The sequence below is a fragment of the Guptibacillus hwajinpoensis genome, assembly GCF_005144865.1.
GTDB classification, from domain to species: Bacteria; Bacillota; Bacilli; order Bacillales; family Guptibacillaceae; genus Guptibacillus; species Guptibacillus hwajinpoensis_A.
In genome coordinates this window covers 230,686-287,108 of record NZ_SWFM01000004.1, presented here as the reverse complement: position 1 = coordinate 287,108, position 56,423 = coordinate 230,686, and the positions used below count along the sequence as shown (strand labels likewise).

Below are 56,423 nucleotides of genomic sequence, written 5' to 3'. Positions count from 1 at the left end.
ATAGAGCTAATAATGGGGGATTAGTTGATTTAGTAGGTAGTTTAGGATGGAAGGGAACATTAATTTTAATAGGTGCGATCATTATTGGTTTTATAATTGCTTCATTGATCTTCTAATTGTTCAATTATATTCTATCTTCAATTAAGAAACATCTCGATGTCGAGTCTTCTGTTATCTCGGAGCGTTTGCTTAATACAAAGTAAACGCTTTACCTGACTTTAGTCCAAAAAATTGAATAATCTCTCTAATTTATTTCTGTGCTGTTATAATAGGAATATACGTTCGTGAATGGGGGATTTATGTTGAGGACCAAAGAAGATGTAATTATGCTAATTCAAAACGATGATCGAATGATGGAAGTTATTAAGGCTGCAAGTAAACTGAATTTGCCAGATTGGTGGATTTGCGCAGGATTTGTACGCTCGAAAATTTGGGACACATTACACGGATTCGAAAATAGAACAGAGACACCAGACGTTGATGTTATTTATTTCGACAATAAGGACACGAAAGAAAAAATGGAAAAGGAATTAGAAGCTGAATTAAGGAGGATCCTTCCAGATATACCTTGGTCGGTTAAGAATGAAGCAAGAATGCACGTTATCAATGATATTCCACCTTACACTTCTGCTGAAGACGCTATTTCAAAGTTTCCGGAGACAGCAACTGCTCTTGGTGTGAAAGTAGATAAGAATAACGAACTAATTCTTACTGCTCCGTGTGGTTTAGATGATGTATTAAATTTAAAGTTGAAGCCGACACCATATTTTAAAGATACGAAAGAACGAGCTGCAATTTATGAGGAACGAATAATTAAGAAAAATTGGGAATCAATCTGGCATAAAATTAAGGTCCATCACATTTAACCTTATTCAGTTAACTCGGAGCTAATGTGGAAGATTATAGAATAACGGAGGAAGCTACTTTGCACCAACTAAATGCATTAATACCTGAGCTTTCGGTTTCAAATATTGAACGAAGTTTAGAATTCTATTTAGAAATTCTTACTTTCAAAATTGAATATGAGCGACTAGAGGACAAGTTCGCTTTATTATCATTAAGTGATTGTCAGATAATGATAGAAGAAGTAAATGGTCACTGGGATACTGGGAAGTTATCTTACCCTTTTGGAAGAGGGGTTAATTTCCAAATCACAATAAATGACATTGATCCAATCTACAGAAATTTAATCAAGCATGATTATCCGATTAAGTTTGATATTCAAGAAAATTGGTATAGAGCAAATACAAAAATAAAGGGACAAAAAGAGTTCTTAATTATGGATCCAGATGGATATCTATTAAGGTTTGTTCAAGATTTGGGGGAGAAAAATATAAAGGAAAATGATTAAAAGTACAATAGCCCTCCTCCATAATCTCGGAGCATTTGCTTAATAAAAAGTAAGGGCTGGCAATCCCTTTTTATCAGGATATCCCTGTTAAAACCATTAGTTGTTATGAGTGTAAGAGTGGCTGGAAGGTGGGAGCATATGAAAGGATTTTTAAAAGGGTTAGATATTGCTATTAATGTAATAGTGTTATTAGGATTAATGCTATTAATATCTGGTACTTGGATGGGATACATAGCAGAGTATGTTCGTCCCACCTATGATTATAAGTGGTTGTGTATCTTAGGTATAGTGATTGGTTTTATACTGAAATTTTTCAATAAAATAATAGGGTTGGTTATAATTGTAGCGGGATTTATAGCTTGGAAGCTTATTTAATATATTACTAAAGATAATCGGAGCGTATCTGGAGCAGTAGGTTGAAGTAATTTATCCCCTCAACCTACTAAGTTTTTAAAAAGCCGGATTGCTATAAGATTGAGCACTGTTCTAAGCAAATAAACTTAAAAAGAGTTAATCCTTTCTTCGCGGGAAATTTATATACATGTTTTCAAGGCTCTGTTTCATGTTCTCAAGAGACCAATTATAATTAAAAAACATATCGTATTGCACTTTTTGTGACTTCCACCAACTTTCGTCAGATACCCAATTGGTATTACTAATAATATTTTTTAGTTGGGATGTTGCTTCTTGGAAGAATTTCAATGCAATAATTTTATCCGATTTATGAAAGAACGACCCCCAGTCGTGAAGAATAGGATCTAAAGGCTCCCCGTCTTCTTTAGTAAGAACGTAACCAGGATGATAATCTTCCTTGGTAAATTTTTTCAATAATACTGGGACCAAATAGTGGGCAGATTTATTTCTCATCTGTTTTCCTATTGATTCCCACCATTCAAAATCATCTTTGGAGGGAATTATGCTTCTAACATTAGGGGCATCTAGTAATGAAGTTATTGATTGATATTTATTCAATTGGTTGTTACTCATTTCACGTTTCAATCCATTCAAATCTGGCTCCAAAATAGCTAGTCTTAATACATGTTCTAATGTTATTCCGGTAGTAGAAATTGCAGCGAAATAATTCTCAAAGAGGATAGAAGATGCAGCATTCAAATAAAGCATATTAATGGATGGTTCAATCCAAGGCAAAGGGTCGGGTAACTCAGTGAAGGTCCTAGCTGCATTTTCAGAAACATTGTTAAAGTAGTCTTGATTAGTACGAATTTTCATATGAAATACCTCCTATGAATTAATTTTCAAACCCAATTCATCTTTTAATTTATTGGCAAAATTATGAAAGTCAGAAACAACGCGGTCACTAAATTTTTTATGTGTATTGTGGAAGTGTTTTACCTCAGTATTAGGGAAGGAATTAATCTTGTTTTTTAATGATTGGCTTCTCTTGTCATCTCCGATAAAGCCATCATTATGAGCCAGTTGATTTCTAAATAAAATAATTTGTATTTAAGGTATTCGGAGAGATAACCTCAGTAGAATCTCGACCAATATTTGTTTTATCCTAATTAAAAGAAAAACCTTGTTACAGACAGGATGTGTTAAATTGAGGGAAATTTTACAAAAGTATTTAAAAGAAAAGTATGGTGAATTTACTCCCACCCGTTTGGTCGGGGGATATACAAATGATACATATTTAATAAATGCGACGTGTCCGCAGTTAGTAGCTAAAGTTGGTAGACTTTCTAACTCAGACCTAAAAAATGAGGTTAATAGTTTAGAGATTACTAAAGAAATAAGTGTCGTCCCAAAGATTTATGATTACATAAAAAAAGATGGTGTGCAAATCATCGTGATGGAGTACTGTGAGGGGATAAATGGACAATCGATTTTAGATCATAATGATTTAGAGACAACAAAAATATTATATAGAGTATTAGGAAAAACCCTTTCAAATTCGGTTCATTCTTTAAAGTTCAAACCAAACTTAAAACCGTTAAATCAATGTAATATCAAGGAAATTAATCTTGATTTAGACTTTGTACCTGAAATTCTTATCCAACGCACCCAAAAAATATTAAATAATGTTGACGATAAAGAGAATGATTGGGTTTTAACTCACGGTGATTATGGGATACATAACGTTTTATTTACTAAGGAAAATTCAATTACTGTTCTAGACTGGGAATGGGCTGAATGGGCTAACCCACTCATAGACGTGGGCTGGGTATGTTGGTTTACTAAACTTCATTATCCACATCACTCTGATATATTAAATTCAATTTTTATTAATGAGTATAAAATTCACTCTTCAGTTGAGTTATCTTCAGATAAATTAAAAGCCTATTGTTTGTATAAAGTATGGAAAGTTTTAAACAAAGTAACTCAAGCACCTGAGGATGTTAGACAGGAGTGGGTTAGACGTTTACGTTGGACTCTAGATACTGATCTAATATAAATTCCTTATTAAGCAATCTCGGAGCGATTGTAAAGTAATAAAAGCCTGATTTCTCAGCATTTTGGAGGTGAAATCAGGCTTTTATTTACTAAACATTGTAAATCTACATTTTCTGATTTCGCCATAGTGGCCCTCATACCTCGAATCGTTTCCTTATCCCTAGAAGAAGAAAAAGAAAAACAAAGATAATCACCAGAAAATCAGCCTCTTTATTGTAACAAATAATTCAAAACTGAAAGGGGTAGTAAGTAGCTAATGAATATATTTCCATTAGTAGTAACGTTTATCTTGTGGATTAGTATTAATCAGATTGTTAGCAAAAAGTTCAATTTACCTAAAAGGGTTTGGAACAAAAAGTTTGATAATGTTTTTATCAATTGGACTATAAATTGCATTATTATTATATATTTTTTGTTTGGGATAGCTAGGATTATTCCTGACAATCTAATGTATATTTTATTTCCTTATGTGGGTGCTTTAACAGCATTATTGTTTGGAATAGGGTACTATCAAAAAAAAGATAAATTATATATTCGATCAATACTAGATGTGAGTTTTTTATTATTGCTAGGAATTGAAGCAACATTCATATTTAGATAAAGGGGGACTGCCACATGCCCATCAAGCTAAGGCATATCATTACCCCCAAAATGAAAAAAACGCTATTCTTTCTGTAATATGATGACAAGGATGGTGTTTTTTATGCGCCGCGAGGCTTTAGATGAACTGACCCTCTTTTCATATGAAATGAGTGGTATTAAGAAATTAGGCATGATAAGTGATGAGTAAAAAGATTTTATATTAGATTATTGAAGAGGGTTTATTCTCAGTTAGACAAGTCGTCAAAATAATCCTTTTAAATATACCAGTTTATAAGCATAAAAGGTTGGTGTCTTTTAAGATGAATTATCTTGAAATCGAGTCTTCAAGAAACTCGGAGCTTATCTGTAATAAGATTAGTAATTTTTGGCGTTTTAGAAGTATGTTTATAAAAAAAATATGGGGGCTTTTAATTTGAGCAAATACATTACAGCAGCAATCACAGCATTTTTCTTTGGTATTTTAGGCACATCACTTTTAGGTCCCTTGGGTTTTTTTATTACAGTCATTATTGTGACTTTATACTTGATTTATGAGGAACTACGTGAGATTAAAAGAGAGCTGCAGAGGACTAGCAGATCTTAATGAGTATATTCCTTGTTCTGTAATCTCGGAGCTTATCTGTAATAAGATAAGCTCTTTTATATGTGAAATAAATATTGAGTTATGCGTGCAGATTTGAAATAATTGGCATTGATGCCTTGGGAGTTAAATTGAGCAAAGATTTAGGAGGTAATATATGAGTCTAAAAACAAAGGTTTCTTTGATTCTTTTACCACTTTTATTCATAACATTGAGTATCCTGAAGTTTTCAGGAAACCTGAATGCAACAATAGGATTCTTAGTGGTTTTACTATCTGGTCTTTCAGGGTTACTGGTAAATAGATTTAGTAGAGAAAATAAAAACACTAAATAAACTCAAATGATAATTTTTCCTATTCTACAAACTCGGAGCGATTACCGCATACTTAGGTAATCGCTCTTTCCAGTAAATTATTTATTAGACAATTAGAGGAGTTTTAGAAATGAAGCGAGTAGATGTAGTTTATGCTTTTATTTTTGACCCATTAAAACAAAAAGTATTAATGGTGAACAATGCACATTCAACTTGGTCTTTGCCAGGTGGAGCAGTTGAATTAGGAGAAACCTTAGAACAAGGAGTTATTCGTGAAACAAAAGAGGAGACTGGTTTAGAAATTGAAGCAGGACCGATTCTAGCAGTTAATGAAGCATTTTTCACTAAGCAGCAACATCACGGTTTAATGTTTACATTTCAAGCTACTGTTATTGATGGAGAGGTTCAAATTGAAGATAAGAATGAGATCACTGAGATAGAGTGGGTAGACATTGATACTTCTAATGAGTTAATGCCCTACCATAAAAATGGAGTAGAGGAATTAATGAAATCTTCTTCAGCTTACACTTTTCAGGGGGATGTTAACTAGCAAACTAGACAATATATGACTCATACCTTATTCGATAAAATCGGAGCGTTAATCTAAAAGGATTACGCTCTATTTTGTTTAAGCTAGTAACAGGTCAGTTTAATAGGGGAAATGGATTCTGAAGTTCTAAAACAAATTGGGCAGTAGAGTTCAGTAAAGTCAAAATGATATGTTGGTATGTAGAAGATGAGAGAAGGGGTATTTATTATAATATCAAATAAATTACTTTTAACTGTTTTAACATTTATGTTATTTCTTTTGAGTGCTTGTCAAACGAATAATGTAAAAGAAGAGCCATATGATGGCGTGCCTTTAAAGATTGCAGTTGTTGGTGAACAACCTAATGTTAGAGAGGAACAGATAAACTTTAATGAATTATCTTTAAGTGAGTTACATAATTCAAACTTAAGAAAGTATGATGCAGTATTCATTATGGAAGACCATTTATCTGATGCTTCAAATTCAAAATATGTAGAAATGTATAAGAATAAGAACGTTCCATTCTTCTTTGTAGGCTCACAAGCAAATACTATACCTTTTCAAGATCTAGAAAATCCCATGTCTTATGAAGAAGAAGCTGAAAAGGTTAATGGTACCCAAAATTTTATATCAGGAATTTTGTATGAGGGAGAAGAAAAAGGCTATCGTGGTTGGAAATTTTCATACCCAATTAAAAACAGTGAAGTACAACGAGATAATGTACAAGGAATATACTCTGAGGTATTCAAGGTCGTTGAGAATGAAGTAAATAAAAATTCTTAAACTACAGGGGGCTTAGCTCAAAATCTGAGGATATCTCGAATTCAAGTTTTCCGTAAACTTGGAGCGTTTGCGGATTAAAGAGGATACGCTAAGCACCTATGTACAATTTGGGGGAGAAAAGATGAGATTTTTAGTTTATTATACTTTAGGTTATATAGGGTATTTTGCATTAGGTTTTATAGCATTAAGATCTTTAGTTGTTCAACGAGATATAACTGGATATGTTATAACATTCATTGGTTTAATCTTATTAATTAACTATGTATCATTTATTGAAAAGAAAATTGAAACTCCCAAGTATAACGGTTATGTAAAGGTTACTTTGATGGTTATCTTCTTTATATCTTCATTTTTTTTAATGAAGGATTCAATTTTTCAATAAACTACATGTCCTTATTTAGCTATTAAACAATCTCGGAGCAATTCTGTAATATCATAACAGCGTAAACAGTGAAGTTTGATCTTGAATAATAGGGCGTGATTCCGTACTAAGGAATTACGTCTTTTCTTTGAAGAAAAGGTTGAGTAAGTGGTTGAGTTTTGAAATAATTGGAATTATTCAATAAAGGAAGTATTTTGAACAAATGCATTGTGTTTTTCTATACTCATTAATGCTAGAGAGTTCACGACAGCAAATGAAAAATTGGAGTAATTCCAATGCATTAGTCTCATTTATCACGGAAGAGAGGAGCTATTACATTTGAATAAAAAGAAGAAAAGTGTCGCTGTGGGAATTGTTATTTTAATAGGAATTCTGATGTCGGTATATGGATATCGTCAACCTGATCTATTAGGTCAGGCTACTCAAGTTGCTTATGAAGAATTCGAAAATGACTTTAAAGATAGGTATGGTAAGGACCCAGAAGGGATCACCGTTACTTCCGCCGTTGAGTCAAGTAACAGTTGGATTATAGCCTTCGCAACGGAAGATAGGTCACCAGAAACAGAAAGGGTTGCAGAATACGAGGTAACAGAAGACTTAACTATTCAAAATAGTTCCTGGTATGTTGCTGATCAAATTAAAGCATATAAAGATCTTGTCTCAGCACATAACAAAGGAAATAAAGAAGCATACCTCCAATCCTATAGTCATAGGCTATCCAGTCATTCTCTTCAAAAATTAGAAAAAAAATTTAATTTGGATCGTAAAGAAGAACATTTTTTAGCTTCTCGTGAAGTTAACCTCATTAATTCTTATGACAAAACGGCTATTCTATTAAGTGAAGAATCACATGTTTTCAACCAGGAAGTTAAGTACAATTTGGATTCATTTATCATTCTAAATAAAGAGAATGGAGAATGGAAAGTACTAGAGAAGTTACCCTTTAAAAAAACAGGAAAAGGAAATTATGACTCTTCAAGTAACTTTGATAACACTGAAGAAGTAATTGAAAAAATTGAACAAACTTATGATATTGCAGTTGAGAGATATGAGTGGGCTTTTGAACAATCTTGAAATTATGGTCATTCTGACCATCATATAGTGGGCTCTTAAAAAATGGTTCGAGGTTACTAAGAAGACCTTTTTAAGAATCGGAGATATCTCGAAGTCAAGTCTTCCATTAAATCGGAGCAATTCTCGAATAAACAAGGGAACCAAATTTTCTCTGTCGAAAAGAGCAACACATAGATTTAACCACTAGCAATTGTTAACTAAAGCTGAGAGAGGCGATTTAGTATAATTCGATATAAAGGAGAATGTTAATGAGGGGAATTCCCACATTTGTATTATTAGGTTTACTTCTCATTATAACGGGATGTAACAACCAATCAGCTGACACTGGCAGCTTTCAAGCTAAAGGTCAAAATGAGCAATGGGAAGTCACATCTGAATATAAGGTGGAGGAAAAGAGATTTTCGGAAAATGCAGTATTAACTTATATTGGAGAAGGTACTCCTAAAAATGTTAGCTATGAGTGGAAATTTCCAGAGGAAATGGGAAAAGGTAGTATAGGTAAATTCTCTTCACTTGACCCAGGGCAAGTGACTTTTGAAAAAGCAACAAGTGGAGGATCACCTAAAACTAAAAAAAACAAACTTGAATTTTATAAGAAACATATAGAAAATACTTCTATCGTCATTAGTTGGCGAAAAAATGGAGAACACAAGACTGAAATTCCTGTAAAAATAAAATAGGAATAAACATCTAACCTCTAAATAGAATCTAGTTATGTTTACAACTGGTTTCGGTAGCTGCGGTCAATTACAAATATATTATTTTGTTTTGAATACTTCCACAATCTCGGAGCGAATGTTAAATAAAGAAAAAGTTTATCAGGGAATATTCAGATGCTGAAATAGGGTGATTGGGGAGAGAACTTTGTGAGGATAGACTTAACATCACCAGAAGAAATTATTGAATTTGTTATTGTTTTTTTAATCATGCTGGTAGCACTAAGGATTTTTGAAAATAAAGAATACACTTTTATGAAAATGTCCGCAACTATTCTTGTCTCTATAGGTTTCTTTACCTACGTTATTATAGGTTTTACCCAGGGACATTGGATTGATACAGATAAAAATATTGGGCTCTATTTATTATCTATGAATTTAATATTTTTAGGAATTAGTTTCAGTATATACTGGGTATCAACTAGATTTATACTGCCGAGTTTAAGTGTTTATCAATCTAAAGTTGCATCGGTTGTTTTTCCTTTACTTCTATGGTGGTTATACTTTTACGAATTCTATAACTATATTTCCTAGATTAAAAGGTCAATCAAAGCTTAGAAGATAATCAAGGAATAGGACGAGATGAGAAATGTTAATTTACTTTTTAAAGAGGTAATACTTTATCTCCAAGAATATATGAACTTTACAAGTTGCCACCCCATCCTGTCCCGTTAAGCCAATAACAGAGGTCAAGGGCTAGATAAAGGGAGAAACGATTAAAGAAGCTCACTGGAGTATGATCTGGAATTATTGATGAAAAGTATCCTGTAATACCTTTAGCTAAAACAACTGAAACTTTGATTTAATATTCTATAATATCGGAGCGATTACTTAATACAGTGATTGCTTTTAGTTGATTCGATGAAGGGTAGAAAAATTAAATGAACTATTCCTACTCCTAGTTTAGATTTGTTAAGAAGAATATTTGGAATAGCAAGGTTATCAAATTAGTTTACGTTGGAGATGTATAAACATTGGATTATTTAGCTCAAAATACACCCTTTTATATTTGGGGGATTTTAGTATTCTTAACGGGGGTGTATTTTACTTATACTGCATTTAAAGTTGAATATTACAATAAAGCAATTATTCTTTCAATTGCAATTCCTAGTTTGGCTTTTTCCCTTACTATTATAGGATATGATTCTGGGCTATTAAGTCCAGAAGCTTCCAAAAAAAGTTGTATTGCACTTTTTTATGTATGTCTTATTTCCCTTCTTATTTCTCATATACTAAAGTTCTTCGTATCAAATACACCAGAAGAGTAGATTAACTTAAATTATTAGAAGAATTTATTGCTCTGTAAAATGACCTATAGATGTGTTCGATTAAATCGGAGCGTTTGGGGAGTAAGCGCGGCATAAAGGGCAGGATTCTGGAGCAAGTAGTTTTGAAATTTCATAAACGGCTTATAGAAAGGGGCTGACATAATGAAGAGTTTCATTCCTTTACTTCTCATCATTACTATCATACTAGCCTCTTGTAGCAAGGAGCCGTTAATTACAAAGAAGTATACTGAAGCAAAAGTGCTTAACATTGACTCGGGTGAGACGTTATATGAAACGAACAATCAGAATCGAGTTGGAGAAATAATTGACCAAATTAACACTTCTAAGAGAACTGATAACTGGGACGGCATTGGTTCAAGTTATATGCTTGTTTTGAAAAATGACGAAGATACTTTAGAAACCACTTACTATAATGGGGGAAAACAGAATGGTGAGGTCATAGTAAATGGCTACCATGTAAATACGAGGTTTAGGTTAATTGATGAATTCTAACTATTAAACAATCTCGGAGCGATAGCTGCACAATATAGCTAGTGCTCATTAAGCTAACAGGGTAGTTATGTCCAAGAGCGAACATTGATTGTATATTCAAGTTTAACTAAGCAAGTAAATAAATATTGTTGGGGAATCTATGGAATTTAAACTAATAATCTTACGAGGTAATTCAGGGAGTGGAAAAACGACGATTGCAAAAAGCCTTCAAGATCATCTAGGTCAAGGTACGCTCTTAGTATCTCAGGATGTTGTTCGTCGTGATATGTTAAAAGTACACGATAGAGATGGAAATCCTTCAATTGATCTAATACGTCAAATCGCAGAATATGGTAAAGATAATTGTGAATTTGTTATAGTTGAAGGGATTTTAATGAAGCAACGTTATGGTGATATGCTGAATAACTTAATTCAGTTCTATGAACAAAAGGCATATACATATTATTTTGATTTATCCTTTGAAGAAACAGTTACACGTCATTACACACGCTCTCAAAAGATGGAGTTCGGTGAAGACTCCTTATTGGCCTGGTGGCATCCAAACGATTTTCTTGGAGTGGAGGGAGAAGTGCTAATTACTAATGATATGTCCCAAGATGATATACTGAAACAAATTTTAAAGGAACTACAAAAGTGATTATTGCTTTGAATACTTCACTGTATGATTGCGTTAGTTAGAGATTTACTTGTAAGTATCTCAATATCGAGTTTTCAACTAAATCGGAGCGATTCACTTATAACGTAATTGCTTTTTTTAACTTCTTACAGGACAAGGAGTTTTCTCGAATGACCTACAATTGGATTGATGCTTCTCCAGTAACTAAAAAATTTGTTTTGGATTTGGTATGTGAGACTAAACAAATCATGTGTGATAATTACATAGGTTTTTACCTTCACGGCTCGCTAGCAATGGGAGGATTCAATCCCCAGAGCAGTGATCTTGATGTTTTGGTAGTCACTCATGAATCAATAACAATAGAAACAAAGAGGAAACTAGCGAAACTCTATTTGATTTATTCTACTAATCCGTATCCCATTGAAATTAGCTTTTTGACTAAAGGACAATTAGACAACTGGGAACACCCTTCTCCATATGAATTTCATTACAGTGAATTTTGGAGAGACAGGTATGAAGTTGATTTATTGGAAAATAGATTTACATACTTAAACGATGATATTAAAACTGACCCTGATCTAGCTGCACATATAACCATAATGTATTATCGAGGTATATGTATCGAAGGAAGTTCTATTCTTGAAGTCTTCCCCACGATCCCTTCATCAGATTATTTCTCTTCAATAATAGGAGATTACGAAGAGTGTTTAGCAAATATTGTAAATGATCCAATCTATTGTTCATTAAATATGTTGCGAGTATTTTGGTATGTGAAAGAGGGGATTATTTCATTGAAACAGGAAGCTGGTAATTGGGGATTAACATCACTTCCAGATGAGATGAAAGGTACCATGTATAAAGTTGTGAACAGTTATCAGAGTGAGAAAAGTTCATATCAATTTGACGAAACCGAACTAATTCTTCTAAGAAATTACATCCATAATAACTTACAAGATTTATTTAGCTTAACCAGCTAAATAAGTGTGCCGATCTTCCGTTAAATCGGAGCAATCCTGTAATACCATAGCAGCGTAAATTGTAAAGATTGTCTTCATTAAAGGGACGTAATTCCGCATTAGGAATTACGTCTTTTCTCTTAAGAAAAAGGTTGAGTAAGTGATAGGGTTTTGAAATAATTGGAATTAAGAGATGGGTAATTTAACGGAATAAAGAGTTTTGGTTGTAAAAGGAGGGAGAACAAATGACCCGAAGAGATAGTCTAGTTAGAAATAAAGATAGACTTGCCGATATGGAGAAATTTATTTCAGTAGTGAAATCGAACCCTAATGAAAATAGGAAAGAGATTTTCTTGGATATTTTCAAATTTGATGAAGAATAGTTTGAAATGATGATGTTCTTCGGAATGTTTAATTTAAACAATGACATTGCCTCACTTGAAGAACAATTGACCAATATGAGATTGCTTGATTTTGAAAACTTCATAAAAGAAGAATTGGAGCTTTTGCATAAAGAGTACCCGTCAAATAGGACTGTAGATTTTGAGTTGTTCATTTTAGATGAGAATGATGATTTTGTTATATCCAAACTTAATGGAGTATCGGCTTTTACGGATTGGAATGAAAAGATGTGTTTTGCAATTCTTCCAGAAGAAAACGTACGTTCAACAATTAAATCTGTCGTAACCCACGAATATCATCATCATTGGCGTATCAGTGCACTAGGTCTGAAAGAAGATGGAGAAACTTTGCTTGACCGAATGGTTTTAGAGGGATTAGCTGAGCATTTTGTTAAGACAAGACTAGGGCACCAGTATCTTGGGCCATATAAGGATGCTTTATCTGAAACGCAAGCTAAAACCATATGGGAAAGCACTTATAGGAACATATAAATGATAAGGGTACTACAACTGATATATATATGTTCGGTAATGATGATAAGGGAGTACCTTTTTGGGGCGGCTACTCCATAGGGTTCTACTTAATAAAGTGGTTCTTAAATAAAAACAATTATCTATCTATAAAGGATTTAACATTACTACCTAGCAGCAAGTTTATAGAATAATGTTATTCCATTAAATCGGAGCTTTAGTTGAATAATCAATTGAAATAAATAGAAGAAAAAATCTCAGTTCACTGAACTGAGATTTTTTTAATTTTAATTACAATACCACTACATGATTCTGAAGTAATTTCAAACAATTTCAAATAATTTGATTTTTTTCGCTGCTCGTTGTATTCTATCTTATGAATCCGCTTACAGATAGAGTGAAGGAGGTACATAATATGCAAGCAATGAAAAACAGATGGTTAATTGCTTTATCAGCTATTTCCATCCACCTTTCCATCGGAGGTGCCTACGCATATAGCGTATATACCACCCCCGTAAGTGAACAAATGGGTTGGACCCCAACTCAAGTAACGATTGCATTTACCATTATGATGGCACTGGCCGGGTCATCCGCGGCATTATTTGGGAAGTTTGTTGAAAAAAATGGTCCAAGAAAATCAGCAATTCTGGCTGGTGTTTTGTTTGGATTAGGACAAGCCGGTTCAGGGATTGCGATCGCAATTGATTCACTTCCATTTTTCCTAATGTCCTACGGGGTAGCAAGTGGACTTGGACTTGGCATTGGCTATATTTCACCGGTATCAACTCTTGTGAAATGGTTCCCTGACCGAAGAGGTTTAGCAACCGGATTAGCGGTACTTGGTTTTGGAACAGGAGCTCTCATTACAGCTCCCGTTGCAGCCAACTTAATGACTTCGATTGGAATATCTAATACATTTTACATATTAGGGGCAGCTTACTTTGTTTTTATTATATTAGGTGCTTCTTACATTGCCCCACCCCCAGAAGGCTGGATGCCAGCTTCTATGAAACAAAATATGGCCTCTGGGAATAAAGTTTATAAAAAGGATTTACAACAATTGACTTCAAAAGAAGCGGTTAAAACAAAGCGTTTTTGGCTGCTTTGGACGATGATGCTTATTAATACTACCGCAGGGATTATGATGATTTCAGTTGCTTCACCGATGGCCCAAGAAGTTGTAGGGTTATCAGCCGCTGCAGCTGCCACGATGGTCGGAATTATGGGTGTGTTTAATGGTGGAGGTCGTATTGGGTGGGCAACAGCTTCAGATTATATTGGCCGCCCCAATGTTTTCCTGATCTTTTTCTTAATACAAACTGTTGCTTTTTTCATGCTTCCGATTACAACAAACATCATCTTATTCCAGCTTCTAATTTTCCTCGTTGTTACTTGTTACGGCGGAGGATTCTCTAATCTACCTGCATTTATTGGTGATTTGTTTGGAACGAAACAACTCGGTGCCATTCATGGGTACTTGTTGACAACATGGTCTCTAGGTGGCGTATTTGGACCTATGATTGTTTCACAAATTCGTGCTAGAACCGATAGTTACACTGCTGTATTTTACGTTTTTCTTGCTTTAATATTCTTAGCCCTTGTCGTCTCCATTCTTATGAAGTTAGACATTAAAAAGACTGAGAAGGATCCAAAACAACAACAAGAAGAAGAAGCCGTTAATTATTAATTAGCAAACCAAAGCATTTGCATTGTAAAGTTGGATCGCGTCTTACCGACGAGATTCAACTTTTTTCATAGGGATGGGATTGTCGATTGGATCGGCATCTAGTCGCTTTCTTAGGAGTCTTCCAGATTGCCATGCAATCAACGTCATAAGAGAAAGGTGAACGAATGTCAGAACTTAAGATCTAACTTGTATAAAGCCTCAATTACCCTCTACTGAAATTTAAAAAATTTGCATTTATTAGCTGTTCATAGTTATTCAGCAGTTAACCAAAGATAGGTGAACAGAATTGAGATTACGTATTGCAACTAAATTGGAGCTTATCTGTAATAAGATAGGCTTCTTTTATATGAAATAAAAGATTGAGTTATATGAGGTTTTTAGTAATAATTGGTATTAAGTGATGTTTTTTTAGGGGGATCGTTTTATGTTTGTAGTAAATGTAGAAGGTGCCATAGAGCGCAACGGTAAATGGCTTTTAATCTTGAGAAGTGAAAAGGAAGAACACGCTGGAGGTACTCTTTCACTAGTTGGTGGAAAATGTGAACTTGAAGGCTTTTCATCTGATATTCTAGAAAGAACTTTGAAAAGAGAAATTTTTGAAGAAGTAGGTTGCGAAGTAGCAGGACTTAAATACGTAAATAGTTCTTCTTTTGTTACTGATTCTGGAATCAATGTCATTGATATTGTTTTTCTATGTCAGCATAAGTCAATTGAGCCTTATCCTAAAAGCAGTGATGAAGTAGATGATGTTGTATGGATGACTACTTCAGAGATTCTTGCTAATACAGAGTTGCCAGAATATTTAAAGGTTAACATCAAACTGTCAGAGAAAATACTACGGGATAATTCCTACACTAAATTTTAGTAGTAGATATTCATTTATTGGGGTTTGAAATAATTTCAATTACGAAATAAGGAAGTTTTCTGGAATAAAGGAGTGAATATACTTCTTTTTCCATTATTCAAGATTTCTAGTGAAGTGATCAGATGAAGGGTTTAAAATACATTATTCTCACTGTATTAAGGATGGTTGGTAAGTTTGTTAGTTGATGGAGAAGTGGTTATTGTCATTGGAATTATATGTTACATAGCTGTCAGGGTAATTTTCGCATTAAAACTTAAATACAAAAACTCTTTTAAATGGTTGAAAGAATTAATAAGAATGCTGGCTGTAATATACATATTTATGGTTATTTCAGTAACGCTGTTCCCATTGGTATTAGGTGATAACACGTACGGAATAAATTCTTTTAGGTCTTTAAATTACACTCCTCTTACCTCTATATGGAGAGATATTGAACAAATAGGAACAGCTTATGATGGAGATACACTATTTATGCTTAAGCTGATAGTGAAGAATGTTGGTGGTAACATACTATTGCTGATGCCGTTGGGATTCTTTGCTCCGATGTTATTAGATATGTACAAGAGGCTTAAGAATACACTTTTACTTGGACTTCTTGTCTCTTTATCTATTGAATGCCTACAATTTGTAGAGCTGCTTTTAGGAATTGGAATGGGACGCGTAGTCGATATTGACGATGTTATTTGTAATGTACTAGGGACTGTTTTGGGTTTCCTTATTTATAAATTGATATTTTCTATATTGAGTAAGGCTATGACACCATCCCAACAATCAAGTGGACTAATGAATAATTGAATTTCTCTTTATAAAATTATCGGAGCGTTTGCTGAATAAAAGGTATGCGCTCTATAAAGGCTTAGAACAGTTATTTTGAATAATTATTAATTGAATAACGAATGACTTGTGTATTATTAAAGGGGGAATTAGTATTTATTACCCGCGGAAGAATTTGTTCCTCTTATTTTCTGCAATCTTCTTTTTCGTAGGTATTATTCTTTTTTCATTTAGATTGTTTGTGTGGGGATTCTTACCGCTGATATCCTTACTCATTATCTACATTACAACTAATAAATACCGTGTTTCCATTTCTTTGTTTATGTTCTTCTTATTAGGTCTATTGATGTTTCAAATTGGAAGCACCTTCATCTATGAATGGAACATATCCGAAGAAAGTAAAATCATTTTAAATAGAAGTTTACTTATGCTGATACTTGTTGGAACAGTGATTTCACTGATGTTATCTAAGCAGAAGATTTTTTTCTTCGCACAATTACCAGATCGGCAAAGACTTATCACAATGCCTTTCCATACAATAAAATTACCGTATTTTTTACTTATTGGGCTAATGGGTTCGAGCATAATACTTATACCGTTATTTATACATCAAGAAATTAACTATTTAAAATCAATATTACTTTTTGGGATATTGTTTGCCATTATAAACGCTACACTTGAAGAGGTAATTTGGAGAGGTATTATGTTATCAAGTTTAAAAAGAAATGTTTCCACCTTCTATGCTGTCTTAATAACTAGTATAGGATTTGGACTGCTACATATATCTATTGGAATACCTCTAATCATTAGCTTGCTCTTTTCTTTCGGGGGGCTTTTCTATGCAATCGTAGTTTTAAAGACTAAGAGTATCTATCCATCCATAGTTTTTCACATTGTTATTAATCTGGGGATGGTTTTCAATGGATGGATAATTTGAACTTATTCCATATAAGATGAGCTTACCTGTAATATTGTAGGTTCCTTTGAATCGACACTTATAGAAAGGTAGTTGAAAACATGTCGATTACAAATACACCTCTTGTGACACTAACTATATTTATCATGTACATAATTATTTTCGTAATAGATAAAATCTTAAATAGTAAGTTGTCTAACTGGGGCACTGGAAAGAGTTTTGACTATATGGGAAAAGGAGAATGGTATCGACTTATCACTGCTCCATTTTTTCATATGAACTTAGTTCATATGATGGGAAACGCTTTTGGCATTTACTTCGTCGGTTTAGTACTAGAAAATAAAATAGGTAGTTCTATGTTTTTGCTTATTTACTTGGTAGGAAACTTGTTTGTTTCCGTGTTGTTTTCTAACTTCTTTTCATTTAGTAAGGGTACAGGAGCTTCCCCCGGCATATTTGCATTAATAGGTTGTCTCGTATATCTATTTACACAAACTCCTGAGCTATTTGATTTCCAACTTGGAACTTGGAAAACAAATTATATTCTCTTATATTCAATCTTAGGGAATTTTATCGGTAGGGGTGGTGCTTTTTCACACTTGCTTGGGTTTATATTTGGAGTCATGATTAGTCTTTTTCTGCAATAATAATTAAGTTTTGGAGGGGGTTGTTATATGAATATCCAAAGATTAGATTTACTGGTTATTCTTACAATGACAGTTGGCGTTCCACTATGTATACTATTACCTCAGCTCGGAGTGTCTGATCTTATTTTATTTATTTTTGTTCCTATAGGAATCATAATGTGTCTAATAGGAATAGCTGCTTCTGTTATTAGGTTACAAGTAAGTGGCGATAAAATGAAAGATACATATTAAGTGTTCATTAATCCGGGGTTTAGAGACTAAATGAAGACCAGCAAATCGTAGATGATTTGCTGGTCTTTTTCTATTACATTATTTTATTTAACTTCTTATGAAAGTCCCCAGCCTTGCTATTGCTCAGGTATAAATTTCTTAGACGGAGCAGATTCATTTCCGAAAATATCAACAGCGGTCACATAGTAAGAGGATGTTGAGGCATTTTCGTCAGTATAGCTTTTTCGTTCTATGCTTGAAATGCTTTCGACTTGCTTATATGATCCGTTCTGATCAGCTTTATAAATACGGTATCCTACTACGTTTTCATCGCGAACAGCGTGCCATGATAAGAAGTTCCCACTAGCAGTGACGTTTGTTGGAGCATCCGGCACTTCGTTTGGATCCACTGTCACTTCTTTCTCTTTCGGATCTTCTTTAAGAACAGTAGTTACGACAAGCCGCTCTTCATGTGTACCTTTCGAACGGTTGAACGTTCCTGTACATGTAATCAGATTTAAGTTTCGTGAATCAGTTGGTCCAAAGATTTTCTCAATAGGTGAGTTTTGATAAGGATAGCTTTCTTTCCCGGTTACGACAAAAGTAAGTTTTTCTCCATCTTTCCCAGTTAAAATGATCTCATCGCCTTTTGAGAGTTTATCTAGATAGAAGAAGATAGCAGGTCCTTCCTTACTATCGACGTGTCCAGCAAGAACGGAGTTTCCTTTCGTTCCTGGTTTAAATCCAGGTTCAAACCAACCTACTTCATTAATGTTCTCAGGAACGCCCATTTGTCCATTCTCTAGGATTCCAACGTTTGCAATATTAGCAGTCACATCAATGGCTGGGATTTCTACTTTTACAGGACTGATGCCTTTTTGGGTATTTTGTACTTTTTTGGCTTGTTCGATTTTCTCTTTTTGAGAATCTAAAAGAAGAAATTCATCTGACAACACTGCAGGTTTTTCTACCTCTTCAACATTGATCTGAGAAGTTTGTGCTTCTTGCACTTCTTCATTCGTAATTTCTTGGACAGGTTCTGGATTCGCGTAATTATTGTTGTAACCTGCGAGCACAAGCCAGATAATCGCCCCAATAATCAGTAACATAAACTTCTTCAATATCTTCACCTCTTTTTGAGCTAATCATCTAACTATTCATTCGTTACTTTCATCTTAGTCATAATAAGCTAACGAAATCAAAAAGAAAATGGATCACTTTTTAATGAGGTTTTCTTTATGTAAATTGGCTTTTGGAAAATGGAAGATATTGAAACTTATTGCAAACAAGATCGTATTAGAATAATAGAGTAGATGAAGAGAGTCTACCAAACTATAGAAGGAGTGTGACGATGTCAGTAGAACCAATTGTTCAAATACGTGACTTAACAAAAGTGATTGGAAAGAAAACGATTATCGATCATCTGTCATTCGATGTTTATCCAGGGGAAGTCTTCGGCTTTCTTGGACCGAATGGTGCGGGTAAAACGACAACGATTCGTATGATGGTCGGTTTAATGGACATGACCGAAGGAGAAGTGCTGATCGACGGAACTAGCATCAAAACGAATTTCGAGGATGCGATCGTGAAAGTTGGAGCGATTGTTGAAAATCCTGAAATGTACAAATTTCTTACAGGTTATCAAAATCTAATTCATTATTCTCGAATGATGAAGGGGATAACAAAAGATCGAATTCAAGAAGTTATTAAACTTGTTGGACTGGAGGGTCGTATTAATGACAAGGTGAAAGGGTACTCCCTTGGGATGAGGCAGCGCCTTGGACTTGCGCAGGCACTTCTCCATCGTCCAAAGCTTCTTATTCTAGATGAACCAACAAATGGTCTAGATCCTGCAGGAATACGTGAGATCAGGCAGTATTTACGTACTCTTGCTAGAGAAGAAAATGTTGCAGTCATCGTCTCCAGTCATTTGCTTTCTGAAATCGAGTTAATGTGTGATCGCATCGGTATTATTCAGGCAGGAAAGATTGTTGATGTGCAGCGCGTGAATGATTTCATTCAGAATGATACGGCTGTGATGGTTGCATTCGATGTTGATCCCCTTGAAAGTGCTGTAAAAGCAGTAAAGGATACATACCCTGATCGTGAAATTGAACCATCTGACCGAAAATTAATGATGAAAATGGAGCATGAAATGATCCCAGAAGTGACAGCATTTCTAGTTGAAAAAGGGATTCGGATCTATGGCATTCAAACGTCAGTGAAGACGTTAGAAGATGTCTTCCTTGAAGTAACAGGGGGTGAGCAGGTTGTCTAGTATTGTCCGCCTTATTCAAAACGAAAATATGAAAATCTATCGTAGACCGGGCACATGGGTAATGATTGGTCTAATTATTGCAGCTGTACTGACTGCAGGAATTATCACGAATTTAAGCGGAAGTGATGAGTCAACAGATTGGCGAACGAATGCTCAAAACACCATTCAGGAGTCCGAAAAAATCTTGAAAGATTCTGCTGAAGGAATGCCTAAAGCATACAAAGATAGCTTAAAGCGTGATATTGCACTCAATGAGTACCGATTAGATAACAATATCCCACCTCTCGAGAGAGGATCTATTTGGAGCTTCATGAATAATTCAACTGGGATTGTTGTGCTGATATCAATCTTTACGATTATCATTGGCGCTGGCATTGTAGCCGGTGAATACTCATGGGGTACGATTAAATTACTCCTCATTCGACCAGCATCGCGCACGAAAATACTAGCTTCAAAGTTTATTGCAACGCTACTATTTGCGCTGTTTTCTCTTGTTATTCTTTACATATCTTCGTTTCTGATTGGTGGATTGCTTCTAGGATTTGAATCAATTGATCAACCTTATTTGACATATTCTAACGGAGAAGTAACAGAAACAAGTATGGCTCTGCACTTTGTTATAGAATATGCACTTGCAAGTGTGGATCTCTTGATGATGGTCACATTCGCCTTTATGTTATCGAGCATATTCAGAAGCTCTTCTCTTGCGATTGGGCTTGCGATTTTCTTAATGTTTACAGGCAGTCAATTAACGTACATCCTAAGCCAATACGACTGGGTGAAATATATCCTGTTTGCTAATACTGATTTGAGTGTCTACTTCGATGGATCTCCAATCGTTGATAGCATGACGTTAGGCTTTTCGCTAGTGACTCTGCTTGTTTACTTAATCGTATTTCTCTTACTATCATGGTTATTGTTTACGAAGAGAGACGTGGCCGCATAACGAAAAGCCGATCAGAAAGTCTGATCGGCTTTTTTTGTTTTCTTACGATAGCGGATAAAGAAGTAAATGCCTATTGCCATAAGTGGTAGTAATATTGGGGAAAGACCAATCAAGAATACAATTGTTTTTGACCCAAAAGATAGTAATCCGTTTGCTGTTGTCATAAAGAGTTTCTTCGCTTCAGCAAGCGTACTAAATTCATTCTCAGCAAAAGTAGGAACGGTGATTTTCTGTTGTTCGAGTGAGAGAGTGACAGTAGAGAATTCACTCTGATTGTCTAAATAATTAATTTGTCCCTTCAATTGCTCAATTTCTTCCTGTACACGTGAGAGATCATTTGAGATGGATAGAAGATCTTCTGTTTTCGTTGCTTCTTCAAGGAACCCTTCAAGTCTCTTCATAACGGCTTCTTTTGCTTTAAGTCTAGAATTAAGATCGATGTATTGCTCTGTCACATCAGAGCCGGTAATCGACTTTTGTGGTACACCTTTTCCAATTGCTTCTGCTTTATCTAGAAACGAATAGAATTCCCCTTGTGGAATTCGAACAGTCATAGAGCCGAAAACCGATTCCCCTTCGGTATACGTGCTTTCTTCAACGACGTAGCCTTTGTATGAAGTAGTGAGCTGGTTCAGTTTATCTGTTGCTTGAGGTAAATCTTCTACGGTTAAGGAGAGATTTGCGTTAAAAATCACTTTCCGCTCGGCTTGCAATGGCATAATCTCAGAAACTTCATTGCTTTGCGATTGACTCCCATCGCTAGGAGCTTCTTTACTTTTACCAGCGTTGTTATCCATTTCGTCAGTATCAGGTCCAGCCATATCTGCACTTTCTGAAGAATGCTCTTCTGTTGAGCTACACCCTGTTAGTAGTAGCAAAATGATACTGAAACAGAGAATCCATCTTCCCATAATTTCGCCCCCAGGCTTCTTTTTATATTAGACGACATTCGTGCTGAAAACGTTACACAATAAATGGTATGATGAAAGATAACTGAATTCATCAAAAAGGAGTTGCAGGTCTTGGTCACTTTAATCGATAACCGGATGATCAGAGATATTCTAATTACGTTAGCCGTGATGGGTGTTCTCTTTTTCATTCGGTTTCTTATCAAACTATGGCTTACAAGAAGAGACAAGGAAGATCAATATCCGAATGGAATTCGACCAGCTGTATTATCTTTTATTAATTGGACAACCGTTTATGCGATCCTTCTCTTTGTGTTATTTTATTTCTCTGATACAAAGTGGATGTTTAATAAACTGTTTTCAATCGGCAGTGTTGAGATCTCGTTATTCCTTATCCTAATTGCGCTGTTTATTATCACACTAGCGAATAGACTCTCAAAAATATTTACTTCTTTTCTAATGCCTCCCCTCTATGATCGATATAGCCTTGATACTGGCTTGCGATTTACGTTCAATCGTATTTTTCATTACACATTAATGGTCGTTGCTATTGTTATTAGTTTAACTACGGTAGGTCTTGATCTTAGTGCATTAACTGTTTTTGCCGGGGTTCTTGGAGTGGGTATCGGTTTTGGTATGCAAAATATCGCGAATAACTTTATTTCAGGTTTGATTATCTTATTTGAAAGACCAATTAAAGTAGGCGATCGAGTCATCATTAATGATGTTATCGGAGATGTTGAGAAAATTAATATGCGCGCAACGATTATCCGTACGCTCGATAATGAGCGTATTATTATGCCGAATTCCTATTTTATTGAAGAGCAAGTTGTCAATCATTCTTATGGTGATTCAAGACTAAGGCTAGTCGTTCCAATTGGTGTTGCCTATGGTTCAGATGTTGAACTCGTTCGAAATCTCCTCTTACAAGTTGCGGAAGATGAGAAGGAGCAATCAATGTATGTTCTTAACACACCTAAACCGTTTGTTAATTTCCTTGGTTTTGGGGACTCTTCACTAGATTTCCAACTTTTCATTTGGATTTCAAGTCCGAAAGCGGCTGTCGAAACGAAGAGTAACCTGAACTTTCGTCTGAACCGTATTCTTGAAGATCACGGCGTTGAAATTCCTTTCCCTCAGCGAGATTTACATGTTCGGAGTCTTGATGACCGTATTATCCAAAAGTTAAAAGACAAGTGATTCAAACTCACATCCTTTTCACATACTTCTTACAAATTTCTTCGTAGTTTGTTGTCCATAATAAAAATTGTAAGAGATACCTACGAAGGGAGATTGAAGAATATGAAAAATTGGATGATTGGTACGTTTGCATCGGTAATGCTAGCTGGAGGGATTGCAGGAGCGAATGTTTATGCAGCAGATGACAGTTCAGCTGAGAATGAAGAGCCAGCTGTAGAACAAAGTCAGGGTCAAGAAATGAAAGGTCATCATGGTAAGCGAGGGCACTTCAAAGAGAATTCTGAACACCGTGAAGCGATAATGGAAACATATAACAAACAGAATCAACTAATCGATCTACTACTAGATCAAGATGCATCAAGCGTAGAGGGAGTTGATGAGCTTCAGAAGGAGCTAGCGGATATTAACACTCAGCTAACGACCCTTCATGAGGAAGCACAGGCAGCTCGAGATGAGAGAAAAGCGCAAATGCAAGAATTGAAAGACAGCGGAGAGCGCCCGCAGTTAACAGATGAAGAGAAAGCAGCACATGAGGCTGAACGTGCCCAAATGGAAGAAAAGAGAACAGAGGCATACGAGCTTGTACAAAAGAAAAATGAAGTAATGGATGCGTTAATAAAGAAACTTAGCTAACGAAAGGAAGAGGTAGGGGTGCGCCTATCTCTTTTTTATATTGTTTTCGTTCCAATTAGCAAAGAGTAGTTTTACTATTATGTCCACCAATCTTATTGAAAGAGTTATTTCGTAGACTTTTGTTGTAAAGAAACCACATATCAAAGTTGATTGGAGCGGAAGGATGCTCGACTCCTGCGGGACTAGCGGGACAGGTGAGACCCCCACAGGAGCGTTAGCGACGAGGAGGCTCAGCGCCCGCACCAAGGAAAGCGGGCAGGAGCGGAAATCAACCACTACTTTCAAAAACAACAATCTTTTAGTAAAGATCCTTTTTAATTGAGTGGCCATAGTAAAAGCAAGACGTACTTAAGATGGATTTACTGCCTCTTCACATTAGGATAAACTATGAAAAAGGTTCTCGCATCTGGATCCCAGAAACGGAGTTGAATAACATTCCTCATATTTTTGTAATAGATGATGAACAGAATATACGTGATATTTTAGAGAAGTACCTTAGAAAGGAAGGCCATGAAGTATCATCGTTTACTGATGGTGCTGAAGTTTTTGATGCATTAGAAACGATTGAACCGGATTTATTAGTGCTAGATATTATGATGCCGAAAGTAGATGGACTAGAGTTAATGAGACAGCTTAGAAAGCATTCGACTGTACCAGTAATCGTTGTGTCGGCTCGAGACGAAGAGCTTGATCGAATTCTTGGGCTCGAACTCGGTGCTGATGATTATTTAACGAAACCTTTTAGCCCAAGAGAGCTTGTTGTACGAATTAAGAACCTGTTTAAACGCGTAAATGGAACAGGTCAGCAGGCATTATCTGACGGTTGGAAAGTTGGGAACGTTCAGTTGCTTAAACAAAAGCGACAGGTCTTAGTTGAAGATCAAGAATTAGTTCTAACACCAAAAGAGTACGACGTGCTGTCTTATCTTATTCAATATCCAGGTCAACCTTTTACGAGAGAGAAGTTAATTGAGAAGATATGGGGCTATCAGTATGCAGGCGACGGAAGAATAATAGATGACCTCGTTAAACGGCTTCGGAAGAAGATGTCAGAGGCTAACTCAGTTGTAAAGATTGTAACGGTTTGGGGGTATGGTTATAAACTTGATGAAGAAATTTAATATCGGTACGAAATTATTTCTAAGTTATCTTGTTCTCATAGCCGTTATTATTCTAATTACGACCTTTTCATTTCGGTACCTTTTTCAAGAATACCTTGTCCGTGAAGCAGGAGATCAACTACATAAGGAAGGTCTTCAAATCAGTGAGATGTTAGAAGATAAACGGTGGAATGGAGAAAGATCTCCAGGAGGGTGGCTAGATCGAAGAAGAATTGATTTAGCAGGTAACTTAATCTCGTCCCAATTTATTATTTATAACCGTGATAATGACGTTATTTATTCTAATGTAGATGAAGATGTTCAAACAGAATATGAAGAAAACAAAGGTAAGTCCTTTGTCACAGAGCAAGTCGCCATTAAGCGATTAGGTGAACAAATTGGTAGCGTTGTGCTTTTCACAAAAGTGGAGAGTCTTGCAGGGTTTAATCAGATCATTCAACAATCGCAGACCATAAGCTTAATTGCATCCGCAGCTGTTGCTGTCATTCTAGCAGCCTTTATGCAAAAAGGACTTACAGGACCGATCTCGTTACTCGCTGAGCACATGCGACAGTTCTCAATGAGGAAAAAGAAAAAGCCATTAAATCTAAAAACAAATGATGAAATAAATGAACTAGCTGAAACATTTCAAGTTTTGAGCGAGCAACTCTATAAGTTTGATCTTGATCAAAAAGAATTTCTTCAGAATGCCTCACATGAATTGAAGACGCCACTGATGGCTATTCAAGGAAATGCAGAAGGAATTTTGGATGAAGTCATTGTTGGAGACGATATCGATGCTAGTCTTGAAATCATCGTAAAAGAAACCCAACGATTAAAGAAAATTGTTCAGGATATTTCCTATTTAACAAGACTTGAGACGATAGAAGAAGCTTTCAAGTATGAACTAATCGAAGTTGATGATGTTATAAGTACTGCTTTAACAACGATGAGACCTCTTGCCAATAAGCATCATATTAAGCTTAATTATAATAATAAAACGTCATTTGATGTAAAGATGGATCCTGACAAAATGACGCAAGCATTGATCAATCTTATTGGAAATGCTCTACGGTTTGCATCAGCTTTTATAGAAGTTCGTGTCTATCGTAATGAAGAATTTGTCTGTATCGAAATTCAAGATGATGGACCGGGTTTTGGCGATGCTGCTGACCGAGTTTTCGACCGTTTCTTTACAGGCGATCAAAAAGGCTCGGGAATCGGACTTGCCATTACAAAAACAATAGTAGAAAAGCATGGAGGCAGCATTCTTGCGAGTGACAATGACGTAGGCGCAAGAGTTGTCATTTCACTTCCAAACTCGAACTAGTGCTTATGTTGTGTTAATTTCTCAAGAATATCTTTGCTTTCTTCTTCGCTCAGTAATCCGATCTTCTGACAGAGCTGTGTGTAACCAGCTAGTTTTTTAAAGCAAGAATCAAGTGGTTTCTTCACAATGCTCATCCTCCTTTTTCCTTAGGGAAACTTTTTTTAGTACCAACAATATATGCATTAACAAAGTGAAAGTGATAGGTTCTAGTCATGATAGTAGGATTTATTTTGCATCAATGCAAAAATAGGACTTGTATGAGATGAGCGATTGATGTAAGATGAGGATATCAACATTTAGTGTGTTTTTTAATTTCGTAATACTATATATGGGTTAAATCCATCATATTAAACTAATTGAGTATGCGGTGTCGTATAACGACTTAATAGGGAATCCGGTCTGAATCCGGAGCTGTCCCCGCAACTGTCGTGTGGACGAGGTAAGAAGCCACTGGAGATTTCTCCGGGAAGGCTTACCGAGGAGGAAGCACAAGCCAGTAGACCTGCCGTGTATTCAAGAACGTTTCTATTCTTCGGGGATTGAGGATGAGAAATGGCAGACTGAATGCGGCTTTTCTGCATTCTTAACTTGTCGTTTTCTCTTAGCTCACTCTTTCCGGGGTGAGCTTTTTAATTTGGTTAAAAAGGAGAGAATTAAATGAGTTCAATCGTAGAATTCACAAAGAACGATCTGTTGAATGAAGCTAAAACACTTATTGAAGGATACCCTAAGCTTTCGAGCGATAGCTTTATCGAAAAAACAATGAGCGTGGCAGAACGAATTGAAGAAGAGGATATCAGGAACATATTTATTCTACATTCCCTCGAACGAATTACAGTTGAGGAACCTGACTGGACATACATTGCGGCTGCTTTTCACCTTCGCTCGCTTTATTGTTCGTCACTAAACAACCGAAGTGAGTCAAGTGTCTATGGAAAAGGGAGCTTCTACCGACTGCTTCAAAAACTAACAGAAGAAGGCATTTACACACCGAAGCTTCTTCAATCTTATTCCCAAAAAGAAATTGAGCAGGCAGCAGCGTTAATAGTCCCTTCAAGAGACAGTCTTTTTACATATATCGGATTGCGGACGCTTGCTGATCGCTATCTTGCAACAGATCATAACAAGAATCCTTACGAACTTCCTCAAGAACGGTTTCTTGTGATTGCACTAACACTGATGATGAATGAACCAAAGGACCAGCGAGCAGATCTAATAGCGGAAGCCTATTGGGCATTATCTAACTTGTATATGACGGTAGCGACTCCAACTCTATCTAATGCTGGGAAAAGTTATGGTCAGCTCAGTTCATGTTTCATTGATACTGTTGATGACAGTCTGAGAGGAATCTATGACAGCAATACAGATGTCGCTACGGTATCGAAGAATGGTGGAGGAATTGGAGCATATCTTGGTAAAATTCGTTCACGTGGAAGTGACATTAAAGGATTCAAAGGAAATTCCTCAGGTGTCTTGCCGTGGATGAAGCAATTAAACAATACAGCTGTTAGTGTGGATCAACTAGGACAGCGTCAAGGAGCAGTCGCCGTTTACCTTGATGTTTGGCATAAAGATGTTTTTGAGTTTCTTGATGCGAAGTTAAACAACGGAGACGAGCGAATGAGGACACATGATCTTTTTACTGGTCTTTGTATACCAGATATCTTTATGGAAGCGGTAGAAGAACGGGCCGACTGGCATTTGTTTGATCCTCATGAAGTACGTCAGGTGATGGGGTTCTCTCTGGAAGATGTATATGACAAAGAAAAAGGAGCAGGAGAGTTTCGCGTGAAATATGCGCAGTGCGTGAATCATCCTGAACTTTCAAGAAAAACAGTGCCGGCAATTGAGATTATGAAGCGTGTTATGAAGTCTCAATTGGAAACTGGGACGCCATACATGTTCTATCGAGATACGGTCAATCGCGCGAATCCGAATAAGCATGCAGGTATGATCTATGCCTCAAATCTTTGTACAGAAATTATGCAAAATATGAGTGCGACGACCGTTGAAGAGGAGATCACCAAAGACGGTAAAATTATCATTACGAAAACGCCTGGTGACTATGTGGTTTGTAACCTATCAAGTATTAATCTTGGGCGAGCCGTTACAGCTGATGTACTTGAGAGATTAATCCCCATCCAAGTGAGAATGCTGGATAACGTGATTGATATTAATACGATTGAAGTGCCTCAAGCGCAATTTACAAATGAGAAATATAGAAGCATCGGTCTCGGCACTTTTGGCTGGCATCACCTTCTTGCGAAAAAGGGGATAGTTTGGGAGAGCCATGAGGCGGCAAACTATGCGGACGAATTATATGAAACGATAAATTACCTTACCATTCAGGCGAGCAATGAGCTTGCTGTTGAAAAAGGAAGCTATTCTCTCTTTGAAGGATCTGATTGGCAAAATGGGGAGTACTTTCATCAACGCGGTTATTCTAGTGAAAAATGGAAGTCTCTTAAGGAAAAGGTTCAAGTGGATGGTGTCAGAAATGCCTATCTTCTTGCCGTTGCCCCTAACAGTTCAACGAGTTTAATAGCTGGATCAACAGCATCTATTGATCCAATTTTCCAGAAAGAATACTCCGAGGAAAAGAAAAACTATAAAATTCCTGTTACGGCGCCTGATCTTTCACCTGAAACGACCTGGTATTACAAATCGGCTTATCACATTGATCAGCTTTGGAGCATTGAGCAGAATGCTGCTAGACAGCGTCACATCGATCAATCGATATCGTTCAATATCTATGTGCAGAGCACTGTTAAAGCGAAGGATTTGTTGCACATTCATATGACAGCGTGGAGAAAAGGATTGAAAACAACGTATTACACAAGAAGTACATCAGTGGATATTGAAGACTGTGAAAGCTGCGCAAGCTAAAGGAGGAGATCGGATTGGCGACGATACAGAAAAGAAAACTCTATGACGTGTCTGCACCGAATAGCTCAACAGGAATTATTAATGGGGAGAACTCAAACGTACTAAACTGGGATGACGTCCGCTACAGCTGGGCGTACCCTATGTATAAAAATATGCTAGGCAACTTTTGGACTCCGTTTGAAATCAATATGTCGAATGACGTGAAGCAATGGGATGCATTAAGTGAGGGTGAACAAGACACTTTTAAGAAAATCATCGGACTTCTCGCTTTTCTTGACTCTATCCAAACGGACTATTCGAGTAAGGTTGCAGATTATTTAACAGATTCAAGCCTTACTGCGCTCATGCAGGTGCTTTCGTTTCAGGAAGTTGTGCACAACCAGTCGTATAGCTATGTTCTTTCTTCCATTGTTAATAAAAATGAGCAGGATCGGATTTTTGAATACTGGAAGCATGATGAAGTGCTGTTAGAACGAAATCAATTTATAGCTTCAGGGTATGAAGCCTTTGTTCAGAATCCAACACCACAAACGTTTTTTGAATCGATTGTCTATGACATTATCCTTGAGGGGCTATTTTTCTACGCGGGGTTCGCTTTCTTTTACAACCTTGCCCGAAATCAAAAGATGGTGTCTACTTCAACGATGATTAACTACATCAATCGTGATGAGCAGCTTCACGTTACATTGTTCGTTAACATTGTGAAGGAATTATTCAATGAACATCCTGAGCTAAATACAAAAGAAAACCATGATTTCATCACCAATACATTTCGTGAAGCAGCCGAGCTTGAAATGAAATGGGGAGAGTACATCATTGGGAATCGTTTCCCCGGTATTACGATGAACGAGTTACGAGACTATATTAAATTCATGGCGAATACACGTGTGAATCAGCTTGGAATCGAGCGTCCTTTTGAAGGCCATCGCGAAAATCCGATGCGCTGGATTAAAGCTTATTCAGATGTTAACGCAGGGAAAAGTGATTTCTTTGAACAGAAGTCCAGGCAGTATACGAAAGTTTCAGATGATAATGGATTTGATGATTTGTAGATATATTGAAAAAAGGAAGGAATCCACGGATCCCTTCCTTTTTGTTTACTAAAAGTCAGGCACAAATCAGTGGGCCACCTACTAACTTAATAAAGAACTTAATTATTATTGAAAGAAGGGAGCTTTTTCGTTGCCAAACGGTTACGATCATCAACCTCATTAACGTATTATTTTTAATGGTGGCTCATCTATTCCAGGTGGGTGGAATTTTCCACAGCAACAACAGTGGGTTGGTCCAGGTGGTCTACCTCCAGGTTATAATGGAGGAACCTGGCCACAGCCCTATCCACAACCTTACCCACATCAACAGCCATGGCTTGGACCTGGTGGGTTGCCGCCTTCTCAGACACATAATCTTTATAGACAATGTCTGAACTACTGCTATCAAAATTATGCGCAAAATGATCAGATGTACCAGGCGTGTGTTTATCAATGTATGAGACAGTATGGGTATCGTGATGGAGGATGTTGCCCCTAACAATCGTTTACAGGAATGGGTTGAATTAGAAGATCAAAAGCGTCTGGAAGAAATGAAAGTACAAGATGCTAATCCTGATGTTCCTATCCATTCGACGCTAACCTGGGCTCTTTTAGGAACGCCTACAATCGAACTCTCTCAGTTTTGAGTACCTTAAAGATTGCATATGAAAAAAGGACGCTTTGTATATTAACAAAGGGTCCTTTTCTATATGATAACCTTCCTTTTATCTTTATTGCTACATAACGAAAAATATTTATTTTTGAGTGATAGAAAGCAATACAATTCTCAGCTTTTGTGGTAAGATTTTAGAAATTTCAACATTGTTGTTAAACGTTATAGAACGGTTTCATATAAGGAGATGTATCATGAGAAAGCAACGAATCGTAGTTAAGATTGGGAGTAGCTCATTAACGAATGGAAAAGGTGAAATTGACCTTGTAAAACTCGTAGATCATGTTGAAGCACTGGCAAATCTACGACAGGAAGGTCATGAAGTGCTTCTCGTCTCTTCGGGTGCCGTTGCAGCAGGTTTTAAAGAATTAGGTTATCCAGCGAGACCTGTTACGTTAAAAGGAAAGCAGGCTGCAGCTGCGCTCGGGCAGAGTCTACTAATTAAAGCGTATATAGAAGAATTTAAAGCGAGAGATGTCTCTGTTGCTCAAATTCTATTAACTAGACCAGATTTCTCTAATCAAGCTCAATATAAAAATGCTTTTGATACGATATCGGAGCTACTTGCACGAGGAGTCATGCCAATTATTAACGAGAATGATACGGTATCAACGGAGGAATTGAAGTTCGGTGACAATGATATGCTATCTGCCCTTGTGAGCGGGCTTGTTCATGCGGATGAACTTATTATATTAACGGATGTGAATGGCATCTATGATTCGAATCCATCTACTAATCCAGATGCGACCAAGTTCAACCATTTATCTGAAATTGAAGATCACATGATTGAGAACGCAGGAGGGGCTGGTTCAAGTGCTGGAACAGGTGGCATGAGGTCTAAGTTGCTTGCTGCAAGAACGGCGTTAAACCTTGGTGTTACTGTTTTTATAGGGAAGGAAATAGGGAGCTACAAACTTCTAAGAATTCTTTCAGGTCACGGTGATGGCACATATGTTAAACGTGAAAAGGCATCTTCGGTAACAATTAATAGACAATGGATTGGCATGCATTCACATATATCTGGGCAAATCTATGTTGATGAAGGAGCAGAAAGAGCCATCGTTTCAAATGGGAAAAGTTTGTTGCATGGAGGTATTGAACGAGTAGAGGGTACATTTAAAGAAGGGGATGTAGTCGAAGTTCATGGCGCTGAAGGAGATTTATTAGGAAGAGGGAAAATCGCATATTCTTCAGCTTCTTTAGAGCATATGATCGGCACGCGAAGAAACGAATGGAGAATGGAGTCACCTACATTTGAGGAAGTCATTCATAGAAACCATTTGGTTATGGAAGTTGCTTATAGAACCAAGAGTGATAGGAACTCTAGTCAACTTTGAAGTCCATTTAGTTAGAATCTAGTAAATAATATCCTCCAATTAGGGTAAACAATAGAAGTGGCATAACTTATACAGTTGGAGGCGTTAGAATGAAGTACACTGTTATTACAGGAGCAAGTTCAGGAATTGGATATGAAGCAGCTCTAGCATTTGCGGCAAGAGGGAAAAACCTTGTCATTGCTGCCCGTCGAACGGCAAAATTAGAAGAATTGAAAAGTGAAGTACACAAGATCAATTCTGAGCTTGATGTGATTATTCGTGAGGCGGATTTGTCCTTAAATGAAAATGTTTATGCATTCTACGCAAGCTTAGAAAATATTGAAATAGAAACGTTCATAAACAATGCAGGCTTTGGTAATTTCGATCCTGTTAACGAGCAAAAACTTCCTAAGATTGAAACGATGCTTCGATTAAATAACGAGGCATTAACCATTCTTTCATCTCTTTACGTTCGTGATTATGCAGATGTTGAAGGAACACAGCTCATTAACGTATCGTCTGGCGGAGGATATACGATTGTAGCGGATGCTGTAACGTATTGTGCAACGAAGTTCTTTGTTAGTGCATTCACAGAAGGGTTGGCTCAGGAACTTAAGGGACAGGGTGCGAAGATGCAAGCGAAAGTATTAGCACCTGCTGCAACAGAAACAGAATTTGCAAATCGTGCAAGGGATATTGATACCTTTGAATATGATGGTACTGTGCCACAGTTCCATACAGCTAAAGAAATGGCAGGCTTTATGCTAGACCTCTATGATAGCAATAAAGTAGTAGGTATTGTTGATGGACAAACATATGATTTCGAATTAAAAGACCCGATCTATCCTTATGCGGAAAGAAATCGGAAATAAGTAGAGTAAGAAGCCCTGTCAGGTGAATGACAGGGCTTCTGTTTATGAGAGCGTAATATCAAATTGATTAAGTAGATCAGATAATGCAGGCCTCTCGTTACCATCACGGCCGACAACATGAGTAGCTGTAACTAAAGAATTTAAAACGGCTTCTTCGGTAGCTTCTCCTACTGCACGAAATGCCGTGTCAATCTCTTCCTCATGAATTGTATCCATGGAAAGAGTGTTCGAAGTGTACTGATGTGGAACTTTGTTAGCTGTTGAGAAACCGAGTATGATTTCACCACTACCGGTTGTCATAATAGATCCTGTTCGTGCTAACCCAGTGGAAGCTCTTTTGATAATTCTTTGTAGCTGCCGTTCTGAGACGGGAAGATCTGTCGCGACAATGATCATCACAGATCCTTTATCTTTTTCTTCCCATGACTGAAGGAGAGAGTCCTTTAGTTCCTTGCCAACTGCCTTTCCGTTCACGCGTAAATCACGTAGAATTCCAAAGTTTGTAACAACCAATACCCCGATTGTGTATGTATCATATTTTAGTTTCATTTTTCTCGAAGAAGTCCCAATTCCTCCCTTTAACGAATAACACAGCATACCTGTCCCAGCACCGACTGAACCTTCTTCGAATGTTGGCGTGGCGTTTGCGATCGCATCACGAATATGTTTCTCACGAACGTTTCGCCCCCTTATATCATTTAGAAACATATCATTACATTCGCCAATAACTGGATTCACAGTACCTGTAGTTCTCCCGATTTCAGGATTGTGCTCAAGCATATAGTCAATGACCGCATCTGCAGCTGTTCCAATGCTTAACGTGTTTGTCAAAACAATAGGCGTTTCAATTGTGCCGAGTTCATTCAGTTGAATGGTTCCCATCGTTTTTCCAAAGCCATTTAGAACATAGCTAGATGCGATAAGCTTTTCCTGAAATAAATTTCCTTGATGCGGAAGGATTGCTGTTACACCTGTTTGGATATCTCCTTTGCTTAATGTTGTATGACCTACCGTTACACCCTCTACATCCGAAATTGAATTCTTCATTCCAGGTTCCAACTCACCGATCTCAATTCCAAATTCTCTTAACCTTTTTTGTTTCATACCAATCGCCCCTCTCTACTCTCATCTTACTATTCTTTCCACTTTTCCAAAACACGACTATATGAACGATTCTTCTAAACAATGAGAACTGAAAAATATGGTATAATTGAGTGGACATAGAGTGCTAGTAAAGTAAGGTTTCTATAAAAGATTCCAGTAGAAAAGAGTGAAATAATATGGGTCGTAAATGGAATAACATTAAAGAAAAGAAAGCATCTAAGGATGCGAATACTAGTCGGATTTATGCGAAATTTGGACGAGAGATTTACGTAGCTGCAAAGCAGGGGGAACCGGACCCGGTTGCTAATCAGGCACTGCGATTAGTACTAGAACGAGCGAAAACATACAACGTACCAAAAGCAATCATTGACCGTGCGATTGAAAAAGCAAAAGGTGGAGCAGATGAGAACTATGACACGCTTCGCTACGAAGGCTTCGGTCCAAGCGGATCAATGGTCATCGTCGACACGTTAACGAACAACGTGAACCGTACGGCATCTGATGTACGTTCAACTTTTGGCAAAAACGGGGGCAACATGGGTGTGAACGGTTCCGTTGCCTACATGTTTGATGCAACAGCTGTTTTTGGTATTGAAGGAAAATCTGCTGATGAAGTACTTGAGCTATTAATGGAAGCGGATCTTGATGTACGCGACATCATGGAAGAAGACGATGTTGTAATTGTCTATGCTGAACCGGATCAGTTCCACGCAGTTCAAGAGGCTTTCAAGAACGCAGGCATTACAGAATTCACGATCGCAGAACTGTCGATGCTTGCACAAAATGATGTGGAGCTTTCAGAGGAAGATCAAGAGCAGTTCTTGAAAATGATTGATGCACTTGAAGAGCTAGAAGATGTTCAACAGGTATATCACAATGTTGACCTAGGTGATGAGTAAGAGAGTGAGCGAAGAGAGGGAACCCGAATTTCGGGTTCCCTCTCTTTTGAATTTAAGTGAATTTCTCTTTCTGAGCAAATTTTTTCTTTAGAGCAATAAGCGAAGTTTTTAAAGCAGCATAGTTTCCAATAGCTGCATAACCATAAAAATAACCCATGAAAATACCTGCCAAAAGATGATGGTGATGACTATAAAATATCGAAATAGAGAGACCTAATACAATGGCTACGGTTGGAATATAGGTTCGAGGGATAGGTAAGAAGATTTTAATTAACTGAGTCAGCACCATAACAACAGGCACAGCAAGAACAGCGTCCCAGAAGTTCGTATGGATAACAGGAAATGTCATAACCAAATTCCTTTCAATTTCTTTGAGTAATACCTATTATTTCCTTATATAAAAGCTTTATCCTATAGAATGATTGTCAGGAATTGCTTAGCAAAAATAGTTTAAAGAGGAGGAATAATGTGGGATTGAGGAGTATTAATATAACGATGGCTAAAGGGAATAAAAACAGACTAGTGATTATCTAACAGTGAAGAAAGTGGTGATTCGATATTGGTTAACAAGGAGAAGGTAATGAATAGGATAAGTTATCCGATTTTAACTCAAGGAGCGACAATTGGAGTTACTGCACCATCATCTGGTGCTCCTGTTGAATTACATAAAGTACTGACCACTGCACGTGATCGCTTAGAATCTAATTCATATGAAGTATTATTTGGAGAGACAAGTTGGACGCAGGACAAAGCAAAGTCTGCACCCGCAAAAACACGTGCTCATGAATTCAATAAGATGATGTCAGACGAACAAATACAGATCATTATTCCGCCTTGGGGTGGCGAATTGTTAATCGAAACGCTTGAATATATTGACTTCGATAGTATGAAACCGAAGTGGGTATTAGGGTATTCAGATGTTAGTCTTTTATTGTTGGCTATAACGTTAAAAACAGGTATTGCGACTGCACATGGTACGAATTTAGTAGATCTAAGAGGCGAGTATTCAGATGATACGACTGCAATGTGGGAATCAGTTTTATCAACTGAAGCTGGTGCATCAATTGTCCAACATTCTTCAGAGAAGTTCCAAAAAGAATGGCAGTTCGATAAACCGACTCCATGTGTCTTTGATCTAACAGAGCAAACAGAGTGGAAATCTGTATCAGACGAAAATATTAAAGTCCAAGGCCGTTTACTAGGAGGATGCATTGACGTAGTCCGACATTTGATAGGTACACCTTTTGGAAATGTATCTAATTTTAGTAAGCACTATATCAATAATGAATCAATTGTATGGTATTTTGAAAACTGCGATATGTCGACAACAGAATTACGAAGAACGTTAGTGCATATGAAATTAGCGGGCTGGTTTAAAAACTGCTCAGGAATATTGTTCGGCAGAAGTCCAGCAAATACGCCAGTTGGAAATTATGTGATTGAGGACGTTTATAACGATTTATTTGAAGAAATTCAAGTTCCAATCCTATATGACATTGATTGCGGACACGTTCCACCGCAAAACACGTTTATTAATGGATGTTATGCTGAAGTTGAACTTACAAATGGCAAAGGAACAGTTGTGCAGTATTTTATTTAATCGATATCAGTTTAACAAGAGATGCTGTCGATCTTTTTTAGGTTGTTTTGTAGATATTGTTGCTTATTGCTCCGATTAGCTAGGTGTTGCTTCTAAAAGATTTTTCTATAGAGAACCCCACTTCGCTGATTGGAGCGGAAGGTGCTCGACTCCTGCGGGACTAGCGGGACAGGTGAGACCCCACAGGAGCGTTAGCGACGAGGAGGCTCACCGCCCGCCCCGCGGAAAGCGAGCACCTGTAGCGGAAATCAACCGCTTTATAGCAACAAAGTATCCGAAAAGAGCCTTTTATTATCATTTTTTTGAGATACGGGGAGTTTACCCTGATGAAGGGAAAACTCCCATTTTTTATTTAAGAGCTTGTAGCGAACTAAAAGTGAGACCATGAAATTTCACCTTTATAATGAAACTTTTGTGCGGTTCTTTCGTATAACATACTAGAAGGAATACAATGTGGAATAGAATCGAAGTAAGGAGGAAGATAACCATGACGAATATTGCATTTGGAATATTTCTATTGTTAGCGAATGGACTTGTCCAGTACAGTTGGTTCGTTGATCCAAACAATGGTGTTGCGATCGATTTCAAGTCTAAGCGCTCATATGTCATAACAACCATCTTACTTACACTTTTTACAATATATTTACTAGTTACAGGGATAGCCTCTACGTTTTATTGATGCAGGCACAGCTTATTTGAAGTGAAAATGAAAACTCATAAAAAGACTTAATAGTATAAAGGGGGCTTATCCTTAATGGATAAGCCCTATTTATTTGCAATTAAAGATTGCTGTAAATTAAATCCTTTGAAATAATTGGAATTAAGTGTAGAAGGGAGAAGGCCGATGGACTATAAGGTAGAGGCTTTACTTAAGGAAGATGAAAAATTCAAGAGGTTTATGAAGGATCAGATAAAAGAATTTAACGATGAACATTCCTTTCAACACAAGTTATCAAGAACAAAAGGCTATGTAGAACCAATCAACCTTATTGTCTCTGATGAAAACAGCCAATGGATTGGAGGCATAACGGCTGAGGTTTATTGGAGTTGGATTGAAATAGATGTTTTCTGGATAAGTGAGCAACTTAGAGGACATGGAATCGGTACAGAGTTACTTAAGAAAGTTGAAACCATTGGAATAGAAAAGGGTGCAAAGAACGCTCTGTTAACAACATTTGAGTTTCAAGCCAGAACTTTCTATGAGATGAATGGCTATCAGGTAGTAGGTGAAATAAAGGATTATCCTCCTGGAACTTGCTATTATACGATGGTGAAATCGCTTGTAAGCTAATTAACAAAATACTTGAGACAGTCCATTACTTTTGAGGGGGCAAGCCGGTGCGGTTATATCATGTAAGTGAAGAAGACCATATTGAACTATTTAAACCTCGAAGTCCTACTCGAATGGATTTGGATCAAACAAAGAAATTTGTGTGGGCAATTAATGACAAATGCCTGCCGAATTTCTTAACGCCTAGGAATTGTCCGCGTGTTTGTTATCATGTTGGACCGAATACTTCGGAAAGTGATAAGCAAACCTATTTATCAGCCAAATCCTCTTCACATATGATTGTCATTGAGAACAAATGGTTTGAAACGATGAAGAATACGAACTTGACCCTGTATGAATTTGATACAAGGCAGTTTACACTTCAGGATGACAATGCTGGTTACTACATAAGTGAAACGACACAAATTCCGATTGCGAAATTTGAAGTGATTGATTTATTTCAAGCATTATCTTCAAGGAATGTTGAATTACGTGTTGTAAATAACTTGTGGGATATTAGTGATGAGATCCAACAAACAAGCTTCAAGTGGTCAATGTGTAGAATGGGATTTGCTCAAGGAAGAGAAGACGTATGAGACGTACCATAATAACGCTTATCCATTAAAAAGCTCAGTTTCCTCGCCAAGAGGAAGACTGAGCTTTTGATTTTATTGATAATTAATTATCGCAGGATTAGGATCGAGCTTCAACACCTCTTCAGGTGACAGCACTGGCTTGTCCTTATTATAGAAGATCTTAAATCCACCATACTGTACCGGGTCATTGCGAACGAACTTGCGATAGAGCGACATTTTAGTTGCGTAGTCACCATACCCATCGAAATTAAGAGCAACTTCAACGTTGTCAGTTGGTTTAATTTTCTGTTTGTTTGTGACGGCATGATCTGTAAATTGGTGAACAAGCACAATCTTATCAGGTAAATTCTGTTCTTCCACGAGATTGGATACGTATTCTACAACTTCTTGAACTTCAGCGCCGTCCACACTACCGAGATCGACGCCTGGTGTTTGGCCTTCATCGACGTGGAATTCTGTATCAATTGCAACGTGGACGTAAGGAAGCTTCAGCCATTTCTCAAGTAACTTCACCTGATGAAGAGCGGTGTCACGTCCAAGCTGAACGTCAAGCATAAGTAGTGCATTGTTATCCTTCGCAAGCTTTGCGTATTCATCGATGTCTGACTCAGAGGTCATATGATAATATAATCCATTAGGTCCTGGATCACGCTGAGCAATTGTCGTAATCAGTTCGATTGTAGGAATCGCAGGGTGAGATGGATCAGCATCTGAGTACGCCTGCGTTTGTTTTTTTAATTTAGACATTAGTGCATCTGGTTCCATTTCACCGAGGATGCCCATTTTCGTCGAATTTGGTTGTCCATAATAGGCAACAAGCCGATAGTTCTTTAAAAGACCGTCCGTTTGATCGGTCGTTCCTTCTATTAACGTTTGTCCAACAGGGGTGCTTCTTGTACGATCGGCCCCATGAGCTTCAACAACAGGCATCTTGGCTAATTCTTCTTTGGACATCGTTTCCTCTAAAGGTTTTGCATTCTCTGATGGTTTCATCGGTTCAAATGGTTGTTGTGATTCTTCTTCTGGCTGAGTGGTTGCTTCTCTCGTGTCTTCTTCGTTCAATGCTTGTTGTTCTGACTTCTTATCATCCTTATTGGATGAAGTGGCGGTAGAGTCAGAACAAGCAGAGATGATCGCAACGAGTGCAATAAGAAGTAGCAGGTAGAAATTCCTCATGTTGTTCACTTCCTTATATCATTTATAGTGATGTATTTCGATTGAAATAATTCCACAATTCTAACACATAAAAACTGGTTTTTAGTGTATTAAAGTAAAAATAGGTCGAAATAAGTGGTTGAAGGAGACAAGGTATTGAACTTGTCAAAAACTACATAATTAATGCCCATCCTCATGAGTATTTTGATTTTTAAATTCTGTCGAAAAATGTCTTGCTTTAATTCGGGTTATTTGTATAATAAAAGTATAGAAATTTCAGAAAATTAAAAGAACGAATAAGGGGCGAATGGGGTATGGCGGAATTTATGAATGGTATGGTTGATGCATGGAATGGCATTCTTTGGGGTTATGTTCTAATCGCAGGACTACTCGGAATCGGGATTTACTTTACGGTCGCTTCACGGTTTGTGCAGTTTCGTTTTATTGGGGAAATGGTAAGAGTACTTGGAGAAAAGCCGGAGTTTAAAGATGGTTCGAAGAATATATCGCCGTTTAAATCATTCTGTGTTGGCGCAGCTACTCGTATAGGAACTGGTAACTTAGCGGGTGTTGCGGTAGCAATTACGCTTGGTGGTCCCGGTGCTATCTTCTGGATGTGGATTGTAGCACTTCTAGGTGGAGCGACGGCATTCATTGAAAGTACGTTGGCCCAGGTATACAAAATCAAAGATTCGAAAGCGTTTCGTGGTGGACCTGCCTATTACATAGAAAAAGGTCTCAAGAAAAGATGGTTAGGTATTATCTTCGCAGTATTAATTGCGATTACATTCGGACTCATATTTAATTCAGTTCAAAGTAACACGATCGCGCTAGCATTTGAAAACGCGTTTGGTATGAATCGCCTAGTTGTTGGTTTAATCATTACAGCTGTTACAGGGTTAGTTATCTTCGGTGGTGTCCACCGTATTGCAAACTTATCAAGTGTAATCGTTCCTGTAATGGCCGTTCTTTATCTAACCATCGCAACAGTTGTCATGTTCATGAATATCACAGAATTACCTTCTGTTATTGCATTAATCGTTAAAAGCGCGTTTGGTTTTGAACAAGCGGTTGGTGGTGCAATTGGTGCTGCAATCATGAATGGTGTAAAACGTGGGTTGTTCTCTAACGAAGCTGGTATGGGTAGTGCGCCAAACGCAGCAGCTACTGCAACGACTTCACACCCAGCGAAGCAAGGTCTTATTCAATCATTAGGCGTATTTGTGGATACAATTCTTGTGTGTTCTGCTACGGCATTTATCATCTTACTTGCTCCTCAATTCAGAACTGGTGAAGTATCTGGTATCGAATTGCTTCAGAATTCTCTTGATTCACACATTGGTGGATGGGCAGCAATCTTTATCTCAGTGGCAATCTTCCTATTCGCATTCAGCTCAATTATAGGTTCTTACTACTATGGAGAAACGAACATTGAGTTTATCAAGGAAAGCAAGAAAGCGATTCTCGGTTACCGTGTTGCTACGATGGCATTCGTATTGATTGGTTCTGTTTCTAGTCTAAGTCTTGTATGGAAAATGGCAGATCTATTCATGGCTCTAATGACAGTAATTAACCTGATTGCGATCGGAATGTTAGCGAAAGTCGCAATGAAGGTATTGAAGGATTACGAAACGCAACGTAAGGCAGGAAAGAACCCTGTTTTCAACCCTACTGCACTTGGAATTGAGGGAACAGAGGCATGGGACGAAAAGCGTGAAGAGAAGAAAGTGGCAGGATAATCCCAACGAGTTTTGAAAGAGCCTGTAGATCAGGCTCTTTTTCTTGGCCATAATCAAAATCTCGGTTTAGTACTAAATAAAAAAGCAATGGAAGGCGTAGCCCTCTATTGCTTTCGACTAATTCTTATTAAAATAATCACTAACCATGCGTCTGTGACTGCCTACCATATTTTCAGGTAGCTCATCAAAGGAGAAATATTTGCATGACAAGCTTTCATCTGGATTTGCTTTGATCGATCCTGAACACTCATCAGTGTAGTAGGCAGTTGTAACAGAATAGAACTCATCGCCATTATCAGCTTTAGTGAAAAATGCTTCTCCAGAGTAAAGTTTGAAGAGAGTAAGATTTTCAACAGTTAAACCAGTCTCTTCAAAAGTCTCTCTTGTAGCCGTTTCTTCTGTTGATTCACCAGGTTCCATTAATCCCCCAGGCAAGCCCCATCTCTTACTCCGTTCATTCCGTAACTGCAGGAGGATCTCGTCATTCTTGTTAAGGATCAATGTCACTGCACCAACAAGAATGAGCGGGCGGTGGCCAACCAAATCACGTAGCTCTTTTACGTAGTTCAAATGAATTCCCCCTCCAACCTATTATAAAGGAAGATCTCTTTTTGAGAAGAGAATGATACCAAGTGCGTATAGAGCTGTCCCAAGAATGAATAGAAACGTGACAGAAGGCCAAATCTCGACAGAACCTCTTGCAATTTCAACCGGCCTAAATGTTGCGAATAGAGAGAGATTTACCAACCAATCGAGCTTGTCACTCATTTTTCCTATCAGATCCATACCATAGAATACTATTGTTATTAATCCTGATATTCCAAGTGCTTGGCGTTCATCATTTAGTAATGAAGAGAAGAGAAAAGAGTAGGCGGAAATGGCATAGAACAATAACAATCCAACAAGATTCACTTTAATAAAAGTCATAGCCTCAAACGGTTTATTGTCGATCAATAGTTCCGTCCCAATTACACCTGCAAGCATTGTTGTTAAAGCAATAATGAGCAGACCTGTTATTAGCACTAGACTTTGAGTAAAGGCAACCTTCTTTCTGGAATTAGGTGTGGCTAGAATATAGGCCATCGAGCCCCGATCAATAAGTCGCGCCATGAGTTGGGAGGATGTCATTAAAGAGAAAATCGAAAGGATAACAATATACAATAAGCCGTAATATTCCCCAGCAATAAAGTCACTAACGTGCTGAAAACCACCTTCCATTCCGAAAGCAGCTAAGAAACTATCAGGCATAGAGTCCATTAATTCATTGAGGCCTGGCGCGTCTGCAACAGAAGGGTAGATGCCTATTATAAGAAGTAAATAAAGGGCAGATCCAATCGCATAGCTTGAGATTGATTTAGCGTGGACCTTAAGCATTTTGAAGTATAGCGTCATGTTCATATTTGCGCCTCCCTGTCATAGTAATTCAGAAAGACGTCTTCAAGGTGCTGTTCATGAAGATCGATGTTAAGGATCTCATAAGCTCCAAGTACTTGTATAAATTGATTGTAATCTCCCTGCACTGCAATTTCAGCTCGGTTATCGCTAACAGAAATCACGTTAAGGTGATTTCTCACTTGTTGCGCTTCTTCGGCAGAACTGAAAGTGACTTCAAACAACCTTCTCTGTTTCTGCTGAAGAGCATGGATGTTTTCAACAACGACAATTTTGCCATCTTTAATAATAGCAGCTCGATCGCAAGTTCGTTCAATTTCTGAGAAACTATGAGACGACATAAGAAAAGTGGTGCCTTTATCTTTCAGTTCGCTGACAATATCAATAAAGATTCGTTGCATGAGAGGATCAAGACCTGAGGTGGGTTCATCGAGAATAACTACTTCAGGTTGATGCATAAAAGCGGCAACAATCCCTACTTTTTGTTTCATTCCTTTGGACATTTTTCGTATAGGTGTTTTAACATCAAGTTGAAGTCGTTGAATCAATTCATCACGGTAGTTCGTTTGTTTCAGACCTCGCATGCCACCAATTAGTTTAAGAAATTCTATTCCATCCATCCCATCAAGAAAAGCAATCTCACCTGGAAGATACCCAACCCGTTCCTGGATCTTTGCAGCATCTTTCCACGTATCCATTCCAAAGATAGAAGCAGATCCACTGGTTGGTTTCATAAAGCCCATTAAATGACGAATCGTCGTAGACTTACCAGCTCCATTTGGTCCAAGGAATCCAAACACTTCACCTTTTGGAATGGAGAAACGAACATCAAATATACCTTTTCCATTAGAGAACTCTTTCGTTAAACCATTTAATTCAATCATAAGGTTCCCCCTCAATTGTTTTTGGACGTTAATCATACTTATCTTTCACTTTAAGAATAAATGACAAAATGTCGATATACCAGGAGCATGTCGAAATGAATTATTGAAAGGTATCTTCAAGTTTTTCTTATTTCTAGTCTCTTTTCTATAGACGATTTTCGTAAAGGTTGTTGCTTTTGAAAGAATTTTTGTATTAAGAATCAAACTCAGCTGATTGGAGCGGAAGGATGCTCGACTCCTGCGGGACTAGCGGGGCAGGTGAGACCCCACAGGCGCGAAGTTCTTGCGCGCCGAGGAGGCTTACCGCCCGCCCCGCGGAAAGCGAGTATCCTTGAGCGGAAATCAACCACTACTTTTATAGAATCAATGTTTTATGGGTTAATGGGTAAATTGAAAGGCAACGACCAGTCATAATTCTGAATTACCGTTCATAAACTAAATGTGTGTAAATTTTCACAAAATTTTAACAGTTTGTAACGTATTCTTACCCATTCCTATTGTATAATGAAGTCATCCAGAGGGAAAGTTGGTGAATTCTGTTGAAGAAACTAAAGAAATTGACTTTTAAGCAGCTAGTCGATCAAAATAGAGCAGAACTTCTAAAGAATGAAAAAGAACTTGCTGAGATTGAAAAACGAATTGATAATAAACACGTATAGTAGTTGAAAAAGCAGCCTGCAGGCTGCTTTTTTGTATGTAGAGGCCAATAAATCCTGTGCTAAAATAACGATAAGGAGGCGACCTAGTTGTGAAATTACTTAGCATAAATGTAGGCAAACCAATTGAAACGGATTATAAAGGAAAGAACATTGAAACAGGAATTTACAAAAAGCCAGTAAGCGAAAAGGTATATGTATCTCGTGAACAAGTAGAAGGAGATGGGCAGGCGGATCTTGTTCATCATGGTGGTTCCGAAAAAGCGATATGTGTTTATCCTAAAGAGCATTATTCGTACTGGGAAAAGAAGTTACAATGTCAATTGAAGCCTGGCGCGTTTGGTGAGAATTTCACCGTTTCTGGTGTAGATGAGAATGAAGCACATATTGGAGATATTTACAGAATTGGTGAAACGAGAGTTCAGGTGAGCCTTCCAAGGCAGCCTTGTTTCAAGCTTGCGAAGAAGTTTGAGGTCGACAATATGCATCTTTTTGTGATGGAAAATGGTTATAGTGGCTATTATCTCCGTGTGTTGGAGGAAGGCTATGTTAAGGAAGAGGATGACATAGTGGTTGAACATCGACCATCTCATGGGGTAACGGTCGCGCTTATTAATCGATTAACGTATCATGATAAAAATGACCGAGTAGGTCTTGAACAGGCAATGCTTGCGAAAGAACTATCGGAGAGCTGGTATAACAAGTTAAGTAAACAGTTAAGCGCGCTATGACAGCGCGCTTTTACTTTTTGGCCATCCGATAATAGAAGATGATCAACATGATAATCGTAATGATCGTAACACTATATTTAACGAGTTGCATAAGCTCCATGGATTTCTCCTCACAAGAAAAGCTGGAACCAAATGGATCCAGCTTCTTTAAATGTTAGACTACTTTTTCTTTCAGTGCTTTTCCTGGCTTAAAGGCAGGTGTTTTAGAAGCCTGAATCAGAATTTCTTCACCTGTTTGTGGATTGCGGCCTTTACGCGCTGAACGTTCTCTTACCTCGAAGTTACCAAAGCCTACTAGTTGAACCTTTTCACCTTTGGCAAGTGCCTCAGCAATCGTATCCATCAATGTGTCTACCACTCTCGCAGTATCTTTTTTTGACAGTTCAGCTCTTTCTGCAACAGTTGATAGTAGTTCTGCTTTATTCATCACATTCATCCTTTCTGATTTTGCTAGTTTCATTTCTATAGCTCCATTTTCACCAGCCTATCGCGTTTTTATACATTGAATTCCTGATTTAATTGCATAAAAAAAGAGATTCTAAAGCGAATCTCTGGCTCGTTTGTTAACTTAGTAGTTGGAAAGTTGTTTGTACTCTTTTTCGAGGTCAGTCAGCGTGCAGTGATATAGATGTTGATCTGCGGTAGAATAAGCTCCTGCTTCAATTAGTTTAGAGATGTAATAGTGACGTCGTTGTTCAAGAGCTTTTCTAAGCTGATTTACTTCCATGAGCACAACCTCCTTATCAATTTTTTATTCCCAGTATGTCCTGAGTTCATGCTCTTTAATCGGAATCTGATGTGACAGAAACGACAATTTTTCAGTTCGTTGTATATAAGAGCGATCGTTGCTTACTACATAGATAAAGGATGTTAATAAATGAATAAGAAACAAATCGTACAAGCCATAGAGGCGATTCAATGGGATTATGAAGAAGCTCTTGTACCTGAATCTATTCACTATATTCAAAAAGATGACGTTGTGATGATAAAAAATGAAAATTCAACGAGTATTTATGCAAATAAAGTGATTAGATTCGATAAAAGTTATGACGAAATTGACGAAGTGTTTGCTTTTTTTGAAGGATGTCCATTTTCATGGTGGGTTCGTGTAGATTCACAATCTAGTGAACTTGAAGCTGAGTTAGCTAAACGAGGAATGTGTCATCTCGATACCTATATTGGGTTAGCGAAGGAACTTCATAAGAAAGAGAAAGAGGTCGATTCAAAGTACATTTATCAAGAAGTAACAACAGAAAAGGGTGCTCTTCTGCACGCTCAAGTAGCGAGTGAAATATGGGGTTATGATAAAAAAGCGGAACAGGCTGCCTTCTCTGAAAGAATGAATTATGTAAAGCTTCCTAATCGACGAGGAGGATATATGGTTGTGCTTGATGAGCTGCCTATCGCATACTCAAATTATCGTTACAGTCACGATTACTCTGTTCTTTATTTGAATGGATCAGGCGTTATCGAATCGTATAGAGGAAAAGGGGTCTATCGTGAAATGGTTGCAAGAAGATTAAACGAAGCAATCCGAAAAGGATGTCATCTCGTAGTGACCCAGGCAAAGCAGGGAACGTCTGAGCCAATTCTGAAAAAAGTTGGTTTCATCGAGTATGCAACGTATAAACAATTTGTAACAAATCATAAAGGATAGAGCCACTTCTCTAACTAGTAAAATAGAACGAAAGCTGCTAAGAAATTAGATGGGAAAATAGACCATAAAGGACTGGACAGACAAGCCTCTTTTATCAGATAATTCTGGTAAAGGAAAGGGAGGCGCTGATTATTAGTGAAATAAAGTTAATACCATTTGTAGTTAATGCTGTCGTAAAACAAGCTGATGCTCTTCCAGATGGCGTTGAGATGATTCAAGCTCCTGCTATCTGGGATGCAGCTCAAAAAGGGAAAGATAGAGTTATTGCAATTGTTGATACAGGCTGTCAGATCGACCACCCTGATCTTCAATCTCGTATCATTGACGGTAGAAATTTCACAAAAGATTTTGGGGGAGCCAAAGACCGTTTCGATGATAATAACGGTCATGGAACGCACGTTGCTGGAACGATTGCGGCAGTAGGAGGAGCCAAGGGTGTAAAAGGTGTAGCACCTGATTCCAAGCTTTTAATCGTGAAGGTGCTTAATGGAGCAGGTAGCGGATCTTATCAATCAATTATTGAAGGTATTCGTTATGCAACGGATTGGAAGGGTCCAAATGGTGAGCGCGTTAACGTGATCTCAATGTCCCTTGGTGGACCGTCGAATTTGCCTGAGCTACATGAAGCCATTAAGGATGCTGTTAACCAAAATATATCTGTTGTATGCGCAGCTGGTAATGAAGGCGATGCACGAGAGGATACGCCTGAATTTGCATATCCAGGTGCTTACAATGAAGTAATCGAAGTAGGAGCGGCTTCATTTCAAAGAACGCTTGCGCCATTTTCTAACACAAATAATGAGATTGATTTAATTGCACCAGGAGTTAATATACTATCCACATACCCTGGTGGTGAATATGCTGTACTCTCTGGAACGTCTATGGCAACACCGCATGTTTCAGGTGCTTTAGCGCTTATAATGAACGTATCGGAAAGCGAATTCAAGCGTTCGTTAAGTGAAGCTGAGATTTATGCCCAGTTAATCAGAAGGACTATTCCAATGGGATCTACAAAGCAAGCTGAAGGTAATGGACTGCTTGCATTAGGTATAATTAAACAGTTGGAATCACTGTTTAGTATCTATACTACAACGTGGAATAAGCAAGAAGTGAAAAACGAAGAAGCAACTAAATCGAAGTGATATTTAGAAGACCCTTTTAACGAAAGGGTCTTCTTTTCAATAGGCTGTTTTCTAAAAGATTGTTTTCAAAGATTTTTCTATAGAGAACCCCACTTAGCTGATTGGAGCGGAAGGTGATCGACTCCCGCGGAAAGCGAGCATCCTGGAGCACTGCGGCTCTTATAGCAACAAAGTATACGAAAAGAGCCTTCCATTAAAACAAAAAATCCCTCTGCGCTATGCACAGAAGGAAGTTTCTTAAATCGGAAGAACGTAGAACAACACACAGAAGAAATGAGCTAACGTTCCTCCTACAACAAATAAATGCCAGACAGCATGGTGATACTTAAAAGCTCTCCAAACGTAGAAGATAGCACCAATCGTATAAAGAACTCCTCCGATGATTAGAAGCAACATACCGTTCGGATGTAGATTCTGAGTCAGAGGGTTCCAGGCTAGAACAATCAGCCAACCCATTAGTACATATAGAATGGTAGAAATAAATAGAAACTTTTTCACAAAAAATGCTTTAAATACCGTTCCTGCTATCGCAAGTCCCCATACGATTCCAAATAGCGTCCAGCCGAGAGGGCCTTCAATGACGATGAACAAAAATGGCGTATATGTTCCAGCTATAAAAAAATAGATGGATGAGTGGTCAAGTATTTCAAAAAAGTCTTTCGCTCTTCCTTCGGGGAAGCTATGCACAAGAGTGGATGCTGTATATAGCAATAGCATCGTTGCTCCAAAGAGTGTGAAGCTAACAATGTGCCACGCAGTTCCATAACGTGATGCAAAAACAATTAAAATGACAAGGGCAGCAATACTAATTAGAGCGCCAATTCCATGAGTAATATAATTCGCACGCTCTTCACCAACACTAAACGTATGAGTTGTCATAATTCGCATCATTCCTTTAAATCAGTTACAAGCAGTATACAACATGGAATCATGTTAGTCATGTTAAGAAAGCCTTAATTCTTCTTCTTTCTTAATTTTTCGGCTTCATTTAATAAATGATATGTGTAGAAATCCTTTTCCTCTATTTGTTCTGTTACGGCTTCCATTACGAGAAACTCCTCAGCAATTTCCTCCCGAACAGACCCTAGAAGTTTCTCACTATCAGACGTTACCAATTTGTTTTTTGGATCCATCATTATAAATACGCTCCTTTACCAAATGAATGATAGTATCATTCTGCCTAAGGAAGCGGAATTTATTCGGAGAAGGAAGAATTTCGCAATGAACACAAGATGTTTCTTAAGTTTTGGCTCTTTTCTCAATGATTGTAATGTCTACGAAAACAGTCTTATTTTTTTACGATGGAACGATAAACGTGGTATCCACTTGTTGATACACCAATTGTTCCAGCGCCTGGAAAGACGCTATCTCCACAAAGCCACAAACCATTTATTCCAGTTCTGTGAGAGAGGCTGTTAAATAAACTATATTCATTTGTTTGAGGAAAGCCACCAACCATTCCTTTTGGTCTTTTTGTGAACCTTTCCCAGGCGCGAGGAGCACCTGTCATCTGCAACTCAATGCCATCCCTTACTTGAGGAATAACTCGTTCAATACCTGACAACATTTTTTCAGATAACGTTTCTTTGTATTTGTCATATTTCTCTTTCGTATCCCAATGATGGAGCTCAGTATGTGTACTAACGGTTAGTGTTCGAAATCCTTTGGGAGCACGATTTATATCATTCGATTTGGAGAGCGAAAGAAAAAGGTGGTTACCTTCTGTCATTGACCCGTCCGATAACACCTGATTGAAGAGAGCGGTATACTCTGGAATGACCTTTTCATTTAGAGCAAAGTACATTGTAAAAGCACCCCACTGCGCAATTTTGCTCCTTTTCACTAGCTTAGCAGGCAGCTGTTTCTGGAGAGGTTCTGGGAGAAGGGGAACGAAACCCTGTATAGGTAAGTTACAAACTAGATGATCTGCTCGCCAGCTTTCACCTTTCTGATCTACTGCAACCCACCGTCCGTTTTCTTTTCGTATCGTTTGAATTTGTTTTCTTCTGTAAGTTCTTCCACCATTATCTTCAATAAATTTCTGAAGCGTTTCTGCTATTCTGTATAATCCGCCTTCGGTATAATAGGCCCCCTCATGATAAATATCGAGAGCAAGCGCCCCCATCAAAGCAGAGCAATCCAGACTAGTTGTTTGCATACTATCAATTAATTGGCCATCAATAAAATGCCGAAACGAATCAGCTCTATCTAAATTGTGTTTTTTTAAAAGATCGCCCACTGTTTTTCGTAGATATGGCAAAAGACTTGGAGTACCAGGCTTTAGAGAAAGTATTAGCTTTTTCCACTCAGAAAGGGTAACGGGAGGAACAACAGGGAGCGGCTCAATTAATTTCCTGACTTCAGCACCGATCTTCCAAACTTCTTTATAAAAGGAGATGATTTGACTAGCGTGTTTTGGAAATTGAGATGAACACTCGGAAAGGTGTCGATTACGATCAGCATAATAAGGCATAACAAGACTACCGTTATAAACTCTCATAATTTCGTCAAGTGCAAGAGCAGGAAAAGACAAATTCAGCTCTTCGAAAATGCGGTGATGAATGCCACCTTTTTCAAAACCCATTCCCATCGTAGCACCAACTGGAAACAGAAACTTCCCTCTACTGAACTTGCCTGCAGAGCCACCCCATTCATTTGAAGCTTCTAATACTGTAACGTTGTGGCCATCTTTCGTAAGCAAAGCACCGGCAGTCAATCCACCAATTCCGCCTCCAATAATGATAATTTCCAAAGTAATCCCCCCATGGTGTACGAAACTTCTTTTATTTTCTATTATAAACGTAGCACTCCCTACAATCATGTATCAATGTGTGTAGCTTATGCTCACAACAGTTGTTTTACAGTAGAATGATATGAAAATTCCATGTTTGTACCATGGTACTTGTCCAGCCAACTCTTACAACAGAACATAAGATAAGGTAAGAGTGAGGTTAGGTCCCCCCCTTCGCAAAACTCACTCTATGTGGCCCATATTAAGTCAGGGATTTCCCTGGCTCTTTTTTTATTCCCTAACAACATCCTTTTTGAAAGGCTCTTTCTTAAGGAAAGAGTTGGTTTTGAATGAGTTTTGTTAGAAAGCCACACTTCGCTAATTGGAGCATCCTGGAGCGGAAATTAACTCTCTCCTATAGGAACCATGTCAACGAAAACAGTGTTATCTTTAACAGGATTCGACTGTTTCCAACGTTCTGCCCTCTATCACACTAGAGTTTCTACGAATCTTCTTAAAGAAGGGGGAATGACCTTGCTAGAAATTATCGAAATAGGGAAAAACGAACACGGTCGTGAGTTAACCATCCGTGAGTTGATTAAGAAACTTGAAGAACATCCTCTTGACCCTGACTTTGAGCAAAACGGAAATTTCATTTTTCCATATCAACCCATTCGAGATGCTAAAAGATATGCTGGTTGTAAAGCATTCTTCGGAGACTTTGCTATGATTTCATGTCGCTTTTTTATTGTGACAGATGAGAAAGTACTCATTGAAGAATTGATAATAGCGATTAAAAGAAATCAGGAACGAATTGATTATGGAAGGTTACGTGATCTACAGATGAACGGGAGAGTATCACATTGACTATGTTATAATCAGGATATTCTGCGCGTGATTGGAGTGATTGAAATGAGTATAGAAACACTTCAGGAACAAGTCGATGGGTTAATGGAAAAGTATACAGAACTGCTCCTAGGTGACAGTAATGATGAACTTAAGGAGAAAGTGAAACTCTGGGCCATGTACACACATCTATCAAAGACAATGCCACCGCTTGCAAAGCATTGGAATCAAACATACCCTGAAGCGAAAGATGCGATGAAAGAGCTAGTGTCTGAAATCAAGACCATGAATGAAGAGCATCGCAAAGCACAGGAAAATAGTAAATCAGATTAAAGAAATCAGGGGATCCTGGTTTCTTTTTTTTGTTGGCTCTTTTCTAAAAGATTGCCGATTTTGTAAGAGGTTTTATATTATTAAGCTCACACTTCAAAGTTGATTGTAGCTCCAGGTGCTCGACTCCCGCTAATCCCGCAGGAGTCGAGCACCTGGAGCGCAAATCAACCACTACACTCATGGCAACAATGTCTACGAAAACAGCCTTTTTGATTGTAGAGTTCGGTAAAGTTGAAAACACTATTTTGATAAGGGCATTTAAAGTATCAACTGTGCAAGGAATGAAATATACTATTCTATCTCTATGTTTTTAGATTTGTTATTGACGGGTATTGTTATATAAAACAGTCATTATTTAACAAAATTAATTCAAGAGAAAATCTATCAAATATAGACCTATTCATAGCATTACATGGTAGAATAGCATTGAAGGCGAAATATGGCGGTTTTTGGGTTTATATGCCGTTTTTCTCCACTATATATTTTTATGATGCTATGAATGCGTTTTCATGGAGGGGTTATGATGGAACAAGCAATGCGTAATTTCTTTTTATACATGGGGAAGAACAAGGTAGCCACTAAAGTAGCTAAGAGATACGGTATGCGTTTCGGGGCAAGTCGTTTTGTAGCGGGGGCTTCTCTCGATAGCTCTGTTCATGCGATTAAGAAGCTAAATCAAAAAGGTCTATCTGTCACAATAGATCACCTTGGTGAATTTGTCGATAACGCAGCAGAAGCTGATGAAATGACAAAACACTGTATTGAAGCGATTGAACGAATTGCTGCAGAGAACCTGGATTCACAGCTTTCTCTTAAATTAACGTCAATGGGACTCGATATTGACTATGATATGACATTAAAAAATATGCGAAGAATTCTAGAAGCTGCCGATAAGCACGATGTCTTTGTCACAATTGATATGGAAGATTTCGAAAGATGCGGTAAGACGATTGAGATCTTTACTGAGCTTAAGAAAGAGTTTGAAAACATTGGTACAGTGCTTCAGGCCTATCTATATCGAGTAGCTGACGATGTAGCAAATCTGAATGAACTTTCTCCTAATTTAAGACTTGTAAAAGGTGCTTATAAGGAGTCTCCTAAAGTCGCTTTTCCAGACAAAAAAGATGTTGATCAGAACTTTAGGAAGATTATAAGAATGCATTTATTAAATGGGAACTATACTGCGATTGCAACTCACGATGACCAAATTATCGAATACACGAAGAAGCTTGTTAAGGAATATAATATTCCCCGAAGTCAATTTGAGTTTCAAATGTTATACGGTATTTGTGTGGATCGCCAGGAAGATCTTCTTAAAGACGGCTATAAAATGAGAGTGTACGTTCCTTATGGGAAAGATTGGTATGGATACTTTATGAGACGTCTTGCTGAACGTCCAGCAAACGTAGCCTTTGTTCTAAAAGGAATGATGAAATAAAAGAGAGCGGGCCAATGTCCGCTTTCAACCATTTTTGAAAAAGAATGAAATTTGTCAAAAAAATCCTCGCATTATATTGCTAAATTTCAGAATATATTTTATAGTATAAACAGAGGAAATAATCTCGCTCTTTTTTTTGAACTAAAAATGAATGAGCATTCATTCAACAGGGGAGGTTCGCTATGACACGTAGCATTCATAAAGTCGCTGTATTAGGAGCAGGAGTAATGGGATCAGGCATTGCCGCCCACCTGGCGAATGTAGGAATACCAAGTCTTTTATTAGATATTGCACCAAAAGAACCGAATGAAAAAGAAAAAGCAAAGGGCCTGACGCTTGAAGATCGGGCAGTTCGAAACCGCCTCGCAGCTGATGCGATTGAGAAGCTGAAGAAGCAAAAGCCAGCACCACTTTCTAAGAAAGACCATATTCAATTAATTGAAGCAGGGAATATGGAAGATGACATGGAGCGACTCAAAGAAGTTGATTGGATTATTGAAGTTGTAGTTGAAAATCTAGAAATCAAAAAGAAAGTATATAAAAAAGTAGATGAATGCAGACGTCCTGGAACGATTGTTAGCTCAAACACCTCAGGTATTTCCGTTGAGGCAATGGCTGAAGGGCGATCCGAGGATTTCAGAAAGCATTTTCTAGGCACACACTTTTTTAATCCGCCTCGTTATTTAAAGCTTCTTGAAGTGATCCCAACGAAGGACACTAATCCTGAAGTGCTTTCATATATGAAAACATTTGGTGAGGATGTTCTTGGTAAAGGTGTAGTAGAAGCCAAGGATACGCCAAACTTTATTGCCAATCGAATTGGAACATACGGTCTTCTTGTAACGGTTAGGGAGATGTTAGCTCGTAATTTCTCAGTTGGAGAAGTTGACTCGATAACAGGTCCAGCTATAGGACGACCAAAAAGTGCAACATTTAGAACGCTTGACGTTGTAGGACTTGATACATTTATCCACGTCGCGAATAATGTTTACGATCAAGTTGAAGGTGATGAGAAAGAAGTTTTCCGCATTCCTGACTTTATGCAACAAATGAAGGAACAAGGATGGATTGGAGCTAAAGCAGGGCAAGGCTTCTTTGTAAAGAAAAAAGGAGCAAAAGGAAGCGAAATTCTCGAATTAAACCCTTCTACTATGGAATATGAACAGAGACAGAAGTTGAAGACGGCGTCTGTAGAGGCAAGTAAGCAGGCCAAATCCAAAGCAGATAAACTGAAAGCGCTTGCGTATGCGAATGACCGTGCCGGTGAGTTAATCTGGAACATTATGAAACCTGTATTGCTTTATTCTGCTGAGAAGGTATATGAAATTGCAGATGATATCGACGCAGTAGACCGTGCCATGAAATGGGGCTTTGGCTGGGAGATGGGTCCTTTTGAAACATGGGATGCACTTGGAGTTGAAAAGTCAATTGCACGTATGAAGGATGAGGGTGAAACGATTCCTACCTGGGTAGACGAGATGCTCGCTTCAGGTATTACATCCTTCTACAAGCAGGAAGGTGGAAGTCAATCATTCTACCATAAAGGTGATCAAAAGAACGTTGTAGAGAGTAAGAAAATTATTCACCTTAAAGGGCTAAAAGCTCAGGATCGGGTGATTAAAAAGAACACAGGTGCCACGCTTCTTGATCTTGGAGATGGCGTAGCTGGACTTGAATTCCACTCACCAAACAATGCGATCGGAATGGATATTCTCCAAATGATTAACGAGGCAGTTGATGAAACGGAGAAAAATTTCGAAGGGCTTGTAATTGGTAACCAAGGGAAAAACTTCTGCGTTGGAGCTAACGTTGCTTATATGTTGATGGAGGCTCAGGATGATAACTTCTTCGAAATCGAAATGGTTGCAAGAAAGTTCCAACAGTCAATGGGACGTATTCGTTACTCGAAGAAACCAGTCGTTGCTGCACCTTTCCAGATGGCACTTGGTGGCGGGGCAGAAGTTTGTATGCCTGCTGCATCCATTCAAGCATCACTTGAAACCTATATGGGACTTGTCGAAGTAGGCGTTGGAATAATTCCTGGCGGAGGCGGTAATAAAGAGCTTTACTTGCGCCAGCTTGAACAAATTCCTTCTGGCGTAAATGTGAACCTAACCGATATTGCAGCAAACGTGTTTGAAACAATTGCAATGGCGAAGGTTTCAACTTCCGCACATGAAGCACAGGAACGAGGGTTTATTCGTCCACAAGACGGCATTAGTGCAAATGCAGATCATGTTCTCCATGATGCGAAAGAAAAGGTGCTTTTCCTTGCTGAGCAGGGATATCAGCCACCGGTAGCTAAGAAGATTCCTGTTGCTGGAGAAGCTGGATACGCAGCTATGGTAATGGGAGCGAAAACGATGAAGTGGAGCGGCTACTTATCAGATCATGATTTGAAAATCGCAGAAAAGCTTGCGCACGTCATTGCGGGCGGAAAAGTTAAAGAAGGCACTTATGTAGATGAGCAATATCTTCTAGATCTTGAGCGTGAAGCGTTCCTCAGCCTGCTAGGAGAGCCAAAAACGCAAGCAAGAATGCAGCACATGTTAGTAAAAGGAAAACCGCTGCGCAACTAGTATGGAGGAGGGAAGTTTGATGAAAGAAGCAGTTATTGTATCTGGTGCTAGAACACCTGTTGGAAAAGCAAATCGTGGAACCCTTGCTGAAATGCGTCCCGACGACCTAGGAGCGATTACGGTTGCCGAAACGTTGAAGCGTGCGGGTGGATATGATGGTGAGATAGATGATGTCATTATGGGATGTGCCATTCCGGAAGCAGAACAAGGGCTAAATGTAGCTCGAATGATCAGTGCACGAGCAGGGCTTGCTGAGACTGTTCCTGCTATTACAATCAATCGCTATTGTTCATCTGGACTTCAAAGCATTGCATATGCATCAGAGCGAATTATGCTTGGTCAATCGGCAACGATCCTTGCCGGTGGTGTAGAAACTATGAGTCTTATCCCAATGGGTGGGCATGTGATTAAACCAAATCCTACTCTTGTAC

65 protein-coding genes and 1 riboswitch (1 of these 66 running past the window's edge) are annotated in these 56,423 nt (G+C 37.8%); of the genes, 50 read left to right on the top strand and 15 right to left on the bottom strand.

The window, feature by feature from the left end; translation table 11 throughout:
• The 4 genes from FBF83_RS21315 to FBF83_RS15530 form a co-directional block, all read left to right on the top strand.
• Positions 1 to 116: DUF6366 family protein (locus FBF83_RS21315; RefSeq protein ID WP_240688005.1), on the top strand; the 116-nt coding region annotated here is incomplete at its 5' end.
• Positions 117 to 299: 183 nt separating this feature from the next.
• Positions 300 to 866 (top strand): nucleotidyltransferase family protein, encoded by a 567-nt coding sequence (locus tag FBF83_RS15540; protein ID WP_136948063.1) that lies wholly within the window; start codon positions 300 to 302, stop codon positions 864 to 866.
• A gap of 59 nt (positions 867 to 925) precedes the next feature.
• Positions 926 to 1,351 carry a bleomycin resistance protein gene (locus FBF83_RS15535; RefSeq protein ID WP_136948084.1) on the top strand — a complete coding sequence of 142 codons (426 nt, stop codon included), beginning with the start codon at positions 926 to 928 and terminating at the stop codon, positions 1,349 to 1,351.
• Between the two features lie 138 nt (positions 1,352 to 1,489).
• The gene (locus FBF83_RS15530) at positions 1,490 to 1,726 is read left to right on the top strand and encodes a hypothetical protein (protein ID WP_136948062.1); all 237 of its coding nucleotides are present in this window, start codon (positions 1,490 to 1,492) and stop codon (positions 1,724 to 1,726) included.
• 135 nt (positions 1,727 to 1,861) lie between these two features.
• Here the strand turns inward: FBF83_RS15530 and FBF83_RS15525 are convergent, their stop codons facing one another.
• The gene (locus FBF83_RS15525) at positions 1,862 to 2,581 is read right to left on the bottom strand and encodes a hypothetical protein (protein WP_136948061.1); all 720 of its coding nucleotides are present in this window, start codon (positions 2,579 to 2,581) and stop codon (positions 1,862 to 1,864) included.
• 331 nt (positions 2,582 to 2,912) lie between these two features.
• Between FBF83_RS15525 and FBF83_RS15520 the strand changes: the two genes are divergently transcribed.
• The 20 genes from FBF83_RS15520 (at position 2,913) to FBF83_RS15440 (ending at position 18,088) form a co-directional block, all read left to right on the top strand.
• Complete coding sequence (locus FBF83_RS15520) at positions 2,913 to 3,764, top strand: aminoglycoside phosphotransferase family protein (RefSeq protein ID WP_169525533.1); 852 nt, start codon at positions 2,913 to 2,915, stop codon at positions 3,762 to 3,764.
• A 255-nt stretch (positions 3,765 to 4,019) separates the two neighbouring features.
• A complete protein-coding gene (locus FBF83_RS21455; protein WP_420875140.1) occupies positions 4,020 to 4,364 on the top strand; it encodes a DUF4181 domain-containing protein in 345 nt (114 codons plus the stop codon).
• A gap of 739 nt (positions 4,365 to 5,103) precedes the next feature.
• On the top strand, positions 5,104 to 5,280 hold the full coding sequence (locus FBF83_RS20980; RefSeq protein ID WP_169525531.1) for a hypothetical protein: 177 nt from the start codon (positions 5,104 to 5,106) through the stop codon (positions 5,278 to 5,280).
• 109 nt (positions 5,281 to 5,389) lie between these two features.
• Complete coding sequence (locus FBF83_RS15515; RefSeq protein ID WP_136948059.1) at positions 5,390 to 5,809, top strand: NUDIX hydrolase; 420 nt, start codon at positions 5,390 to 5,392, stop codon at positions 5,807 to 5,809.
• Between the two features lie 186 nt (positions 5,810 to 5,995).
• Positions 5,996 to 6,571 (top strand): hypothetical protein, encoded by a 576-nt coding sequence (locus FBF83_RS15510; RefSeq protein WP_136948058.1) that lies wholly within the window; start codon positions 5,996 to 5,998, stop codon positions 6,569 to 6,571.
• Positions 6,572 to 7,271: 700 nt separating this feature from the next.
• Positions 7,272 to 8,027 carry a hypothetical protein gene (locus tag FBF83_RS15500; RefSeq protein WP_136948056.1) on the top strand — a complete coding sequence of 252 codons (756 nt, stop codon included), beginning with the start codon at positions 7,272 to 7,274 and terminating at the stop codon, positions 8,025 to 8,027.
• Positions 8,028 to 8,275: 248 nt separating this feature from the next.
• Complete coding sequence (locus FBF83_RS15495; RefSeq protein WP_136948055.1) at positions 8,276 to 8,707, top strand: hypothetical protein; 432 nt, start codon at positions 8,276 to 8,278, stop codon at positions 8,705 to 8,707.
• 1,010 nt (positions 8,708 to 9,717) lie between these two features.
• Positions 9,718 to 10,011 (top strand): hypothetical protein, encoded by a 294-nt coding sequence (locus tag FBF83_RS15490; protein WP_136948054.1) that lies wholly within the window; start codon positions 9,718 to 9,720, stop codon positions 10,009 to 10,011.
• A gap of 162 nt (positions 10,012 to 10,173) precedes the next feature.
• Positions 10,174 to 10,524, top strand: a complete 351-nt coding sequence (locus FBF83_RS15485; protein ID WP_136948053.1) for a hypothetical protein — start codon at positions 10,174 to 10,176, stop codon at positions 10,522 to 10,524.
• Positions 10,525 to 10,663: 139 nt separating this feature from the next.
• Positions 10,664 to 11,161, top strand: coding sequence for a kinase (locus FBF83_RS15480; RefSeq protein WP_136948052.1), 498 nt, complete (start codon positions 10,664 to 10,666; stop codon positions 11,159 to 11,161).
• A gap of 149 nt (positions 11,162 to 11,310) precedes the next feature.
• Positions 11,311 to 12,117, top strand: coding sequence for an aminoglycoside adenylyltransferase domain-containing protein (locus FBF83_RS15475; protein WP_136948051.1), 807 nt, complete (start codon positions 11,311 to 11,313; stop codon positions 12,115 to 12,117).
• 224 nt (positions 12,118 to 12,341) lie between these two features.
• Positions 12,342 to 12,479 (top strand): hypothetical protein, encoded by a 138-nt coding sequence (locus FBF83_RS21210; RefSeq protein WP_240688119.1) that lies wholly within the window; start codon positions 12,342 to 12,344, stop codon positions 12,477 to 12,479.
• A 24-nt stretch (positions 12,480 to 12,503) separates the two neighbouring features.
• The gene (locus tag FBF83_RS15470; RefSeq protein WP_255436176.1) at positions 12,504 to 12,989 is read left to right on the top strand and encodes a DUF2268 domain-containing putative Zn-dependent protease; all 486 of its coding nucleotides are present in this window, start codon (positions 12,504 to 12,506) and stop codon (positions 12,987 to 12,989) included.
• A 29-nt stretch (positions 12,990 to 13,018) separates the two neighbouring features.
• Entirely contained in the window at positions 13,019 to 13,162 is a 144-nt protein-coding gene (locus FBF83_RS21310; protein WP_255436174.1) for a DUF2268 domain-containing putative Zn-dependent protease, read from the top strand.
• 221 nt (positions 13,163 to 13,383) lie between these two features.
• A complete protein-coding gene (locus tag FBF83_RS15465) occupies positions 13,384 to 14,655 on the top strand; it encodes an OFA family MFS transporter (RefSeq protein WP_136948050.1) in 1,272 nt (423 codons plus the stop codon).
• 424 nt (positions 14,656 to 15,079) lie between these two features.
• Positions 15,080 to 15,520: an NUDIX domain-containing protein gene (locus tag FBF83_RS15460; RefSeq protein WP_136948049.1), complete on the top strand. Its 441-nt coding sequence runs from the start codon at positions 15,080 to 15,082 to the stop codon at positions 15,518 to 15,520.
• A gap of 174 nt (positions 15,521 to 15,694) precedes the next feature.
• The gene (locus tag FBF83_RS15455) at positions 15,695 to 16,315 is read left to right on the top strand and encodes a VanZ family protein (RefSeq protein ID WP_136948048.1); all 621 of its coding nucleotides are present in this window, start codon (positions 15,695 to 15,697) and stop codon (positions 16,313 to 16,315) included.
• 301 nt (positions 16,316 to 16,616) lie between these two features.
• On the top strand, positions 16,617 to 17,231 hold the full coding sequence (locus FBF83_RS21370) for a type II CAAX endopeptidase family protein (protein ID WP_338109132.1): 615 nt from the start codon (positions 16,617 to 16,619) through the stop codon (positions 17,229 to 17,231).
• Positions 17,232 to 17,311: 80 nt separating this feature from the next.
• Entirely contained in the window at positions 17,312 to 17,857 is a 546-nt protein-coding gene (locus tag FBF83_RS15445; protein ID WP_136948046.1) for a rhomboid family intramembrane serine protease, read from the top strand.
• Between the two features lie 27 nt (positions 17,858 to 17,884).
• On the top strand, positions 17,885 to 18,088 hold the full coding sequence (locus FBF83_RS15440) for a hypothetical protein (protein ID WP_136948045.1): 204 nt from the start codon (positions 17,885 to 17,887) through the stop codon (positions 18,086 to 18,088).
• A 116-nt stretch (positions 18,089 to 18,204) separates the two neighbouring features.
• Here FBF83_RS15440 and FBF83_RS15435 read toward each other — a convergent pair whose 3' ends face one another.
• Entirely contained in the window at positions 18,205 to 19,188 is a 984-nt protein-coding gene (locus FBF83_RS15435; protein WP_136948044.1) for a class F sortase, read from the bottom strand.
• 230 nt (positions 19,189 to 19,418) lie between these two features.
• On the opposite strand from FBF83_RS15435, the gene FBF83_RS15430 reads away from it, so the two are divergent.
• On the top strand, positions 19,419 to 20,345 hold the full coding sequence (locus FBF83_RS15430; RefSeq protein WP_136948043.1) for an ABC transporter ATP-binding protein: 927 nt from the start codon (positions 19,419 to 19,421) through the stop codon (positions 20,343 to 20,345).
• Positions 20,338 to 21,291 carry an ABC transporter permease gene (locus tag FBF83_RS15425; RefSeq protein ID WP_136948042.1) on the top strand — a complete coding sequence of 318 codons (954 nt, stop codon included), beginning with the start codon at positions 20,338 to 20,340 and terminating at the stop codon, positions 21,289 to 21,291. The genes FBF83_RS15430 and FBF83_RS15425 overlap by 8 nt, the downstream gene beginning before the upstream one ends.
• Positions 21,292 to 21,302: 11 nt before the next feature.
• Here FBF83_RS15425 and FBF83_RS15420 read toward each other — a convergent pair whose 3' ends face one another.
• Complete coding sequence (locus tag FBF83_RS15420) at positions 21,303 to 22,202, bottom strand: DUF4349 domain-containing protein (protein WP_136948041.1); 900 nt, start codon at positions 22,200 to 22,202, stop codon at positions 21,303 to 21,305.
• 111 nt (positions 22,203 to 22,313) lie between these two features.
• On the opposite strand from FBF83_RS15420, the gene FBF83_RS15415 reads away from it, so the two are divergent.
• The 4 genes from FBF83_RS15415 (at position 22,314) to FBF83_RS15400 (ending at position 26,462) form a co-directional block, all read left to right on the top strand.
• On the top strand, positions 22,314 to 23,399 hold the full coding sequence (locus FBF83_RS15415) for a mechanosensitive ion channel family protein (protein ID WP_240688118.1): 1,086 nt from the start codon (positions 22,314 to 22,316) through the stop codon (positions 23,397 to 23,399).
• A gap of 102 nt (positions 23,400 to 23,501) precedes the next feature.
• Positions 23,502 to 24,032, top strand: a complete 531-nt coding sequence (locus FBF83_RS15410) for a hypothetical protein (protein WP_136948040.1) — start codon at positions 23,502 to 23,504, stop codon at positions 24,030 to 24,032.
• A gap of 353 nt (positions 24,033 to 24,385) precedes the next feature.
• The gene (locus FBF83_RS15405) at positions 24,386 to 25,153 is read left to right on the top strand and encodes a response regulator transcription factor (RefSeq protein ID WP_205665327.1); all 768 of its coding nucleotides are present in this window, start codon (positions 24,386 to 24,388) and stop codon (positions 25,151 to 25,153) included.
• Complete coding sequence (locus FBF83_RS15400; RefSeq protein WP_169525527.1) at positions 25,140 to 26,462, top strand: sensor histidine kinase; 1,323 nt, start codon at positions 25,140 to 25,142, stop codon at positions 26,460 to 26,462. Before FBF83_RS15405 ends, FBF83_RS15400 begins: the two co-directional genes overlap by 14 nt.
• On the opposite strand, the gene FBF83_RS21305 is transcribed toward FBF83_RS15400, so the two are convergent.
• Positions 26,459 to 26,587, bottom strand: coding sequence for a hypothetical protein (locus FBF83_RS21305; RefSeq protein WP_255436171.1), 129 nt, complete (start codon positions 26,585 to 26,587; stop codon positions 26,459 to 26,461). The genes FBF83_RS15400 and FBF83_RS21305 overlap by 4 nt on opposite strands.
• A 223-nt stretch (positions 26,588 to 26,810) precedes the next feature.
• Positions 26,811 to 26,987, top strand: a riboswitch (cobalamin riboswitch).
• A gap of 132 nt (positions 26,988 to 27,119) precedes the next feature.
• Here FBF83_RS21305 and FBF83_RS15395 point away from each other — a divergent pair.
• The 5 genes from FBF83_RS15395 (at position 27,120) to FBF83_RS15375 (ending at position 33,240) form a co-directional block, all read left to right on the top strand.
• Positions 27,120 to 29,348, top strand: coding sequence for a ribonucleoside-diphosphate reductase subunit alpha (locus FBF83_RS15395; protein ID WP_136948038.1), 2,229 nt, complete (start codon positions 27,120 to 27,122; stop codon positions 29,346 to 29,348).
• A 14-nt stretch (positions 29,349 to 29,362) separates the two neighbouring features.
• Positions 29,363 to 30,400: a ribonucleotide-diphosphate reductase subunit beta gene (locus FBF83_RS15390; RefSeq protein WP_136948037.1), complete on the top strand. Its 1,038-nt coding sequence runs from the start codon at positions 29,363 to 29,365 to the stop codon at positions 30,398 to 30,400.
• 446 nt (positions 30,401 to 30,846) lie between these two features.
• Positions 30,847 to 31,026 (top strand): hypothetical protein, encoded by a 180-nt coding sequence (locus FBF83_RS15385; protein ID WP_136948036.1) that lies wholly within the window; start codon positions 30,847 to 30,849, stop codon positions 31,024 to 31,026.
• Between the two features lie 220 nt (positions 31,027 to 31,246).
• A complete protein-coding gene (gene proB / locus FBF83_RS15380) occupies positions 31,247 to 32,389 on the top strand; it encodes a glutamate 5-kinase (protein ID WP_136948035.1) in 1,143 nt (380 codons plus the stop codon).
• A gap of 89 nt (positions 32,390 to 32,478) precedes the next feature.
• Positions 32,479 to 33,240 (top strand): SDR family NAD(P)-dependent oxidoreductase, encoded by a 762-nt coding sequence (locus FBF83_RS15375; protein ID WP_136948034.1) that lies wholly within the window; start codon positions 32,479 to 32,481, stop codon positions 33,238 to 33,240.
• A gap of 42 nt (positions 33,241 to 33,282) precedes the next feature.
• Here FBF83_RS15375 and FBF83_RS15370 read toward each other — a convergent pair whose 3' ends face one another.
• Positions 33,283 to 34,344 (bottom strand): P1 family peptidase, encoded by a 1,062-nt coding sequence (locus FBF83_RS15370; protein WP_136948033.1) that lies wholly within the window; start codon positions 34,342 to 34,344, stop codon positions 33,283 to 33,285.
• 176 nt (positions 34,345 to 34,520) lie between these two features.
• On the opposite strand from FBF83_RS15370, the gene FBF83_RS15365 reads away from it, so the two are divergent.
• Positions 34,521 to 35,243 (top strand): YebC/PmpR family DNA-binding transcriptional regulator, encoded by a 723-nt coding sequence (locus tag FBF83_RS15365; protein WP_136948032.1) that lies wholly within the window; start codon positions 34,521 to 34,523, stop codon positions 35,241 to 35,243.
• A gap of 52 nt (positions 35,244 to 35,295) precedes the next feature.
• Here the strand turns inward: FBF83_RS15365 and FBF83_RS15360 are convergent, their stop codons facing one another.
• Positions 35,296 to 35,592 carry a hypothetical protein gene (locus FBF83_RS15360; protein WP_136948031.1) on the bottom strand — a complete coding sequence of 99 codons (297 nt, stop codon included), beginning with the start codon at positions 35,590 to 35,592 and terminating at the stop codon, positions 35,296 to 35,298.
• Between the two features lie 231 nt (positions 35,593 to 35,823).
• Here FBF83_RS15360 and FBF83_RS15355 point away from each other — a divergent pair, with 231 nt between their 5' ends.
• The 4 genes from FBF83_RS15355 to FBF83_RS15340 all read left to right on the top strand — a co-directional run bounded on the left by FBF83_RS15355 (position 35,824) and on the right by FBF83_RS15340 (position 38,709).
• Positions 35,824 to 36,843: a S66 family peptidase gene (locus tag FBF83_RS15355; protein ID WP_136948030.1), complete on the top strand. Its 1,020-nt coding sequence runs from the start codon at positions 35,824 to 35,826 to the stop codon at positions 36,841 to 36,843.
• A gap of 487 nt (positions 36,844 to 37,330) precedes the next feature.
• A complete protein-coding gene (locus tag FBF83_RS15350) occupies positions 37,331 to 37,522 on the top strand; it encodes a hypothetical protein (protein WP_136948029.1) in 192 nt (63 codons plus the stop codon).
• Positions 37,523 to 37,687: 165 nt separating this feature from the next.
• Positions 37,688 to 38,134, top strand: a complete 447-nt coding sequence (locus FBF83_RS15345; protein ID WP_136948028.1) for a GNAT family N-acetyltransferase — start codon at positions 37,688 to 37,690, stop codon at positions 38,132 to 38,134.
• A 47-nt stretch (positions 38,135 to 38,181) separates the two neighbouring features.
• Entirely contained in the window at positions 38,182 to 38,709 is a 528-nt protein-coding gene (locus FBF83_RS15340; protein WP_136948027.1) for a DUF6886 family protein, read from the top strand.
• A gap of 72 nt (positions 38,710 to 38,781) precedes the next feature.
• Here the strand turns inward: FBF83_RS15340 and FBF83_RS15335 are convergent, their stop codons facing one another.
• Positions 38,782 to 39,885: a hypothetical protein gene (locus tag FBF83_RS15335; protein ID WP_136948026.1), complete on the bottom strand. Its 1,104-nt coding sequence runs from the start codon at positions 39,883 to 39,885 to the stop codon at positions 38,782 to 38,784.
• Between the two features lie 293 nt (positions 39,886 to 40,178).
• Here FBF83_RS15335 and FBF83_RS15330 point away from each other — a divergent pair, with 293 nt between their 5' ends.
• A complete protein-coding gene (locus FBF83_RS15330; RefSeq protein ID WP_136948025.1) occupies positions 40,179 to 41,603 on the top strand; it encodes an alanine/glycine:cation symporter family protein in 1,425 nt (474 codons plus the stop codon).
• Between the two features lie 117 nt (positions 41,604 to 41,720).
• Here the strand turns inward: FBF83_RS15330 and FBF83_RS15325 are convergent, their stop codons facing one another.
• Genes FBF83_RS15325 through FBF83_RS15315 form a run of 3 tightly spaced genes read right to left on the bottom strand, consistent with a single transcriptional unit; the run spans position 41,721 to position 43,879 of the window.
• Entirely contained in the window at positions 41,721 to 42,173 is a 453-nt protein-coding gene (locus FBF83_RS15325) for an NUDIX hydrolase (protein WP_136948024.1), read from the bottom strand.
• Positions 42,174 to 42,194: 21 nt separating this feature from the next.
• Positions 42,195 to 43,001 (bottom strand): ABC transporter permease subunit, encoded by an 807-nt coding sequence (locus tag FBF83_RS15320; RefSeq protein WP_136948023.1) that lies wholly within the window; start codon positions 42,999 to 43,001, stop codon positions 42,195 to 42,197.
• Complete coding sequence (locus FBF83_RS15315; protein ID WP_136948022.1) at positions 42,998 to 43,879, bottom strand: ABC transporter ATP-binding protein; 882 nt, start codon at positions 43,877 to 43,879, stop codon at positions 42,998 to 43,000. The genes FBF83_RS15320 and FBF83_RS15315 overlap by 4 nt, the downstream gene beginning before the upstream one ends.
• A gap of 539 nt (positions 43,880 to 44,418) precedes the next feature.
• On the opposite strand from FBF83_RS15315, the gene FBF83_RS15310 reads away from it, so the two are divergent.
• Both FBF83_RS15310 and FBF83_RS15305 read left to right on the top strand, forming a co-directional pair.
• Entirely contained in the window at positions 44,419 to 44,538 is a 120-nt protein-coding gene (locus FBF83_RS15310; RefSeq protein WP_136948021.1) for an FbpB family small basic protein, read from the top strand.
• Between the two features lie 89 nt (positions 44,539 to 44,627).
• Positions 44,628 to 45,266: an MOSC domain-containing protein gene (locus tag FBF83_RS15305; protein ID WP_136948020.1), complete on the top strand. Its 639-nt coding sequence runs from the start codon at positions 44,628 to 44,630 to the stop codon at positions 45,264 to 45,266.
• Between the two features lie 154 nt (positions 45,267 to 45,420).
• On the opposite strand, the gene FBF83_RS15300 is transcribed toward FBF83_RS15305, so the two are convergent.
• Together FBF83_RS15300 and FBF83_RS15295 are read right to left on the bottom strand one after the other, a co-directional pair.
• On the bottom strand, positions 45,421 to 45,726 hold the full coding sequence (locus FBF83_RS15300; RefSeq protein ID WP_255436167.1) for an HU family DNA-binding protein: 306 nt from the start codon (positions 45,724 to 45,726) through the stop codon (positions 45,421 to 45,423).
• A gap of 108 nt (positions 45,727 to 45,834) precedes the next feature.
• Positions 45,835 to 45,993, bottom strand: a complete 159-nt coding sequence (locus tag FBF83_RS15295; RefSeq protein WP_084006575.1) for a Fur-regulated basic protein FbpA — start codon at positions 45,991 to 45,993, stop codon at positions 45,835 to 45,837.
• Between the two features lie 150 nt (positions 45,994 to 46,143).
• On the opposite strand from FBF83_RS15295, the gene FBF83_RS15290 reads away from it, so the two are divergent.
• Complete coding sequence (locus FBF83_RS15290) at positions 46,144 to 46,923, top strand: GNAT family N-acetyltransferase (RefSeq protein WP_136948019.1); 780 nt, start codon at positions 46,144 to 46,146, stop codon at positions 46,921 to 46,923.
• Positions 46,924 to 47,054: 131 nt separating this feature from the next.
• Positions 47,055 to 48,065, top strand: coding sequence for a S8 family peptidase (locus FBF83_RS15285; protein WP_240688128.1), 1,011 nt, complete (start codon positions 47,055 to 47,057; stop codon positions 48,063 to 48,065).
• Positions 48,066 to 48,302: 237 nt separating this feature from the next.
• On the opposite strand, the gene trhA is transcribed toward FBF83_RS15285, so the two are convergent.
• The 3 genes from trhA to FBF83_RS15270 all read right to left on the bottom strand — a co-directional run bounded on the left by trhA (position 48,303) and on the right by FBF83_RS15270 (position 50,817).
• On the bottom strand, positions 48,303 to 48,947 hold the full coding sequence (trhA, locus tag FBF83_RS15280) for a PAQR family membrane homeostasis protein TrhA (RefSeq protein WP_136948080.1): 645 nt from the start codon (positions 48,945 to 48,947) through the stop codon (positions 48,303 to 48,305).
• A gap of 71 nt (positions 48,948 to 49,018) precedes the next feature.
• On the bottom strand, positions 49,019 to 49,201 hold the full coding sequence (locus FBF83_RS15275; protein ID WP_136948017.1) for a hypothetical protein: 183 nt from the start codon (positions 49,199 to 49,201) through the stop codon (positions 49,019 to 49,021).
• A gap of 152 nt (positions 49,202 to 49,353) precedes the next feature.
• On the bottom strand, positions 49,354 to 50,817 hold the full coding sequence (locus tag FBF83_RS15270; RefSeq protein WP_240688117.1) for an FAD-dependent oxidoreductase: 1,464 nt from the start codon (positions 50,815 to 50,817) through the stop codon (positions 49,354 to 49,356).
• 513 nt (positions 50,818 to 51,330) lie between these two features.
• Between FBF83_RS15270 and FBF83_RS15265 the strand changes: the two genes are divergently transcribed.
• The 5 genes from FBF83_RS15265 to FBF83_RS15245 form a co-directional block, all read left to right on the top strand.
• Positions 51,331 to 51,663: a hypothetical protein gene (locus FBF83_RS15265; RefSeq protein ID WP_136948016.1), complete on the top strand. Its 333-nt coding sequence runs from the start codon at positions 51,331 to 51,333 to the stop codon at positions 51,661 to 51,663.
• A gap of 45 nt (positions 51,664 to 51,708) precedes the next feature.
• Positions 51,709 to 51,975, top strand: coding sequence for a YusU family protein (locus tag FBF83_RS15260; RefSeq protein ID WP_136948015.1), 267 nt, complete (start codon positions 51,709 to 51,711; stop codon positions 51,973 to 51,975).
• Positions 51,976 to 52,498: 523 nt separating this feature from the next.
• Positions 52,499 to 53,413 (top strand): proline dehydrogenase family protein, encoded by a 915-nt coding sequence (locus FBF83_RS15255; RefSeq protein ID WP_136948014.1) that lies wholly within the window; start codon positions 52,499 to 52,501, stop codon positions 53,411 to 53,413.
• A gap of 182 nt (positions 53,414 to 53,595) precedes the next feature.
• Positions 53,596 to 55,992 carry a 3-hydroxyacyl-CoA dehydrogenase/enoyl-CoA hydratase family protein gene (locus tag FBF83_RS15250; protein ID WP_136948013.1) on the top strand — a complete coding sequence of 799 codons (2,397 nt, stop codon included), beginning with the start codon at positions 53,596 to 53,598 and terminating at the stop codon, positions 55,990 to 55,992.
• Between the two features lie 19 nt (positions 55,993 to 56,011).
• On the top strand, positions 56,012 to 56,423 hold the 5' end (the start) of the coding sequence (locus FBF83_RS15245; protein WP_048311912.1) for an acetyl-CoA C-acetyltransferase. It continues 764 nt past the right edge of the window; the window shows 412 of its 1,176 coding nt (coding positions 1-412); its start codon is at positions 56,012 to 56,014; its stop codon lies beyond the right edge, outside the window.

What these genes read in the sequence shown, in the direction of transcription:
- FBF83_RS15530 (WP_136948062.1), top strand. Translation starts at nt 1,490, where the DNA reads ATGAAAGGATTTTTAAAAGGGTTAGATATTGCTATTAATGTAATAGTG.
- FBF83_RS15370 (WP_136948033.1), bottom strand. Translation starts at nt 34,344, where the DNA reads ATGAAACAAAAAAGGTTAAGAGAATTTGGAATTGAGATCGGTGAGTTG.
- FBF83_RS15260 (WP_136948015.1), top strand. Translation starts at nt 51,709, where the DNA reads ATGAGTATAGAAACACTTCAGGAACAAGTCGATGGGTTAATGGAAAAG.
- FBF83_RS15495 (WP_136948055.1), top strand. Translation starts at nt 8,276, where the DNA reads ATGAGGGGAATTCCCACATTTGTATTATTAGGTTTACTTCTCATTATA.
- FBF83_RS15540 (WP_136948063.1), top strand. Translation starts at nt 300, where the DNA reads ATGTTGAGGACCAAAGAAGATGTAATTATGCTAATTCAAAACGATGAT.
- FBF83_RS15360 (WP_136948031.1), bottom strand. Translation starts at nt 35,592, where the DNA reads ATGACATTTCCTGTTATCCATACGAACTTCTGGGACGCTGTTCTTGCT.
- FBF83_RS21370 (WP_338109132.1), top strand. Translation starts at nt 16,617, where the DNA reads ATGTTCTTCTTATTAGGTCTATTGATGTTTCAAATTGGAAGCACCTTC.
- FBF83_RS15385 (WP_136948036.1), top strand. Translation starts at nt 30,847, where the DNA reads ATGGGTATCGTGATGGAGGATGTTGCCCCTAACAATCGTTTACAGGAA.
- FBF83_RS15430 (WP_136948043.1), top strand. Translation starts at nt 19,419, where the DNA reads ATGTCAGTAGAACCAATTGTTCAAATACGTGACTTAACAAAAGTGATT.
- FBF83_RS15330 (WP_136948025.1), top strand. Translation starts at nt 40,179, where the DNA reads ATGGCGGAATTTATGAATGGTATGGTTGATGCATGGAATGGCATTCTT.
- FBF83_RS15355 (WP_136948030.1), top strand. Translation starts at nt 35,824, where the DNA reads ATGAATAGGATAAGTTATCCGATTTTAACTCAAGGAGCGACAATTGGA.
- FBF83_RS21310 (WP_255436174.1), top strand. Translation starts at nt 13,019, where the DNA reads ATGTTCGGTAATGATGATAAGGGAGTACCTTTTTGGGGCGGCTACTCC.
- FBF83_RS15405 (WP_205665327.1), top strand. Translation starts at nt 24,386, where the DNA reads ATGGATTTACTGCCTCTTCACATTAGGATAAACTATGAAAAAGGTTCT.
- FBF83_RS15445 (WP_136948046.1), top strand. Translation starts at nt 17,312, where the DNA reads ATGTCGATTACAAATACACCTCTTGTGACACTAACTATATTTATCATG.
- FBF83_RS15295 (WP_084006575.1), bottom strand. Translation starts at nt 45,993, where the DNA reads ATGGAAGTAAATCAGCTTAGAAAAGCTCTTGAACAACGACGTCACTAT.
- FBF83_RS15300 (WP_255436167.1), bottom strand. Translation starts at nt 45,726, where the DNA reads ATGAAACTAGCAAAATCAGAAAGGATGAATGTGATGAATAAAGCAGAA.
- FBF83_RS15255 (WP_136948014.1), top strand. Translation starts at nt 52,499, where the DNA reads ATGGAACAAGCAATGCGTAATTTCTTTTTATACATGGGGAAGAACAAG.
- FBF83_RS15350 (WP_136948029.1), top strand. Translation starts at nt 37,331, where the DNA reads ATGACGAATATTGCATTTGGAATATTTCTATTGTTAGCGAATGGACTT.
- FBF83_RS15460 (WP_136948049.1), top strand. Translation starts at nt 15,080, where the DNA reads ATGTTTGTAGTAAATGTAGAAGGTGCCATAGAGCGCAACGGTAAATGG.
- FBF83_RS15465 (WP_136948050.1), top strand. Translation starts at nt 13,384, where the DNA reads ATGCAAGCAATGAAAAACAGATGGTTAATTGCTTTATCAGCTATTTCC.
- FBF83_RS15510 (WP_136948058.1), top strand. Translation starts at nt 5,996, where the DNA reads ATGAGAGAAGGGGTATTTATTATAATATCAAATAAATTACTTTTAACT.
- FBF83_RS15480 (WP_136948052.1), top strand. Translation starts at nt 10,664, where the DNA reads ATGGAATTTAAACTAATAATCTTACGAGGTAATTCAGGGAGTGGAAAA.
- FBF83_RS21455 (WP_420875140.1), top strand. Translation starts at nt 4,020, where the DNA reads ATGAATATATTTCCATTAGTAGTAACGTTTATCTTGTGGATTAGTATT.
- FBF83_RS15470 (WP_255436176.1), top strand. Translation starts at nt 12,504, where the DNA reads ATGTTTAATTTAAACAATGACATTGCCTCACTTGAAGAACAATTGACC.
- FBF83_RS15375 (WP_136948034.1), top strand. Translation starts at nt 32,479, where the DNA reads ATGAAGTACACTGTTATTACAGGAGCAAGTTCAGGAATTGGATATGAA.
- FBF83_RS15290 (WP_136948019.1), top strand. Translation starts at nt 46,144, where the DNA reads ATGAATAAGAAACAAATCGTACAAGCCATAGAGGCGATTCAATGGGAT.
- FBF83_RS15320 (WP_136948023.1), bottom strand. Translation starts at nt 43,001, where the DNA reads ATGAACATGACGCTATACTTCAAAATGCTTAAGGTCCACGCTAAATCA.
- FBF83_RS15410 (WP_136948040.1), top strand. Translation starts at nt 23,502, where the DNA reads ATGAAAAATTGGATGATTGGTACGTTTGCATCGGTAATGCTAGCTGGA.
- FBF83_RS15515 (WP_136948059.1), top strand. Translation starts at nt 5,390, where the DNA reads ATGAAGCGAGTAGATGTAGTTTATGCTTTTATTTTTGACCCATTAAAA.
- FBF83_RS15420 (WP_136948041.1), bottom strand. Translation starts at nt 22,202, where the DNA reads ATGGGAAGATGGATTCTCTGTTTCAGTATCATTTTGCTACTACTAACA.
- FBF83_RS15400 (WP_169525527.1), top strand. Translation starts at nt 25,140, where the DNA reads ATGAAGAAATTTAATATCGGTACGAAATTATTTCTAAGTTATCTTGTT.
- FBF83_RS21210 (WP_240688119.1), top strand. Translation starts at nt 12,342, where the DNA reads ATGACCCGAAGAGATAGTCTAGTTAGAAATAAAGATAGACTTGCCGAT.
- FBF83_RS15475 (WP_136948051.1), top strand. Translation starts at nt 11,311, where the DNA reads ATGACCTACAATTGGATTGATGCTTCTCCAGTAACTAAAAAATTTGTT.
- FBF83_RS20980 (WP_169525531.1), top strand. Translation starts at nt 5,104, where the DNA reads ATGAGTCTAAAAACAAAGGTTTCTTTGATTCTTTTACCACTTTTATTC.
- proB (WP_136948035.1), top strand. Translation starts at nt 31,247, where the DNA reads ATGAGAAAGCAACGAATCGTAGTTAAGATTGGGAGTAGCTCATTAACG.
- FBF83_RS15315 (WP_136948022.1), bottom strand. Translation starts at nt 43,879, where the DNA reads ATGATTGAATTAAATGGTTTAACGAAAGAGTTCTCTAATGGAAAAGGT.
- FBF83_RS15525 (WP_136948061.1), bottom strand. Translation starts at nt 2,581, where the DNA reads ATGAAAATTCGTACTAATCAAGACTACTTTAACAATGTTTCTGAAAAT.
- FBF83_RS15365 (WP_136948032.1), top strand. Translation starts at nt 34,521, where the DNA reads ATGGGTCGTAAATGGAATAACATTAAAGAAAAGAAAGCATCTAAGGAT.
- FBF83_RS15485 (WP_136948053.1), top strand. Translation starts at nt 10,174, where the DNA reads ATGAAGAGTTTCATTCCTTTACTTCTCATCATTACTATCATACTAGCC.
- FBF83_RS15440 (WP_136948045.1), top strand. Translation starts at nt 17,885, where the DNA reads ATGAATATCCAAAGATTAGATTTACTGGTTATTCTTACAATGACAGTT.
- FBF83_RS15250 (WP_136948013.1), top strand. Translation starts at nt 53,596, where the DNA reads ATGACACGTAGCATTCATAAAGTCGCTGTATTAGGAGCAGGAGTAATG.
- FBF83_RS15275 (WP_136948017.1), bottom strand. Translation starts at nt 49,201, where the DNA reads ATGATGGATCCAAAAAACAAATTGGTAACGTCTGATAGTGAGAAACTT.
- FBF83_RS15395 (WP_136948038.1), top strand. Translation starts at nt 27,120, where the DNA reads ATGAGTTCAATCGTAGAATTCACAAAGAACGATCTGTTGAATGAAGCT.
- FBF83_RS15335 (WP_136948026.1), bottom strand. Translation starts at nt 39,885, where the DNA reads ATGAGGAATTTCTACCTGCTACTTCTTATTGCACTCGTTGCGATCATC.
- FBF83_RS15345 (WP_136948028.1), top strand. Translation starts at nt 37,688, where the DNA reads ATGGACTATAAGGTAGAGGCTTTACTTAAGGAAGATGAAAAATTCAAG.